The sequence below is a fragment of the Labrys sp. ALF-8 genome, assembly GCF_059699065.1.
The window spans coordinates 2250216-2307078 of the sequence record NZ_AP048537.1 but is presented as its reverse complement, the minus strand read 5'-3'; the positions used below and the strand labels follow the sequence as shown (position 1 = coordinate 2307078).

Genomic DNA, 56863 nt, shown 5'->3' with positions numbered 1-56863 from the left:
ATGCGGTCTTCGCTCGGCTGCACGAGGTCGAAGCCGGCGCCGCCTGTGGCGCGCAGCTTCGAGATGATGTCCTCGTTGTTGGAGACCGTCACTTCGACCGTGATGCCGGTCTCCTGTTCGAATTTCTTCACGACTGCATCGGGGGCGTAGCCGCCCCAGGTCAGAAGGCGCAGGGTTTCGGCCGCTGCGGGCGTCGCGAGCGCGATCGCCGCCGTCGTCGCCAAGGCCGCAAGGATTGTCTTCATGCTGGTCACGTGCCCACTCCGGTTTTTTTCGCTGGAGGCGCTGGTCGAACCAGCCATCACAACCGGCCGGGAAGGGAGTTGATCCCGCCCCAGGCACGGGCTGAGATAGGCGGCCCAGCTACTCGAGCTTTACGCTAAGTTCCGATTGGTCTGCCGGGCAGGTCCATTCTGGACAAATAGGAAGACCACTTCGGAACGACATCACAGGCTATGTCAGGCCGATGACAGTTCCGCGAAAGCGAGCGCGAGGGCCTTGGCCCCAGCCTCGATCTTGGCCGCATTGATGCCACCAAAGCCGAGCACCAGCCCCTCCCGGTCGATCGGTTCGATGCAGAAGCGCTCGATCGGCGCGACCGTGAGGTTGTGACGTGCCGCGGCGGCCGAGATCGCCGCGCCGGTGCAGCCGTCCTTCAGCCATGCCACCGTGTGCAGGCCCGTATTTGTCGGGACGATCTCCAGCCAGGGCGCCAGGTGCCGCCTGCCCGCCTCCAGCAGCGCGTCGCAACGCTCGGCATAGAGCTTGCGCATGCGCCGGACATGGGCGGCGAAATGGCCTTCCGAAATGAAGTCCGAGACATGATCCTGCAGCGAGGTCGGCACGCCGGGGGAGAAGGCCTCGAGGCTCGTCTCGAAGATGCGCACCAGGGCAGGCGGCGCCAGGATGAAGCCGAGGCGCAGCGCGGGGAACAACGTCTTCGAAAAGGTGCCGACGTAGATGACCCGCCCGGCCGTATCGACACCCTTCAATGTCGGCAGCGGGCGGCCATGGAAGAAGAACTCCCCGTCCCAATCGTCCTCGACCACCCAGCCGCCGCTCGTCACGGCAGCCTGCAGCAGGGCGAAGCGCCGCTCCAGGCTCATCTTCGAACCGAGCGGCTGCTGATGCGAAGGCGTGACGAAGGCAAGCTTGAAGTCCGGCGAGCGGGCCAATCCCTCCCTCACGATGAGCCCGTCCTCGTCGACCGGCACGGGCACGATCTCGCCGCCATGGGCAAGGAAGCTGTTGCGGGCGCCGATGGTGCCCGGATTCTCGAACCATATGCGGTCGCCGGGATCGAGAAGCGTGCTGCCGATGAGATCGAAGGCCTGCTGCGCACCCGCCACGATGAAGATCTCTTCGGCAGAGCATGCGATGCCCCGATTGGCACGCAAATGGGCAGCGATGGCGTTGCGCAGAGGCCGATGCCCATGAGGCTCGGGATAGCCCAGCACCTGATGGCGCTGGCTGCGCCAATGCCGCGCGACGATGCGCGACCATTGTGCCATCGGGAAGGCATCGAATGCAGGCATGGCGGTGGTGAAGGCCCGCGGTTCATGGGGCAGGCGATGCACGAAGCGGCTCGAGGCGGCGGACATCAGGCGGGCCAGCGGTGCGCTCTCGACGGCCCTGGCAGGTCCGACGCTGGATGCGGGGGGACGATCGGCGTTCACGGCTTCGCTGACGAATGTACCGGCGCCGATGCGCGATTCGAGCAGTCCCTCCGCGGTGAGCTGTTCGAAACTGCCGATCACCGTCATGCGGGCGACGCCAAGCTCCTTGGCGAGGATACGGGAGGCCGGCAGCCGCTCGCCCGCAGCCAGGCCCCCGCCGAGGATGAGATCGCGCAGCGCCGTGGTGAGCTGGATGCCGATTGTACGAGAGGACGCATGGTCGATGGTGATCGACTGCAGCAAAGCCCCGCCCGCCCGCTTGACCATGTGCCTTCCCCCATTGGCCTGCCTGTTGGTTCAAAATGGACCTTAGAGGCAGACCAATTAGAAGGAAATATCCGGCACCATCGTTCGCGCCTCGATCCCTGCGCGAATGCCATCGCCATCAACGAGCAATCCGATGAAGATTACGCGGCTGGAAACCTTCTCCAACCAACACGTCGGCTTCGTCCGCGCCACGGCCGAGGACGGGCAGCAAGGCTGGGGCCAGGTCTCGCCCTACAATGCCGACATTACCTGCCAGGTCTTCCATCGCCAGGTGGCGCGCTGGGCAATCGGGGGCGAGGCCGACGACATCGCCGGCCTGGCGCAGCTCATTCCCGAGCGCGAGCACAAGTTTCCCTGTTCCTATCTGTTCCGTGCCCTTACCGGTCTAGACACCGCCTTGTGGGACATGCGCGGCAAACGGATCGGCAAGAGCGTGTGCGAACTGCTCGGCGGCACGCCCCGCCCCTTCCCGGTCTATGCTTCCAGCATGAAGCGCGGCGAGATTACGCCGGAGGACGAGGCCGAGCGCCTCAAGCGCCTGCAGGGCGAATTCGGCTTCACCGCCTTCAAGTTCCGCGTCGGCAAGGAATGCGGCCATGACGAGGACGAGTGGCCAGGCCGCACCGACGCCATCGTGCCCATGGTGCGCAAGGCCCTCGGCGACGAGGCGCGGCTGCTGGTCGACGGCAACAGTGCCTACACGCCCGGCAAGGCCATCGAGGTCGGTCGCATGCTGGAGGACAATGGCGTCATCCATTTCGAAGAGCCGTGCCCCTATTGGGAACACGACTGGACCAGGGAGGTGACGCAGACGCTGTCGCTCGACGTCACCGGCGGCGAGCAGGATTGCGACCTGACGATCTGGACTTACGCGATGCGCAACCGCATCGTCGACGTCGCCCAGCCGGACATCTGCTATATCGGCGGGGTCGAGCGCATGCTGAAGGTCGCAGCCCTCGCCAAGGCCGCGGGCCTGCCGGTGACACCGCATTCGGCCAACCAGTCGATGCTGACGGCCTATACGCTGCACATCATGGGCGCTCTCGAGAATGCCGGGCCCTATGTCGAATACTCGATCGAGGGGCCGGACTATTACCCCTGGGAGGTCGGCCTACTTGCCAATCCCCTGCGCGTCGAGGACGGCAAGGTCCGGATTCCGCAGGAACCGGGCTGGGGCATGCATGTTCATCCGGACTGGCTCGGCCAGGCACGCCACCAGGTGACGGAGTTGCCGGCATGAGCGCGTCCCTCGATGCCCTGGTCAAGGAAGCGTTGACGACGGGCCGCGTCGCGGGCCTGCCCGACGGCCACTTCATCGGCGGGCGCTTTCAGCCCTCGCAGTCCAGCGCCCGCATGGAGAGCTTCGATCCCGGCCGCGGCACCGCCTTTGCAAGTTTCGCAGCCGGCGACAGCACCGATGTCGATGAAGCCGTGGGCGCCGCGCAACGCGCGTTGGAAGGACGCTGGCGCGATATGAAGCCTGCCGAACGCGGCCGCATCCTGCAGCGCGCCGCGAGCCTGATCGTCGCGAATGCCCATCGCCTGGCCGTGGTCGAGAGCCTGGATTCCGGCAAGAAACTCGCCGAGGCGCTGGGCGACGTGCGCGGCGCCGCCCGCGCTTTCGAATATTACGCCGGCGCCTGCGACAAGCTGCAGGGCGATACCATGCCGCTGGGGCGCGACCATTTCGGCATGACCCTTCACGAACCCATGGGCGTCACCGCCCATATCATCCCCTGGAACTATCCGATTTCCACCGCCGCTCGCGGCCTCGCCCCCGCGTTGGCCGCCGGTTGCGCCGTGGTGGCCAAGCCGGCCGAGCAGACACCCTTCACAGCGCTGCTGCTGGCCGAACTCCTGCATGACGCGGGCCTGCCGGATGGTGTCTGCAACGTCGTCACCGGGACGGGCCGCGAGGCGGGCGCCCCGCTCGTCGCCCATCCCGGCATCGATCAGATCACCTTCACCGGGTCGGTCGCCACGGGAATCGGCGTGATGCAGGCGGCGGCGGCGAACGTGACGCAGCTCGTTCTCGAACTCGGAGGTAAATCGCCCGTCCTCGTGTTCGCCGACTGCGACGTCGAAGCGGCGCTCAACGGCGTCATGGAGGCGATCTATGAGAATGCCGGCCAGATCTGCTCCGCGGGCTCGCGCCTCGTGATCGAGGCGAGCCTGAAGGAGCGCTTTCTCGGCCGCCTCGTCGAGCGGGTGAGCGCCCTCACTCTTGGCCACGGCCTCACCGATCCGGGCATGGGTCCGGTCAATTCGGCGGCCCAGCTCACCAAGATCGAAGGCATGGTCGCGGCGGCCGTGACGCGCGGCGCACGCCTTCATGCCGGCGGTACGAAGGCCGAAGGCAGCGAGCTCGGCCATGGCTGGTTCTACCGGCCCACGATCGTCGAGCCTGTGCAAGGCAGCGACGCGATCGTGCAGGAGGAGGTCTTCGGCCCCGTCATTACCGTACAGGGCTTCGAGAGCGAGGAAGAAGCGCTGGCGCTCGCCAACGGCACCGGCTACGGCCTCGTCGCCGGGATCTATACTGCGGAATTCGGCCGCGCCCACCGTCTCGCCCGCGACATCGACGCCGGCCAGATCTTCATCAACGAGTATTTTGCCGGCGGCGTCGAGATGCCCTTCGGGGGTAACCGCCGTTCCGGCTTCGGGCGCGAGAAGGGTCTCGATGGCCTCAGAAATTACACTCGCGTGAAGAGCATCGCGGCCAGGATATCCCGATGATGCGAGAGACGGGGTACTGAGCGACGGCGAGGTAAGGCAAATACGGAAGTCGCCCTCCGCCGCGTCCATACCGCCAAATCGACGGCAAAGCGCCACGACTTCGGACGGTTCAGCAACGAACGTCCGGAACTCGGGAAATGTCATGCCGCTATCGTGGAGCCCGAAATTGGAAAGGCTTCGCCATGATCGCTTCCACCCTGGCCACCGCCGTCTTCCTGGCTATTCTCGTCGACCTGCTGGGCGCCACCTGAGCCTCCTGGAGCGGCGCCAGCTCAATCGGCCCCGCGCACATAGACTGTCTCGATGCCGGCCGCCGCCGCCAGATCGACGGCACCGTTGACGGCATCCCTGAGCGTGTGAAAGGGACCCAGCGGATCGGACGGGACCTCGTCGCCGACGAAAGTCGCGCTGTTGACGATCCACACCGGCCCGTCGCTCTCGATCAGTATCCAGCTGCTTCCAGTCGGCGGGTTCTCCCCTTCTCGAAGCTGTCGAACATCCACCATCGATCAAACTCCAGTCTTTCGTTCATGGGTGGCTCGGACGCAACAATGCGTCAAAGCTCTTGGGAAGATCTGCATCTCCGACGCCTATTCGTGACCCACAGCGGCAAGGGTTGTATCCTGCTGCATCGAGGCCTTTACTGACGAACCGGATGCACAAACGAGGGACCGCATTTTCCCCGGAATGCCGCTTTCGCAATCGGGCGCAATCCTGCCCATGAAGCGGGAACTTTACGGGGCCGGTAAAGTTTCCCCGATTGCTCGCGGAACCTCGTGATCGGCACCGCACGGATGCGATCCCGCGCCGCAAGCAGGCCCAGGGTCTGCAGGAAGGCAGGAGGCGATGACATCCAGAACCGCCGACGAAATGCGTTTCCCGATCGGAACGATGGTCATCCTCGCGACGGACTCCGGGGTTGCCGAGCCGGCCGCCCTTCGCCCCGGCGACGATCTGACCCTGGAATCGCCCACCCGCGGCAGCGCGCACTGCCGCATCCGGGCAATCACGCCGGAAATGATCGAGGTGGAGAACACCAGAGCGCGATATCGGCTGACGCCGGCCGCCGCCACCCTCACGCAGGGGGGCACGTCGACCTACGAAGGCGGCTGGGTCGTCCGCTCCGCCGTCGGTCTCTAGACCTTGTCGCCGCCGGCGGCGACAGATGCAGGGAGAGGAAGGCATGAGCGGAGACGGAAGCCCCGGCGAGGCCTATGCGAGCATCGAGATAAGGACGCTGGAGGAGGCCATCGAACAGGCCCGGGCCGAAGCCTATGCGGCTGGATACGAGGCCGGCCAGGAGGCGATGCGCGAGAAGGCCGCCGGCGTGTGCGAACGGCTCGCTCCCTCGGCCACGCGGGTTTTCCGTGCAATCCGGGTCATTGCCATAGAGGGTACCACGGCGGTCGAATGACCTCGGTGGCCCGAGCCCGTGCGCCGCAGGCGTGTCACGCCCGCGTTCGCAAACACGTCTATGGCCACGCGCGCATGGCACACCCCCTTCGGCATTGTGATGGAGCGAGGTGGCTGCCATGAATGTTCGGGCCTCACCTGCCGTGTTCGTGCAGGGATCTTCGGGAGAAATCTTCATGTCCTCTGCCAGCGCAACCTCGGCCTCGACCTGGATCGGCCGTATTCTCGCGGGCCTCGTGGTCGTCATCCTCATCGCCGACGGCCTGGTGCAACTGATCGCGCCCGACATGCTGAAAGCCGAGATGGAAGCAACGGGCTTCCCGCCCGGCATGGCCCTCCCGCTTGGCATCATCATGCTGGTCTGCGCCTTGCTCTACGCCCTTCCCCGCACCGCCGTGCTCGGTGCCATTCTGGTGACCGGCTTCCTGGGCGGCGCGATCTGCACCCATTTCCGTCTCGGGGAGCTCGGTTCACCGCCGCAGCTCATCTGCCTGCTGCTCGGCGTACTGACCTGGGGCGGCCTGTACCTGCGGGATGAACGCATGCGCGCCCTGCTGCCCCTCGCCGCCTGAGCATGTTCCCAGCTGGAGGCCTCACCGATGCCGGAAGCGTTGACGTTCGACGAAAACGGTATGGTGCCGAACAATCCGCTTCTTCCCGCCCTGCTCTATCGGGCGGTGTTTCCATCCGGGAAGCGCGACATGGCCGGCCTCATCGAGAAAAGGTTCGGGGCCAATGGCTGGCCTCCGCAATGGCGGAACGGCATCTATCCCTTCCACCACTATCACTGCGAAGGGCATGAGGTTCTCGGCATCGCGGCCGGAACGGCCCGCGTCCTTCTGGGCGGCGAAGGAGGAACCACAGTCCCGCTTGCCGAGGGAGATGTGGTCCTGCTGCCCGCCTGCACGGGCCATTGCTGCCTGTCCCACAGCACGGATTTCCTGGTGGTGGGCGCCTACCCGCCCGGGCAGCACGCCGACATACGCCGATCCGCCGCGACGCCGGCGGTGCGGCAGGCCATCGCGAACCTGCCCTATCCCGACACCGACCCGGTTGGGGACGCGGAGGGCCTGCCCCGGCACTGGCCGAGAGCAGGCGCCGCCTCTTCATAACAGGGGCGTTCGTTCGACCTCGGCCCAGAAGCTCTCCGGAATCGGGAGCCGGGACCAGGCGAGATTCGGCGCGATACGTTCGGGCCGGCTCATGCCGAGCACGGCTGCCGAGACGAGCGGGTTGCGGAACGGATACTGGATAGCGGCGGCCTGCAGCGGAACTTGGTGGCGGTTGCAGATCTCCTCGATTCTCCTCGCACGGGCGACGATCCCGGCCGGCGGGGCGCCATAGTCGAACGTCGCGCCCGCGGCGCCTGGCCCCGTCGCCAGAATGCCGGAGTTGAACACGCCGGCAACGACGATCTCGACACCCTGCTTCTCCGCTTCAGGCAGGAGGTCGGCGACGGCCCCGCGATCCAGGAGCGTGTAGCGGCCGGCCATCATCACGGCATCGAGCGAACAGGCGCGCAGGAAACGCGTCGCGACATCGCTTTCGTTGACGCCGACGCCGATCGCCCGGATGTGCCCGGCCTTGCGCAGATCGTCCAGGGCCCGGTAGCAGCCTTCCATCGCCTCCCCGAAGCGCCGCTCGAAGGCATCGCCATGCGTGAAGCGATCGACGTCATGGATATAGACGAGGTCATAGTCGGCGAGGCCGAGGCGATTGGCCGACTGCTCCAGCGAGCGCATCGTTCCGGCATAGCTGTAGTCGAACACGGGTTTCAGCCGCAGGGGCGAGGCCCACAGGCCGTAGTCCACCGCCTCGCCATAGGGCGGCACCATGTGGCGGCCGACCTTGGTGGATATCGTCACCGTCTTCCGGTCGATGGTCCGCAGGAAACGGCCGAGCCGCAATTCGCTCAGGCCATGCCCGTAGAGCGGCGCGGTATCGAAATAGCGCAGCCCGGCGGCATAGGCCCCGGACAAGGTGTCCGAGGCCTGTTCCTCGCTGACGTTCCGGTACAGCGTGCCGATGCCGCTCGCCCCGAAGCCGAGGCGTGAGGCAAAGCCGATGCGTCCAGTCGAAACCCGTTCCGTCATGATGCCGGCTCCTGGAAGCCGGGCAGGCGATAGGCCGCGACGGCGTTCAGGCCGAAGATCCGGTCCTGCTCCGCCCCGGAGAGATCCCTGAGGCATTCGCGCAGGGCATCGAGAACGCGATCGTAGCTTGCCGCGACGAGGCAGACGGGCCAGTCCGTCCCGAACATGCAGCGATCGGTCCCGAATACTTCCAGCACCTCATGCACATAGGGCTTGAGGTCCGCCGGGGTCCAGCGCTGCCAGTCGGCCTCGGTGACCATGCCGGAGAGCTTGCACCAGACATGGTCCCGCTGCCCCCGGAACTCGCGGATCAACGGCGCCCATTCACCGAAACCGCCGTTGCGGATCTCGGGCTTGGAGATGTGGTCGAGGACGAAGCGGGCCTGCGGGAAGGCCTCGACCGTAGCGATGCAGGACGGCAGCTGCGGCAGGTTCGGCACGAGGTCGTAGACGAGGCCCGCGGCTTCCACCGCTTTCAGGCCGCGCCTCGCATCCTCGCACAGCAGCCAGTTGGGGTCGGCCTCGGTCTGGATCAGGTGCCGAACGCCAACCAGCCACTTGCCCTCCGGGGCGGCCTTCAGCTGGGCCAGCGTTCCCCCGACATCGGCGTCGGTCAGGTCTACCCAGCCGACGACCCCCGCGACGAAGTCCGTCGCCTCGGCGATCCGGATAAAGTCCCAGGTCTCGCCGAGATCGTTCCAGGTCTGCACCAGCACGGTGCCGGTGACACCGTTCTTCTCGAGTGCCGGCCGCAGGTCGGCCGGCTCGAACTTGCGGTTGATCGGCTCGAAGGGGCCGCTCAACCAGCCATAGTCACCGCCGCTGGAAGGATCCCAGAAGTGGTGGTGGGCATCGATGATGGGGGTGGTCATGAATCGCCGCCCCTACCAGCGCTGGTGCACATATTGCCTGATGTAGGCGTCGTAGATCTTCCGGATCTCCGCCATCGCTTGCTCGGGAATCGGCGCGAGATCCGCGGCTTCCGCGTTCGAACGCGCCTGGGCGGGATTGCGGGCGCCGGGGATAGCGACCGTGATGGCATCGAACATCAGGATCCAGCGCAGGGCGAATTTCGCCATGGTGGTATCGTCGGAGACGAGCGGACGGACCTTTTCGACCGCCTCCAGGCCCACCTCGTAGGGTACTCCCGAGAAGGTCTCGCCCACATCGAAGGCTTCGCCGTTGCGGTTGAAGAGGCGGTGGTCATTGGCCTCGAACCGGGTGTCCTTCCTGAACTTGCCGGAGAGAAGGCCGCTGGCCAGCGGCACGCGGGCAATGATGGCGACGTTCTTTTCCTGCGCTCGCTCGAAGAAATGCTCGACCGGCCGCTGCCGGAAGGCGTTGAAGATGATCTGGACGCTGACGACGCCGGGATATTCGATGGCTTTGAGGGCCTCCTCGACACGCTCGACGCTCACGCCGTAATTGCGGATCTTGCCCTGCTCGACCAGCCGGTCGAGGCGCTCGAAGATTTCCGGGTGGTAATAGAGATCCGTCGGCGGGCAGTGCAGCTGCACCAGGTCCAGCACGTCGGTCTCGAGGTTCTTCAGGCTGCGCTCGATCCAGGCGGCGAGGTTGTCCGCGCTGTAGCCTTCCACCGATTGCTGCGGCAGGCGCCGGCCGGCCTTGGTGGCGATGAAGGGCCGCTCGCCGCCACGCTCGCGCATGACCTTCGCGATCAGCTGCTCGGAGTGGCCGTCGCCGTAGACGTCGGCCGTGTCGATGAAGGTCACGCCCGTATCGAGCGCCGTGTGCAGCGCCGCCAGCGCCTCCTCGTCGTTGACCTCTCCCCATGCCGCGCCGATGGCCCAGGCACCAAAGCCGATTTCACTCACGCTGCGGCCCGTCCGGCCAAACTGTCTTGATCGCATATCGTTCTTCCCAGAATTCGGCCTCTTGCGGCCGGCCTCCATGCTAGCCCGCGCCGGGCTTGACATCTACAGGGGTGGCTATTATCAGAAAACACGGTTGTCGTACAACCCTGTAAGAATGCAAAATTGGGATCGGGAGGACGATCGTGACGAACTTGCTCAAGAGGTGCGCCCTGGCGGCGCTGTGCCTCGGCATGCCGCTGGCAGCCGCGTCGGCACAGGATTCGGGGAATGTCATCAAGATCGGCGTCGTGGCGGCTGAGTCCGGCGCCTTCGTCTCGGCGGGCCATACCCTGCCGGCCGGCGTCAGCCTCGCCGTGGACGAGATCAACAAGGCCGGCGGCGTCAAGCTCGGCGACAAGACCTACACATTGCAGCTCCTGAAGCGCGACGACCGGACCGACATCGCCACCGCGATCGCCGCCACGCAGGAACTGGTACGCGACGAGAAGGTCGCCGCGATCTTCGGCTCGGAGACGCACGACTTCACACTGGCCATGGCCAAGATCACCCAGCCCGCGAAGGTCATCCACATCGCTGGCAACAGCACGCTGGCCAAGATCCTGAACCCGCAATCGGTCGCGCCGGGCAGCGAGGACCACTATCTCTTCCAATCCGAACCGCAGGAATTCCAGCGCTCCGGCTCGACCGCGCGCGGCGTCCTCAACCTGCTCACGCCGCTGGTCGGCCATCCCCTCAAGAAATCCGTGGTCATCGTCGGCAATGACGCGACCGGGCAGTTCCTGACCTCCTATTACGTGAAGGCCCTGAAGGCGGAAGGGCAGGAAGTGCCCGACATCATCTTCTATCCGCCTGACACCACCGACTTCTCTCCCTTCCTCACCCGCGCCAAGAGCCTGAATCCGGACGTGGTGCACTTCTGGTACAACGGCGACTCGACGCTGACGGCCCTCCCGCAGGCACTCGAACTCGGCGTGGCGCCCAGCTACTTCCTGTTCGGCGTCGACCCCGGCATCTGGAAGCAGCGCGGCCTGAGCGCCGACGTGCCTGTCGCCATGAGCTGCGTGCCGCTGTGCTGGGGCGAATCCTCCAGCAGCAAGGCGAAGGACTATTTCCAGCGCTACTTCGCCGCCGGCGCGCCGAAGGGCGTCACCTCCTCGGTCTCGCTGCTCTACTACGACTATGTCCATTTCCTCGTCGACGCCTGGGAGAAGGCCGGCACGACCGATCCGGACAAGACCGTCGCCGCGATGGAGTCCCTGCACTACAAGGGCGTCGTCTCGGACGACCTCTCCTTCAATCCCTCGCACCAGGTCACCCACGCGACGGAGGTCTGCGCGGCCGCTCCCAATGGCGACTTCAAATGCTCGATGCAGCAGCCGCCCGCCGACGCGCCGCAATGATCGCCTGACAATCGGTGACGGGGTGCGTCCGAACATGCCCCGTCACGCGTGCCTGCCTTGCAGGACAGCGCGGTGAAACCGGGAGTGGCGATCGCCGATCGCCACTCTTTCCTTCAAGCGCAGCGTTTCCAGCGCCCCGCTCCACAAGGCCGGCACCGCCTTTCCACCCGCCGGACAGAAGAAGCAGACGGAAGAGAGCCTTGGACATCCTTATACAGCAGCTCCTCAACGGGCTTTCCATCGCCAGCGTGATCACCCTGATCGCAGTCGGCGTGACGCTCATTTTCGGACTGACGGGCATCATCAATTTCGCCCATGGCGAATTCCTGATGGTCGGCAGCATCGTCACCTGGCTCGCGGTGGGCAATGGCCTGAGCTTTCCGCTGGCCCTCGGCCTTGCGGTCCTGGCCGTCGCCCTGATGGGTTTCGTCCTCGAACGCGGCCTGTTCCGCTTCACGCTGGAGCGGCCCACCAACGGCTTCATCGTCTCGCTCGGCCTGATCGTCGTCCTCCAGCACATCGTCATCTTCTTCTGGGACCCCAACCAGAAGAGCATTCCGCGCCCGCTGACCGGCATCTGGAACGTCGGCGGCGTGCGAATCGCCTCGGTGCGCCTCATGGTGATCCTGGTCACCATCGCCGTCGTCGCCCTGACCTTCGCCATGGTCACCCGCAGCCGCTATGGCCGCGCCCTGCGCGCCAGCGTCGAGGATCGCGACACCGCCGCGCTGATGGGCATTCCCGTCCGGCGCTACATCACGGGCGTCTTCGTGCTTGGCAGCGCGCTCGCGGGCCTGGGCGGCGCCCTCCTCATTGCGCTCTTCCCGGTCACGCCCTTCACCGGCGGCACCATGGTGATGAAGGGCTTCGCCGTGGCGCTGATCGGCGGCCTCGGCAATCTGACCGGCGCCGTCGTCGCAGGCTTGATCCTGGGCATCGTCGAAGGGTTCAGCGCCGGCTACGGCTTCTCCCAATGGACGGACGCCTATTCCTTCGGCCTCATGATCCTCGTCCTGCTGTTCAGGCCGAATGGACTCTTCGGCGGCACCAGCGGCCCGAAGATGGCCTGATGTCTGCAACCCGTTCGAAAGCGGCCTAAGCCCATGACGAAATCCGCCTCGCCCCTCCTCTCGCTGCTGCCCGCCCTTATCGTGGTGGCGTTGCTGGCCCTGGTCCCGTTGCTCTCGCCGAGCAACCGCCTGCTGTCACTGGCCATCTCCGCCGGCATCAACATCGTCGCCCTCTATGGCCTGTCGGTGCTGTTCGGCCAGACCGGCATTCTCTCGATGGGACACGCAGCGCTTGTCGGCGTCGGCGCCTATGCGGCCGCGCTGCTGGCCCGCGACTATGGCCTCGGCTTCTGGACGGCCCTGCCCTTGGGTGGCCTGCTCGCCGCCATCGCCGCTGCGGTCATCGGCATTCCCTCGCTGCGCGTCAGCGGGCACCATTTCGTGATCATGACCTTCGCCTTCGGGCAATTACTGACCATCGTGCTCACCAATGGCGGCGACTATACCGGCGCCGCCACCGGTCTCGACCTGCAGTTTCCCGTCACTCTGTTCGGCCATCCTCTCGACGACCTGCCCTTCTACTACACGCTGGTCGTCGCCATGGTTGCCGCCAGCGCCGTCGCCAGCTGGGCGATCATCAACTCGCCCTATGGCCGCACCTTGCGCGCCATCCGCGAGAACGAGAAACTGGCGGCGTCCCTCGGCATCAATGTGGGCCGCCACAAGATCGGCGCCTTCATCGTCAGCGGCATGTTCGCCGGCGTCTCCGGCGTGCTGCTCGGCTATTTCCTGCGCCATATCTCACCGATGCAGTTCGCCTCGTTCCCCAGCATCTACCTGGCTCTGATGGTGATGATCGGCGGCGCTCGCCTGCTTCTCGGACCGATCGCGGGCGGCATCCTCGTCTCCTTCCTGCCGGAGGTCATGAACCTCGACCCGGTGGAATCGCGCATTCTCTACGGCGTCTGCCTCATAGCCGTCATCCTGCTGCTGCCCAACGGGGTCATCGCCGGGCTGATGGATGGCTGGCGCGCCTTGTTCGGATCGACGCGCAATGGCGGCGCTACAGCCGCCGCCGAGCAGGTTTCGGGAGCCGATCGATGAGCGCCATTCTGGAAATCAAGGGCCTGCGCAAGCAGTTCGGGGGTGTCACGGCGCTCTCGGGCGTGGACCTCGCGATCGATGAGGGTGAAATCCTCGGCGTCGTCGGCCCGAACGGGTCGGGCAAGACCACGCTGTTCAACGTCGTCACCGGCGTCCACAAGCCGACGGCGGGCAGCGTCGTCTGGCGCGGGCGCGACATTACCGGGCTCGCCCCCCACGAGGTCTCTCGCGCCGGCATCGGCTACACCTTCCAGCAGGCCATGGCCTTCCCCGGCCTGCCGGTGATGGAGAATGTCCGCATCGCCTGCGAACATGCCCGCCGCACCGAGGGGTCCTATCCCTGGACGACGCCGAAGGCGCTGCTCGATTTCGTGGGCCTCTCGGGCCTGGCGGCAGCGCAGGCCAGGATCCTGCCCTTCGGCAGCCTGCGCCTTCTCGGCATCGCGCTCGCGCTGGCGACCCGGCCATCACTGATCCTGCTCGATGAGCCGGCCGCCGGCCTTAACGACCGGGAAACCGCGGCGCTGGTCGGCCTGGTGAAGCAGTTTCCGGGGCACGGCATCAGCGTCTGCGTCATCGATCATGACATGAAGCTGATGCAGATGCTCTGCAAGCGGCTGGCCGTGCTCGACTTCGGCTCGAAGATCGCCGACGGCCCGACGCAAGCGGTGCTCAACGACCCGAAGGTCCTGGAAGTCTATCTCGGAGCTGCCCTGTGACGCTTCTCTCCGTTTCCAACGTCACCAACGGCTATGGTGCCACCATCGTTGACCGCGACGTCTCGCTCACCCTCGCCGAGAACGAGATCGTGACCATTCTCGGCCCGAACGGCGCTGGCAAGTCGACGCTTCTCAAGACCATCGTCGGCCTGGTCAAGCCGCGCTCGGGCACGGTGAGCTTCGATGGCGGCGACGTCACCGGCCTGACGCCCGACATCATGGCCAAGCGCGGCGTGGTGCTGGTCCCGGAGGGCCGGCGCATCTTCGCCGACATGACGGTGGAGGAGAATCTGCGCCTCGGCGCCTATGCACGCCGGGATGCCGCCGTCGACGAGGACGTGCACACGATGGAGCAGTTCTTCCCGATCCTGGCGACGAAGCGCCACCAGAAGGGCGGTTCCCTCAGCGGCGGGCAACAGCAGATGCTCGCCATCGCCCGCGGCCTGATGGCCCGCCCGCGCGTGCTCCTGCTGGACGAGCCTTCGCTCGGCCTCTCGCCGCTCTTCGTCAAGGAAATCCAGGGCATCATCCTCGACATCGGCGGGCGCTTCGGTGCCTCCGTCCTCCTCGTCGAGCAGAATGCCGGCCTCGCCCTTTCCGTTGCCTCGCGTGGCTATCTGATGCAGAATGGCCGAATAGCCACCTCTGGCCCGATCGCCGAACTTCGGAATCTATCCTTGATGCGGGAACTCTATCTTGGCGGGCTCACGGAGCAGGTCTCGTGAGCGATAGCGGAATATCGTTGTCGTTCGGACGGGGACACCTGCCTCTTCGATTGCCCAAGGGCGCAGAGGCGATCCTGATCCGCAAGAGGATGCTGCAGAAGCTTCCGGATCCGCATGCAGCGATTGCCGGGGTTCTCCGGGAACCCATCGCCGCCGCTCCCTTGTCAGAACTGGCCAGGGGTCGCAAGAGCGCCTGCATCCTGATCTGCGACATCACCCGGCCGGTTCCCAACGGGCTGTTCCTGCGGCCGATGATCGAGACCATCGTCGCCTCCGGCATTCCCCTCGACGCGATCTCCGTGCTGGTTGCCACCGGCCTGCACCGCCCCAATCTCGGCGAGGAGCTGGCCGAACTGGTCGGTGATCCGTGGGTGCTGGAGAATGTGCGCGTCGAGAATCACTACGCGCGCGACGAGGCAGCCTGCGTCGACCTCGGCTTCACGAGGACTCGGCACACGCCGGTCAGGCTCAACAGGCTGTTCGTCGAGGCGGATCTGCGCATCGCCACCGGGCTCGTCGAGCCGCATTTCATGGCCGGCTGGTCGGGCGGGCGCAAGGTGATCGCACCGGGCGTAGCCTTTCACGAGACCATCCGCACCTTCCATTCCGCCCGTTTCATGGAAGACCCGCTCGCGGTTCAGTGCAACCTCATCGGCAACCCCCTGCATGAGGAGCAGCTCGAGATCGTGCGCATGCTCGGCGAGGTCTATGCGCTGAACACCGTGATCGACGAGGATCGCGATCTCGTCTGCGTCACCTTCGGAGAGATCATCGCTAGTCACCAGGCAGCGGTGGATTTCGTGAGCGAGGCGACCCATGTGCCGGTGGAACGCCGATTCTCCACCGTCGTCACCTCCTCGGCCGGCTATCCGCTGGACAAGACCTACTACCAGACGATCAAGGGCATGGTGACGCCGCTCGACATCCTCAAGCCCGGCGGCACGCTGATCATCGCCTCCGAATGCTCGGAGGGCTTCGGTTCGACGGAATTCCGCGAGGCGCAGGCCAGGCTCGTCGAACTCGGCCCCGAGCGCTTCCTGGCGACGTTGAAGGCGAAATCGCTGGCCGAGATCGACGAATGGCAGACCGAGATGCAGCTCAAGCCCATGCGCCTGGGTAAGATCGAGCTGTTCACCACCGGCCTCGCGGGCGAGGACAGGCGGCTGACGGGCGTCGAGATGATCGAGGATCTGTCCCGCGCCGTTGAGCGCAGCATCGCCGCCAGCGGGGATACCGCCGTCGCCGTCATTCCGGAGGGGCCGTATGTCGTTCCGCGCTATGCGGGATGAGCGGCAGGCACCTTCCTCCGGGACTCCGCTTCCCTTCGGCCGAGACAATGCCTGAGACGACCGCCTTGCAGGGAGCGAAAACGGATCCTGCTCTACGCAGACAGGCTCTCGTCCCGCAACTTCTCGAAGCGGGACGCGCTTTTCGACAGATGGTTGCGCAGGGCCTTGCGAGCGGTGGCCTCGTTACCCTCGCGAATGGCCGCGAAGATCGCATAATGTTCCCGGCGCATCCGCGTGGCATGGCGCTGGCGCTCGGCAACCGTCATCTTGTCGAGGCGTGCCCATTGCCGAGGCACCATGAGCGTGCCGAAAGTATCGAAAAGCCGTCCGTAATAGGAATTGTGCGTCGCCACCAGGATCGAGCGGTGAAAGGCGAAATCCTCCTCCGCGCCGTACCCACCCTGCTCGATAGCCCGGTCCAGCGCGTCGAGCCGGTCCTGCATGCGCGCGATATCTTCGGGTGTGCGCCGCAACGCGGCCAGGCCCGCCGCCTCGTATTCGATGCCGATGCGCAGCTCCAGCACGCGCAGCACCTCGTCGATCGATTCCAGGTCATTCGGAATGATCGAGAAGGAACGCGGAGTCGGATCGTTGGAGACAAAGGCACCGAGCCCTTGGCGGGTGGTGATCAGCCCCTTCGCGCGCAACGTGGCAAGGGCCTCGCGGACGATGGTGCGGCTGACACCCGTCGCTTCCATGATCGCCTGTTCCGTCGGCAGGCGCTGCCCCGGCTTGAGGTCGCCGGATTCGATCTGTGCAATCAGGCGGTCAGCAAGCCCGCTCCGCAGGTTGGGCACCTGCTGGATCGTGCTGAAAACGGCACTGTCCTTGTCCTTCATGCTGTTTCGAGATCCATTTTCGCCTTCCGGCCGCCCCTTCTTGCTTTCGTTGCTAACTCATGGCGATTCAAAAAGCAAAAGCCCGTGATACGGGATGCTTACGCAGGGTGAGGAAGACATGAAGGAAACACCGGAAATCGGCGTCGGCACCGTGTATCGGGGCGGGAGAGGCAACGCGGCCGCCCGCCGGATACTCCGCACCACGCTCTAGGGATTGTCATGCTGGAACTTCACCTCGACCCGCTCGGCGGCATTTCAGGCGACATGTTCGTCGCAGCATTGCTGGATCTCCGCCCCGATCTCCAAGAGGGTCTGCAGGGCGCGCTGAAGCTTTGTCCGCTGATCGAGAGGGTCGAATGCGAGCTGATCGCCCATCATGACGGAGTGCTCACCGGGAGCCGCTTCATCGTGCGACATCCCGATCACGGCGCGGATCACAGCCATGATCAGGAGGGGCATCATCATGGCCATGCAGGCCAGCATGACGATGGGCCGCATGGCCACCATCAACACGCGCATGCGCCCGGCCACGCTCATCCCGGACACGGTCATGCCGCCGATGCCCATCACGACCACGTCGCCTGGCGGGACATCCGGGAAGCGCTGAGCCGTTCCGCGCTCGACGGCGAGACGATCCGCCATGCGCTCGGCATCTTCCGGCGCCTGGCCGAGGCCGAGGCCCGGGTACATGGGACCCAGCCTGACGACGTGGCGTTCCATGAGGTCGGGGCGTGGGATTCGATTGCCGACATCGTGTCGGCCGGCTGGCTCGTCGCACGGCTCCAGCCGCTGCGATGGACGGCGGGCGTGATCCCGCTGGGCAGTGGACGGGTCCGGACGGCCCACGGTCTCCTGCCCGTTCCGGCGCCGGCCACGGTCCATCTGCTCGAAGGCTTCGCCACCATCGACGACGGCATAGCGGGCGAGCGAGTGACACCGACAGGCGCCGCAATCCTCTCCTATCTCTGCAGCGAAGGCACGACGGACCGGCGATCGCGGCGGCTGACGGCCGCGGCACATGGCTTCGGCAGCAAGCGGCTGCCGGGCGTGAGCAATTGCCTGCGCGTGCTCGCCTTCGAGGCGGCAGCCGGCGCCAGCACCGCCGCGAGCGAGGATATCGCCGTTCTCGAATGCGAGATCGATGACCAGACCAGCGAGGACATCGCCCAGGCGGTGGAAAGGCTGCGGGCGGCGCCTGGCGTGCGCGACGTCGTCCAGGCACCGGTCTTCGGCAAGAAGGGCCGGATGATGACGCATCTGCGTGTGCTCGCCGTGCCATCGGCAAGCGCCGATGTCGCAGCCCTCCTGTTCGACGAGACGACGACGATCGGCGTGCGGCGCTCCATCGTCGAGCGCCTCGCGCTCAGGCGGGAGCCGGATAGTGTCGCACATGAAGGAAAGGCCTATCCCTTCAAGGTCGTCGACCGCCCCTCCGGCCGAACGGCCAAGCTCGAGGCGGATGCACTTGCCGATATCGCGGGTGCCGGAAGGCGCCATACCGTGCGGCGGCTGATCGAGGGCCTCCTAAGGCAGAAGAGAGGAGACATATCGTGACAAGGACGCTCGACGAGATCCTCTCCTCTCTCGATCGGATGGCGGTCGCCGTCAGCGGCGGCGTAGATTCGGTGACGCTCGCCACCCTCGCCACAAGGCTTCGCGGCGCCGGCAAGGTGCGTATCATGCACGCCGTTTCGCCCGCCGTGCCCGGCGAGGCCACCGAGCGCGTTCAGGAGTTGGCGCGGCAGGAGGGCTGGGACCTTCAGCTCCTCGATGCCGGTGAATTCGCGGACAAGAACTATCTGAGCAATCCGGTCAACCGCTGCTTCTTCTGCAAGGGCAACCTTTACGGCGCCATCGCCGCGCGTTCGGACCGACAGATCCTGTCGGGCACCAATACCGACGATCTCGGCGAGTATCGCCCCGGCCTGGATGCGGCTCGAAATTTCGGCGTCCGCCATCCCTTCGTCGAGGCCGGCATCTCCAAGGCGGACGTACGCCGTCTCGCGCGCGGGGCCGGACTTGGGGACATTGCCGAACTCCCCGCATCGCCCTGCCTGTCCAGCCGGGTCGAAACCTCGATTTCGATCGATCCGCTGGTTCTACAGGCCGTACACCGTGTCGAGCGGCTTCTGGACGACACGCTGAAGCCCTCCACCGTCCGCTGCCGCGTACGCCGCGCCGGCGTCGTCATCGAATTGGATCAGCAGGCCCTGTCGCTCGCCCGGCGGCAGGCAGCGCTCGCAGAGCAGATCCAGGCCCTGCTGCCGCCGCATCTGCGAGAGCAGGCGATAGCGTTCGAAGCCTATCGGAACGGCAGCGCCTTCGTTGGAGCAAGGCCTTGAATACCCCCGATGTCGTCTTCGACGTGAAGCGCGCGCACCGCATCGGCCTGGACGAGTCCGTCTTCTGCGCCGGCAAGTCGGCCCGCCAGATCGAAACGATCCTGCGCGATGCGGCGGCGCGGGAGGCGGGGCTGCTGCTGACCCGTCTCGACGCTGGCAAGCTCGCCGATCTTCCGGCGGACCTCCAAGCCGGTCTCGACTATTGCGATATCTCCCACACGGCTTTCTTCGGCCCGCAACGACCGGTTGCCATGGCAGGCAAGGTGGCGATCGTCGCAGCCGGAACGTCCGACGCGCCGGTCGCGCGCGAAGCCGAGAGAACCTTGAGGCATGCCGGGATTGCAGCGGGACTGATCGTCGACGTCGGCGTCGCCGGCCTCTGGCGGCTCATGGACCGAATCGAGGAGATCCGGCGCCATCCCATCGTGATTGCCGTGGCCGGCATGGACGCGGCGCTCGCCAGCGTCCTCGGCGGCCTCTATGCCGGAAGCCTGATCTGCGTGCCCACGTCGGTCGGCTACGGCGCGGCCGAGCGGGGCCGCACCGCCCTCAACGCCATGCTGGCGAGCTGCGCGCCGGGCCTGCTGGTGACCAATATCGACAACGGCTACGGCGCCGCCTGCGCGGCGCTGCGCATGTTGGGCAGCATGGGGCTTAGGCAGGCCTGATTCCGCCTGCCGGATCTGCGCCCCGTCCGCGACGCCGTCAGGCCGCGTCCACGGTGAGCTGCGTCTGCTCGCCAAGGCCCTCGATGCCGAGCCGTATGGTCTGGCCGGCGCGCAGGAAGACGGGAGGTTTCATGCCCAGGCCCACACCCGGCGGCGTACCGGTGGAAATGATGTCGCCCGGCTGCAGGCTCATGAACTGCGAGATGTAGTGCACCAGGAAGGCGACGCCGAAGATCATCGTCCTGGTCGAACCGTTTTGGCGCATGACGCCGTCCACCGACAGCCACATCTTGAGATTCTGCGGATCGGCCACTTCGTCACGGCTCACCAGCCAGGGTCCGATCGGCCCGAAGCTGTCCGCCGACTTGCCCTTCGTCCACTGGCCGCCCCGTTCGGCCTGGAATTCCCGCTCCGAAACGTCGTTGATCAGGCAGTATCCCGCCACGTGGTTCATCGCATCGGCCAGGGAGACGTAGCGCGCCTCGTCGCCGATCACCACGCCAAGCTCGACTTCCCAGTCGGTCTTCCTGGACTTGCGGGGGATGATGACGTTGTCGTCCGGGCCGGTGATGGCGCTGGTCGCCTTCATGAAGAGGATGGGCTCCTCCGGAATAGCGGCGCCGGTTTCGGCGGCATGATCGGCATAGTTCAGGCCGACGCAGATGAACTTGCCCGTGCGCGCCACGCAGGGGCCGAACCGTCCGGGCTCGGCGACAAGGGGCAGGCTTTCATGATCGATGGCCGCGATCCCGGCCAGACCTGCCGACGTCAGGACCTCCCCTGCGATGTCCCCGACATGCCCGCTCAGGTCGCGAACCCTGCCATCGCTGTCGAGGATGCCGGGCTTCTCGGTGCCGCGCGGACCGTAACGCAAGAGTTTCATATCAGATATCCGTTGATGACGATTGATCAGGCATTAGCCCAGCCGCCGTCGATGACGATGGCGTTGCCGGTCATGAAGGCCGATTCCTTGCTGGCAAGGTAGACCACGAGCTCGGCGACTTCCTCGGCGGTGCCGAGCCGGCCCATGGGCTGGCGCGCGATGAAGCCGGCGCGGGCCTCCTCATAGTCGCCGAGGGAACGCATGCGGTCCTGCAGCGAGGGACTCTCGATCGTGCCGGGGCATATGGCGTTGACGCGAACCCCCTTGCCGACATAGTCGAGCGCCACCGACTTGGTCAGGCCGATGACGGCCGCCTTGGTGGTGCCGTAGATGAAACGATTGGGCGCCGCGATCACCGTCGAGGCGACGGAGGCCATGTTGATGATCGAGCCGCCGCCGCGATCGATCATGCCGGGCAGGAAGGCGCGGATCATGCGGTACATGGCGCGCAGGTTGAGATTCACCGAAAAATCGAAGGCATCCTCCTCGCAGTCGAGGATGGCGCCGTGATGAACGAAGCCGGCGCAGTTGAACAGGATGTCCGGCGCTTCGGTCTCCTCGGCGAAGGACCGGATGGCCTGCGGATCGAGCACGTCGAGGCGGCGCGCCGTCACGCCGGCGATATCCGCGAGCGTGTCGAGCTTCGCGGCGTCGATGTCGGTGGCGAGCACGCGTGCCCCCTCGCGATGAAGGGCCAGGACGGCGGCATGTCCCATCCCCTGGCCGGCCGCCGTCACGATGGCCGTCCTTCCCTGGAGTCTTCCGGTCATTTCGATCCTTGATGGCTATTCGGATTGTTCGTCCGCCAGGCCGACACGACCCGCGGCATTGTGGAGATGGATGCGCATGGCGGCCTGGGCCTCGTCGGGGTCGCCGGCGGCAATCGCATCGAGGATGCGCTGGTGCTCCCCCAGAGTGACGGCGGCGAGGTCTTCCGAGCGCTGCTGATTGCCGGAAGCGAGGATGCTCTCGCGCACCGTTTCGGAAACGAAGGTTAGGAACTGCACCATGTAGGTGTTGCCGGTCGCGGCGGCGACCGTCTTGTGGAACTCCAGGTCCGTCTTGAGCCACATGACGCTGCCATAAGGCGCCGCCTGCATCGTCGAGAGTGCATCGCGCATGGCACCGAGGTCGGTCTCGGTCCGGCGCCTCGCCGCGAGGGCGGCAGCCTCGACTTCGAGGATTCCGCGCAGCTCGAACAGGGAGCGGAAGGCATTGGCCTGCTGGAGGGTCTCGTAGTCGATCGTCAGCACGGTGGGATTGGGCTGGTCGGTGACGAAGGCGCCCCGTCCCTGCTGTGACCAGATGCGGCCCTCGGAGCGCAGGCGCGCTATGGCCTCGCGGACGACATTGCGGCTAACGCCGAAGGTCTGCGCCAATTGCTGCTCCGTCGGCAGCTGGTCGCCTGCCTTGAGCCGTCCCTGCGCAATCTCCCGCGTGATCGAGCTTGCGACCAGCGTCGAGAGATGCGGCCCACGATTGACCTTGTCGAGCTTCAGCATCGTTCCCCCTCAGTCCTCTTCCATGCTCGCCAGTATCCGCCCCTCGCTGAGCAGATGCCTGGGATCGAAAGCGTCCTTGATTCGGCGCGAAAGCTCCAGCGTCAAGGCGTCCGTGCGCTCGAGGAAGGCGGCCTGCTTCAGGCGTCCGATGCCGTGCTCGGCGCTGATGGAGCCGCCATGCCTGTCGACGACGGCGAAAATCACCTGTTCCGCCGCATGAAAGAGCGCGTCGAACCCTGACGGCGGCATTTCCACCGGAGGCACGACGTTGAGGTGGATATTGCCGTCGCCGACATGGCCGTAGGTGACGGCGATCGCCTCGGGATGGGCTTGCGACAGCGCCTCCAGCGTATCGGTCACGAAGGAGGCAAGGCTGGAGATGGGAACCGAGACGTCGGTACGGAGGTAGCGCCCCCCGCGACCCTGCGCCTCCACCATCATTTCCCGCAGCAGCCACAGCCTGTCGGCCTGTGTGCGGCTCGAGGCGACGACACCGTCGAGAACCAGGTCGGACGCTTCCGCCAGAAAGCTCTCCAGCAATGCCCTCAGATCCACGCGTCCCGCCGCGGAGGCCTCGATCAGCACATAGACCGGATAAGGCTGCGCGAGCGGATCGCGCAGATCCGCCCGCGCCCTGAGGGCGATCTCGATCCCGCCCCGCAGGATGAGTTCGAATGCCGTCAGGAGGTCGCTGCATTCCCGCCGTGCTCGTGCATAGAGCCGCATGGCTGCGTCCACGGACGCCAGGCCGACCAGCGCTGTCTCGACCTGCGTCGGCTTCGGAAAGACCTTCAGTGCCGCGGCCGTGACGATGCCCAGCGTCCCTTCACTGCCGATGAAGAGTTGCTTGAGGTCATAGCCGGAATTGTCCTTGCGGAGCGTGCGAAGGCCGTTCCAGATCCGCCCGTCTGCAAGCACGACCTCGAGCCCGAGAACCAGGTCGCGCGACATGCCGTAACGCAGCACGTTGAACCCGCCGGCATTCGTGGAGATATTGCCGCCGATCCGGCAGGTGCCCTGCGCGCCGAAGGTGATCGGGAGGATGCAGTCGGCAGCCTCGGCGTGCCGCTTGGCCTCCTCCAGGATGCAGCCCGCCTCGACCACCATGGCGAAGTCGATCGGGTTGACGGATCGCACCTTGTTCATCCGCTCCAGTGAAACGACCAGTTCTCCACCGGGATAGCTGGCCACGGCCGCTCCCACGAGGCCCGTCAGGCCGCCCTGTGGCACGACATGGATCCGCTGCTCGTAGCAGTGCCGCATCAGGAGGCCGAGTTCCTCGCTGGAACGGGGCCGTGCGACCGCCAGCGGGCGGCCGTAATGATCGCCCGACCAGTCGCGGCTGTAGCGTTCGAGCGCGTCGCCATCCGCGATGAGCAGGTCCGCCGGCATCGCGGCGAAGAGCGCCGCGAGCGCTTTTTCCTGGGGCGGCGGAAGAGCGTTCATTCTGTGGCTCCGGGCGGAAACGGAAAACGACTGGACAATTGGACTGCTTGCATGGTTATCATACAACTATGGTTCGGAACATCAAGTGCAGAGGGTCCTTTCCCTGGCCGGCTTCGGTTGGAGCTGAGTGGCGCTCAGGTGGAACGCCACTTTACTCTAACTCTTTGTTTCAATGCGTCTTTGTTCTTTCTGGCGACAAGGCCGGAGAACAGGACGTCCAAGAACCAGTGTGAAAACGACAACTTGCAGGAGGATTCGAACGATGTCTGATGCGTCCGGCCAATTTCGAATGATGCATACGATGATCCGTGTCTTCGATCTCGACAGGTCGATAAAATTCTACACCGAGCTGCTTGGCATGAAGCTTCTCCGTCGGGAGGAATTCCCTGGCGGACGCTTCACCCTGGCGTTCGTCGGCTACGGCCCGGAGGAGAGCGATACCGTCGTCGAGCTGACCTTCAACTGGGACCAGGCAACGCCCTACGAGATCGGCTCTGGTTTCGGCCATCTCGCCCTTGGCGTGAACGACATCTACGCGGTCTGCGGCGCGCTGGAAAAGCAGGGCGCGAGGATTCCGCGTCCCCCCGGACCGATGAAGCATGGCACCACGCATATTGCCTTCGTCGAGGACCCGGATGGCTACAAGATCGAACTGATCGGCCTCGACACGATGAAATGATCCCAGCGTCCCAGGGGCCGCGCCATTCCGGCACGGCCCTTGCCGCCGCCTCACTTGATGATGGCGATCTTGCTGCGGTCGATCGTGATCGCCACCGCCATCACGAGGACGGCCCCGAACACGATATTCTCCGCGAAGATGTTGATGCCGACGAAGGTCGTACCGATGCGCACGATCGAGATGATCAGGGCCCCCACCGCCGTACGCGCGACGCCGCCGAGCCCGCCGGTGATCGCCGTCCCCCCGACGATGACGGCGGCGATCGCCGGGAGCAGGAGCTGGTTCGCGAGAATGGGCGAGCCGCTCGAGAGGCGCGCCGCCAGGATCGTGCCGGCAATGGCGGCGAGCATGCCGGAAATCGCGAAGGCGATGATCTTCGTACGGTCGACATTGATGCCGGCGGCGATCGCCGCCGGCTCGCCCGCACCGATGGCGAGGCTGTAGCGCCCGAAGCGGGTGTAGCGCAGTCCGATGAAGGCGACGATCCCGATCACGGCCGCGATGATGACCACGGTCGGCAGCCCGCCGATATTCCCGTTGATCCAGGCCGTGTTCTCGCGCCCCCCCTCCTCGATGGTGATCGCCCGACCTCCCGCCGCCCACAGCGCGATGCCGGCGACGACGCCGCCCGTCGCGAGCGTCGCCACGAAGGAGGGCACTTTCAGCCTTACATGCACATAGCCGCTCAGCAGGCCGAAGACGAAGCCGGAGAGGATCGCCGCCGGAAAGGCGAGCAGGCCCACATGAGGCAGAAGCTGGGCAAGGATGACGCTGGCGAGCGATGCGACGGACTGGATCGACAGGTCGATGCCTCCGATGAGAATGACGAAGGTGACCCCGGCGGCGAGGATGAACAGCACCGCCGTGTTGGACAGCAGCAGGAACAGCGTGTCGCCCGTGAGAAAGCCCGGCGCCGCGATCTCGATCGCCAGAACAAGAGCAACCAGCAGGGCCAGCGGAATGGCTCCCTGCATCCATCCGGCGGCGAGCACCGATCTCAGCGTGTTGGTTCGGTCCATGATGCCCCCCTCAGACCATGGCGCGGACGAGATCGACCTGCGCCGGCTTGCCGCCGGGCGCCGCGTCGAAACGAGCCGTCACCGCGCCGTCGCGCATGACGAGGACACGGTGCGAAAGGCCGATCGTCTCCTCCAGCGTGTCCGAAATCAGCAGGATCGCCACGCCTTCCGACGACAGTTGGCGGACGAGTTCGTAGACCTCCTCCTTCGCGCCGACGTCCAGGCCGCGCGTGGGGTGGTCGAGGATGAGGATGCGCGAGCCTGCCGTCATCCAGCGCGCGAGCACGACCTTCTGCTGATTGCCGCCGGACAGCTTGCGGCAGGCGATGTCCGGGCCTGGGGCCTTGATGTGCAGGCGCTTGATCCAGTCGATCGCAAGCCGACGCTCGCGGGCGTAGTCGATGGCGCCGCTCCGCATGACCGAGGAGAGGTCGGCCAGCGAGATGTTCTCGGCGATCGACAGGAACATCACCAGTCCCTCGACGCGCCGCTCACGCGGAATATAGCCGATGCTCTTGCGCACGGCCTGTTCCGGCGAGCGGAACTGCACCGCCTCGCCATTGATCCTGAGCGATCCCGCCGTATGGGTAAGGAAGCCGCCTATGGCGCGCGTGACTTCCTCCCGCCCAGAGCCGACCACGCCGGCAATGCCGACGATCTCGCCGGCGCGGATCTGCAGGTCGACGTCGCGAAAGGCCCCTTCGACGCCGAGGCTGCTCGCATCGACCACGATCTCGCTGCGTGGCGGAACCTGCCGGTCTTCCTTGTAATACGTTGCCTGCAGCCCCCGCCCAACCATGATCTCGTGCAGCTCGGGCCCGGTCACGGCATGGGCCGCGTGCTCGGCGACCACCTGACCGTCCTTCATGGTGTAGACCCGGTCGGAAACGTGGAGCACCTCGTCGAGGCGATGGGAGACGAAGACGAAGCTCGCACGCGACTTGAGCGAGCGCACCCGATTGAACAGCATCTCGATATCGCTGCCGCTCAGCACCGAGGTCGGTTCGTCGAGCAGGATGACGAGGGGGCGCGAGACCGTCTCCTCCAGGGTCAGGGCCTTGGCGAGCTCCACCATCTGGCGGGCGGCGAAGGTCAGCTCGGCCGTGCGCGCCGTCACGTCGATGTCGACGCCGACCTTCTCGAGCTGGCGCCTCGCCGCTGCCCGCATGGCGCGCCAATCCACAAGACCAAAACGAACGAACTGGTCTTCCTGGCCGAGATAGATATTCTCGGCGACCGAGAGGTTGAGCAGCAGCGACTGCTCCTGGAATACCATGCCGATGCCATGGGCGGCGCCGTCCCGTGCATTGCGCAGCCTGAGCGGCTTGCCGTCGAGCAGCAGCGTGCCGCTGTCCGGCTGGTGGGTTCCGGCCAGGATCCGCATCAGGGTGGACTTCCCGGCCCCGTTCTCGCCGATGAGACCGACCACCTCGTTGGGTCTGATCTCGAGGGAGACCTCCTTCAGGGCAGGGACCCCCGCGAAGGATTTGCTGATGGCGTTTGCCGACAACAGGGCTGTCATTTCACGATCCTCAGGCGCAGGCGATCCAGGGAGAGGGCGACGGCCGCGATGATCATCAGGCCCTGGACCGTCTGCTGGACATACGGGGAGACGCCGAGCAGGATCATGCCGTTGCCCAGCACGGTGACGATCAGGACGCCCACGAGCGTATTGATCACGCCTCCCTCGCCGCCCGTCAGTGCGGTTCCTCCGACGACGACGGCCGTGACGGCGGCAAACAGACGCCCGTCGGCGATCACCGCGTCGGAGCGGCCGAGCTGCGCGGCCGCGAGCACGCCCGCCATGCCGAAGAAGAAGCCCGCGAGGCCGAAGGCCATGATGCGCACCCGGCGCAGATTGATGCCCGACAGCTCGGCGACGTCCTCGCCTCCGCCGATCGCCATGATGTGGCGGCCAAGCCGGGTGTGATACTGGATGACGCAGGCCAACGCGAGGGCGCCCAGCGCCACCCAGACCGCGAGCGGCAGGCCGAGGAAGCGGGCCAAGGCGAGGTCGCGGATCGTTGGATCCATCAGCCTGACGGCCGAGCCGCCGAGCATGTAGACGGAAATGCCGAGGCCGATGAACCAGACGCCGAGCGTGGCCATGAAGGAGGGAATGCGCAGGAAAGTCTGGATCAGGCCTGTCGCGAATCCCATGGCGGTGCTGGCTGCGACGGCCGCCAGAACCGCGAGCCAGCCATAGGAGTTGGCGTTGGCGTCGTTGGCAGCGAGCAGGACAGTGACCATCGCCGCTATGGATAGCGAACCCTCCACCGACAGGTCGATGCTGCCGAGCAGGATGATGAAGGTGAGACCCATGGCGAGGGTCAGGGGCACGGCCGCCGAGTTTGCGACGCGAACGAGATTGCGCAGCTCGATGAAGTTCGGATTGGCGATCGTGATCAGGACGCAAAGTGCAATCAGGACGAGGGCCGGCGCATAGCTGCGCCAGCGCTGGAGGTTCCGCCTGTTGAACAGGCGACTCGCAAAGCTCGGCATCGTACCTTCCCGCCCGCCCTTCGCGACGGCCTTGATGTTCTCGGCATTGATGGTCAAAGACGGCACCTCGCTACGTCATCCGGAAACGCCGGCGGGCGCGCGGAGCGCCCGCCGACAGTGAGCCAGTCGCGGGGGAGAAGCCGCGGACGGCAGGAGGAACACCGCCGGACTAGGCGCGGATCGGACCGGTCACGCGGCCCCACAGGTCGCTCCAGTCCAGCGTCGGATGGGAGTCGATGTTGGTCTTGTAGTAGTCCTCGACGTTGTCCTTCGCGATCAGGACGGCCTTGCCATAGAATTCGCGATGCTCGGGCGGCTCCTTGGCCGGGTCGATCTTCTTCTGGAGTGCCGCCAGGCCGATGGCGAGCCCCATGCCGCCCTGCCAGAAGGGATCGGAAGTCACCGTGCAGGCGAACTCGCCCTTGCGCACCGCATCGACGGCCGCCTTGATGCCGTCGACGCCGACGACGGGCACCTTCCCCGCCAGGTTTTCGGAGCGCAGGGCTTCCAATGCACCCGTGCCCATGTCGTCGTTCGCCGCCCAGATGCCCTTGACGTCATCGCCGAAGCGGGTGAGGAGGTTGCCGGTCAGATCATAGGCTTCCGACGACTTCCAGTTGGCGACCTGGAAATCCAGCAGCTTGACATTGGGGTTGGCGGCAAGCGCGGCGTCGAGCCCCTTCTTGCGCTCGATCGCCGCCGTGTTGGAGATCTGGCCACCGAGCGCGACGATGCCGCCCGAACCGCCCATCGACTTGAACAGGATCTCCGCGATCTGCTTGCCGCTGGCGATGCCGTCGAATTCGATGTGGGAGACGTAGTTGGGATTGAAGTCCTTGGGATGCAGATCGTCGGGCTTGTTCCACTGGGTCACGACATAGGCGCCGGCCTTGGCGCAGGACTCGACGATGGGGCGCGCATCCGGCGTGTCGTTGGGATCCGAATTCAGCACCATGTTGCCGCCGGTCTTGGCCAGCATGGCCTTGATGTCGGCAATGCCCTTCTCGCTGTTGCCTTCAGAGACGAGCGTCACATGGTCGAGACCGACCGCCGAGGCGAAAGCCTCCGCGCCGGTCTTCCAGACCGCATGATAGGGATTGGACAGCGAGCGGATCGAGGTGACGAGCGTGGGCTTGTCCGCCGCGAAGAGCCGGCTGGGCAACGCAGCCACCGTTACGCCCGCCGCCACCGTGGCGAGGAATGACCGGCGATTGAGGATACCGAGACGCGAACTGATCCTGTCGTTCATGCGAAAACCTCCCTTTGAGTGATCCGGTTGTCCGCGCCGCCATCGTCCTGCGGCATTCCGGTCCCGGCAGCCTTGCTTACAGAGATTGTACGACAACCCCTCAAGAAGGTAACCGTACTCTTTCTCCCGGCGACCGGCAAGAGGCTTCCGCCGATGCGGCCTGGAAATGCCGAAACGCCATGAAATCAGGCTCTTGGAGGAGATGGCGAGCGCCCGCGAGGCCGGCGAATACCGCCAGCCGGAACGATGTTCTCAACGCCGTATCGCACGATTTCGGCGATCCCTAGAGCAAAGCGCGTTTAGGTAGAAATGCCGCTTTTCTTCAGCTCTCTGTTTTTCGACGCGTCTTTGCGTTTTACCCATTCCGTCAAAATACAAAACGCCCTACCGCACCAGCCAGCCTCCATCGACGGGAATGACGGCGCCATGCACGTAGTCGGAGGCCGTGGAGGCCAGGAAGACGGCCGTCCCGCCGATGTCGGCCGGGTCGCCCCAGCGGCCTGCGGGGATCCGCGCAAGGATCGCCGCATTTCGATCGGGGTCGGCACGCAGCGCCTGCGTGTTGTTGGTGACGAAGTAGCCCGGCGCGATCGCGTTCACATTGATGCCCTTGCCGGCCCATTCGCAGGCGAGCAGGCGCGTGACGCCGGCGAGCCCGCTCTTGGACGCCGTATAGGAGGGCACCCTGATGCCGCCCTGGAAGGAGAGCAGCGAAGCGATGTTGACGATCTTGCCCCGACCCATACCGATCATGTGGCGTGCCGCGGCCTGGGACAGGAAGAAGGCGGTCTTCAGGTTGACGCCCAGCACCGCGTCCCAGTCCTCCTCGCCGAAATCGATCGCATCGGCTCGTCTGATGATTCCGGCATTGTTGACCAGGATATCGAGACCGCCGAAAATCGACACCGTTTCAGCGACGATGGCCTTCACCGGCTCGATGCTGCCGAGATCGGCCCTGATGGCATGGAACCGGGCGCCCGTCTCCTTCACGAGGGCTTGCGTCTCGTCCATCGGCGAACGCCCCACGGCCACGATTGCCGCGCCCGCCCGACCGAGGGACAGCGCGATTACCTGGCCGATGCCGGTATTGGCGCCCGTCACCACGGCGATGCGGCCTTCCAGATCGAAGGGATTGTGCACGGCGCTCACCTCAGATCGGCAATGGCGATGTGGTCCATGTCGGTGAAATTCTTGTTGTCCCCGGCCATGGCCCAGATGAAGCTGTAGTTCTTGGTGCCGGCGCCCGAGTGGATCGACCAGGGCGGCGAGATGATCGCCTGCTCGTTGGCCACCACCATGTGCCGGGTCTCCTGCGGCTCGCCCATGAAATGGAAGACCCGCTGGTCGGCGTCCAGGTCGAAATAGAGATAGGCCTCCATTCTCCGATCATGGGTGTGGCTCGGCATGGTGTTCCATACGCTGCCCGGCTCCAGCATGGTGAAGCCGAGGGTAAGCTGGCAGGACTGGCAGACCTCGGGGTGGACATACTGGTAGATCGAGCGCCTGTTGGCCGTGTCGGCATCGCCCGGCGCCAGATGCCTCGCCTTGTCGCGGGTCAGAAGTACGGCGGGGTGGCTTGCGTGGGCCGGCGTCGAGACGAGATAGAACTTGGCAGGCGATGTCGCATCGGCGCTCTCGAAGCGCACATCCCGCACGCCCCGGCCGACATAGAGGCAGTCATATTTCGACAGTGCGTAGGCCATGCCGTCGACGACGATACGACCTGCCCCGCCGATGTTGAGGGCGGCCAGCTCGCGCTCTGCGAGAAACGTCTCCTGTCCAACGGCTTTCGGAGCCGTCAGGACGAGGCTTTCTTCCAGCGGTGTCGCGCCGCCGATCACCATGCGGTCGTAGTGGGAATAGACGAGGCTGATTTCGCCGGCCTGGAACGGCCTCTCCACCAGGAAATGGCGCCGCAGCGTCTGCGTGTCGTATCCTCGCACAGCATCGGGGTGCGAGGCGTGCCTGACGTCGATCTTCATGGAGATGTCCTCTCAGCTCTTCAGCCCTGCCTCGGAAGGATGGGCGCTATTTCTTGCTCGGCCGCCATGATGGCGCGCTTGCCGAGGCCGGATTTGACGATGCGGATGAGTTCTTCCTCGCTCGTGTCGGACGTTGCGGCATCGAGCACGATCTCGCCCGAATGAAGGAAGTTGATGCGGTCGCAGACCTCGAAGATCTGGTTGTAGTTGTGGACGATCAGCACCACCGAGACTTGCCGCTGACGCCGCAGGTTCTGGATCAGGCCGAGCACATGGGCGCTCTCGCGTACGCCGAGGGCCGCGAGGGGTTCATCGAGAATCAGTACGGTCGGCGAGGAATAGATCGAGCGGGCCACGGCGATGCACTGGCGCTGGCCGCCGGACAGCATGTCGACGGTGCTGTCCACGCTGGGAATGGAAATGCCGAGCGTGTCGAGATAACCGCGCGACAATGCGCGCATGCGGGCATTGTCGAGAAGGTTGAAGCCGAGGAAGCGCCGGCGCTGCTCCCGGCCGAGAAACATGTTGTGGTAGACGCTGAGATCGCCGATCAGCGCCAGATCCTGATAGACAGTCTCGATGCCGAGGGCACGCGCGTCGCGGGGCGATGAGAAACTGGCTTCCTCCCCCTGGAAGAACATCTTGCCGCCGTCCGGCGCGTGAAAGCCGGACATCGTCTTGATCAGCGTCGACTTGCCGGCGCCGTTGTCGCCAACCAGCGCGAGGACTTCGCCCTTGCGCAGCTTCAGGCTGACGTCCACCAGCGCCGTCACCGGGCCGAAGCTCTTGCTGATGTGCTGCATCTCCAGGATGACTGGAGCATCCGCCGCCAGCGGCGGCAGGGTATCGTCGGTCATGCCCGCCTCCTCAGCCGCAACCGGCCGACCTGCACATTGAGGATCATCGCCGCGACGATGGCGGCGCCGAGATAGATGTCCGAGGTGGTCGCCTGCGCGCCGACCATCACCAGCCCGTTGTTGAGGGCGGCGACCACGAAGGCGCCGATCAGCGAGCCGACCACGGTACCCGAGCCGCCCATGAGCGAGGTGCCGCCTATGACGGCGGCGGCGATGGCCTGCAACGTGAGGAAGGGGCTGCCGGCCGTGGGATCGGCGGAGGAAAACTCGGCCGTGTTGATGATGCCGGCAAAAGCGGCGATGCCTCCGGCGATTATGAAGTTGTAGATCTTCATCCAGTCCGTACGAATGCCGATCTCGCGCGCACCGGTGATGTTGCTGCCGGTGGCGACGGTATGGAGGCCGAACCGCGTGCGCGTGAGGACCACCGCGAGTACGAGAACCACGAGCAGCGCCCACAGGAAGGGCGAGAAGGCCGAAAGGCCGTGGAACGACAGCAGTGAATCGTCCGGCCCGTAGAGACTCTCGCCGAAGATGGCATTGAACGGCTCCTCGCTCGGCGCGACGATCGGCTGGCTGTCATAGATCGAAACGGTGATCCCCTGCAGCAGGAACAGCGTGCCCACGGTGGTGATCAGCGAGGGTACGCGCAGCCTCACCGTGATGAAGCCGTTGACGAACCCCACGAGGACGCCCAGGAGGACGCCGATGGCCGCACCGGCATAGAGCGGCAGTCCAAAGGTGATCGACATCAGCACCATCAGATAGGGCGCGAGCGAGAATGTGCTGCTCAGCGAGAGGTCGATCTCGCCGGTGATCATCAGCATCACCTCGGCGGCCGCGATCATGCCGAGGCGGCCGGCATCGCGCAGGACCACGCTCATGAGCTGGGTGGTGAGGAAGCCGCCATTGCTGCCGATCTGGAAATAGACGACCAGGAGCACGGCGACGACCGCAATGCTCGCTTCCCTGTAGCGGGAGAGCAACGTGACGAGGACATTGCCGGGCGGTGGCCTTCGCGTGACGACCGTGCTGGCCGGCACCGTGCCGGAATTGCTTGAATTCGTGTTCATCGATGAGGAACTTTCGCGCCTTGGAGTGGCGGCCGGAGACCGCCATTCTTTGAAACGATGGGCGGCTGAAGCGAGGAACGGCAGCCGGACATCGCCATTCCCGCCTCGAACGCGCCGACCGAAGTGCCGACGGCTCTACGTCGGCTCGGTATTGGTGCGGCCCTCGAAGCGCGTCTGCCCGAGATAGTTGTCGACATTGTCCTTCGTGACATAGGCTTGGCTGGTATCGCTGTTCGCCGGGCCGACGAGACCGCCGGAAACCTTGTAGAGAAACATCTGCTGCACCGGCAGGAAGCCCTGTAGATAGGCCTGCTGGTCCGTGGTGAAGGTGACGTCCCCGCTCTTGATGAAGGTCAGGGTCTGCGGGAACAGGTCGAAGCCCGCCACCACGCCGCCCTTCTTGGCCAGCCCGTATTTGTTGGAGACAAAGCCGCAGGCATAGGTGTCCGAGCCGCCCGTGCCGAACAGGCCCGCGACGTTCCGGTGGCTGAGATAATAGCTCTCGACGCGCGATATCTCGGTCTGCGGGTCCGGCCCCGAATTGACGACGTCATAGGTGATGCCGTTGCCGAAATCCTTGATCGCCTGGATGTAGCCGTCGAGGCGCGGCTGGGTGTTGAGCGAACCCGGCACGCCGATCGTAAGCATCACGTGTGCGTCCTTGGGCAGGAGCTTGAGCCACTTCATGGCGACGTTGTAGCCGGCGGTGTAGAGTGGCTGGCCGACATAGGACAGGCGCTTGTTCGGGCTGCCGGCCGGCACGTCGGCATTGAAGGCGACGACCGGGATTCCGGCAGCGATCGCCATGTCGGTGGCGGCGTCGAAGGCCTTGGGATCGACGAGGCAGACCGCGATGCCGTCGGCCTTCTGGGCGATCGCCGTCTGCATGGCGCTCACCATCTCCGAGACGACGTTCTTCTGCGATCCCGTCCATTGATAGCTGGCTCCGAAGGCCGCGCAGGCGTCCTGGATGCCGTAGATGCAGGGCGTGAAGAACTGGTCCAGCGTCACGTGGCAGACGAAATGGAATTTGTAGGGCTTCTTCGGCAACCCTGCGCTGGCCTGCGCGGCCTGAGCCAGGGCGCGATCGGCCCCGGCAAGCAATCCGGCCGCCCCGCTCGCCAGTGCCGCCGCGCCGAGACCGGCCTTGGTGGCCAGGCCGAAGGCTTGCCTGCGATTGAGCCCGTGCCGTGCAGAAAATTCGGCCTCTTCGTCCCGATTGTCTTTGGTCACTGCAACCTCCCTTGAGCCGACATGAGCGGCGCCTGGAGCGCGCTTCCCGTCGTATGGTTACCTTGTTGTACGACAAATTTTCTGTCAATATGTTTTCGCGACCTGCGGCGAGAGAGCTGCCAGGAGGGGGTCGCCGCGCACGGCACGGTATGAAATATCTAGGAAAATCAATGTTTAAGATGGAAAGAAGAGCCGTCACAGCCGGTGGGCTGAAGGTGACCACGATGGGTCTCGGTGGTACAGGGCTCGGCAACATGTATCGCGCTACGGACCCGGGAGAGGCCCATGACACAGTGCATGCGGCCTTCGCGAACGGCATGCGCTACTTCGATACGGCGCCGGTCTACGGCTTCGGCCTAGCCGAGAGCCGGCTGGGCGAGGCAATCGCCTCGCTGCCCCGCGACGAGATCGTCATCTCCTCCAAGGTGGGCTATGATCTGGTGCCCATTCCGCCCGAGCAGGTGAAACCGGTGCTATGGGACGATGCGCCCCCCTTCCGCGCCGATTTCGATTATTCGCGCGACGCGGTGCTGCGCTCGATCGAGGGTAGCCTGGCGAGGCTCGGCGTCGATGCCATCGACATGCTGGCGATCCACGATCCCGACGAGGCGCTGCATTTCGGTCCCGGCGAGGATCCCTTCGCACGCAGCCGCTTCAAGGAGGCGATGGAGGGGGCCTATCCCGTCCTCGACGAACTGCGGGCCCAGGGCGTGATCAAGGCCGTCGGCGTCGGGATCAACCAGTGGCAGATGCTGGCCGACTTCGTAACCGCGGGCCGCTTCGACTATTTCCTGCTGGCCGGACGCTATACGCTGCTCGAGCAGGAGCCGCTCGCCAGCCTGCTGCCGGAATGCGAAAGGCGCGGCACCAGGATCGTGGTCGGCGGTCCGTACAATTCCGGCATCCTGGCGAGCGGCCCCGTGGAGGGGGCGACCTTCAACACACGGCCGGCCCCGCCGGAGATACTGGAGCGGGTGCGGCGCATCGAGAAAGTCTGCGCGAGCCACGGCGTGCCCCTTCCCGCCGCCGCCCTGCAGTTCCCGCTCGGCCATCCCCTCGTGGTGAGCGTCATTCCCGGTGCACGCTCCGTGGCGGAGCTCGAACAGAACCTGGCGTATATGCACTGGCCGATCCCGGCCTCCCTCTGGTCCGATCTCAAGACCGAGGGCCTCGTGGACGCTGCCTCGCCGCTCCCCCTCGCGGCTGCAGCCTGACGAGAGCGCCGCTACTTCCTGCCGCGCCCCTTGCTTCCAAGCCCCATGGACCTGGCAAGCGAGGAGCGCTGGGCCGCATAGTTCGGAGCGACCATCGGATAGTCGTTGGGCAGGCCCCACTTCGCCCGATAGTCGTCCGGCGTCATGTCGTAGGTCGACGACAGATGCCGCTTGAGCGACTTGAACTTCTTGCCGTCCTCAAGGCAGATGATGAAATCCGGCGTTACCGATTTCTTGATCGGCACGGCCGGCATGAGCTTCGGCTGCTCCGCCTCGGCGGGAGCGCTCTCGCCGCTCTTGAGGCGCTGCAGGGCAAGGTGCACATCTCCGATCAAGGTGGGGAGAGAGGCTGCGGACACCGAATTGTTCGAGACATAGGCGGCCACGATCTCCGCTGCGACCGCGACACTCTTTGCATCATCCATGGGGGCTGACCTTCTGGTTCCATCGAATGGGGATTACGCCGCCGAAACGGGGCGCGCCATTTGACCAGAGACTTTGTGAACACTGGATGAACCGCAGGATCCGGCGAGGCGAACATGCCGTCTCCACGGGAGAGCGCTTCGGCAAGGGCGGCCATCCGCCGCCATCAACCTTGAAGACTGTCTCTCCTATCCCGCGCTCCCGCTACTTGCGAGCGCAGATGCGCGAAGCGCCGGTAGACGGCGCCTCTTCGAGATCCTGTACAGACTTCTCTGGCAAACGACAGCCTCGCCTGTCCTCAGGCGTCGAGGTTTGCCGTCAGCGCGTTGTCCTGGATGAACTCGCGGCGGGGCTCGACGATGTCGCCCATCAGCTTGGTGAAGATATCCTCGGCCTCGACGACTTCCTTCACCTGCACCTTGAGCAGCGAGCGGACGTTGCGGTCGAGCGTGGTTTCCCACAGCTGGTCCGGGTTCATCTCGCCCAGGCCCTTGTAGCGCTGCAGCGAAAGGCCCTTGCGCGCGGCCTCCATCAGCGTTTCGAACAGGGCGACGGGGCCGTGCACCATGGTCTCGTCGCTGCGGCGGGTGAGAGTTGCCGGCGAGCCGTAGATCTCCCGCAGCGCCGCCGATCGATCGTCCAGCAGGCGGGCATCGACCGTGGCGAGCAGCTGGGCATCGAGGATATGGGCTTCCTTCACGCCGCGAATCGTCCGCTCGAACAGATAGCCGCCCTTGTCCACCGTGCCGGTCCAGCCACGCTCGAACTCCTCCGCGAGCTCGTCGAGGCGTCGGGCCACCTCTTCGGCTGCCTGCTGGGCGAGGACGGGATCGGCAACGACGCCGATGTTGAGCGCGCCGGCGATGGCAGCCTGCTCGACCACGGTGCGGTCATAGCGGCTGTGCAGGGCGCCGAGCAGCGTGCGGATGTTGCGTGCGTCGCCGATGACGGCCCGCAGATCCTGGCCGGCACGTTCCTCGCCCGTACCGAGCCTGAGGACCGAACCTTCGACGCCGGTGTCGATCAGATAATCCTCCAGCGCCCGCTCGTCCTTGAGGTACTGCTCCGACTTGCCGCGCGAGACCTTGTAGAGCGGCGGCTGGGCGATATAGACATGGCCCCGATCGATGATCTCGCGCATCTGCCGGAAGAAGAACGTCAGCAACAGCGTCCGGATATGGCTGCCGTCGACGTCGGCATCCGTCATGATGATGATCTTGTGGTAGCGCAGCTTGTCCGGGTTGAACTCCTCGGAGCCGATGCCGGTGCCGAGCGCCGTGATCAGCGTGCCGATCTGCTCGGAGGACAGCATCTTGTCGAAGCGCGCACGCTCGACGTTGAGGATCTTGCCGCGCAAGGGCAGCACCGCCTGATATTCACGGGCGCGGCCCTGCTTGGCCGAGCCGCCTGCCGAGTCGCCCTCGACGATGAAGAGCTCGGCCTTGGCGGGATCGCGCTCCTGGCAGTCGGCGAGCTTGCCGGGCAGCGAGGCGACGTCGAGCACACCCTTGCGGCGCGTCAGCTCGCGGGCGCGGCGGGCGGCTTCTCGGGCTGCGGCGGCTTCCGCCACCTTGCCGACGATGGTCTTGGCCTCGGCCGGATGTTCCTCGAACCAGGTCGAGAGCGCCTCGTTCATGGCGCTTTCCACCACGGGGCGCACCTCGGAAGAAACCAGCTTGTCCTTGGTCTGCGAGGAGAACTTGGGATCGGGCACCTTCACCGAGAGCACACAGGTCAGGCCCTCGCGGCAATCGTCGCCCGTCATCTCCACCTTCTCCTTCTTGGAGATGCCGGAGGACTGGGCATAGCCGGTGACCTGGCGCGTCAGTGCGCCGCGCAGGCCCGCGAGATGGGTACCGCCGTCGCGCTGCGGGATGTTGTTGGTGAAGCACAACACCGACTCGTGGTAGCTGTCGTTCCACCACAGCGCCGCCTCCACGCCGATGCCGTCGCGGTCGACCTTCACATAGATCGGCGCGGGCACCAAGGCGTTCTTGGAGCGGTCGAGATAGCGCACGAAGGCGTCGAGACCGCCCTCATACATCAACTCCTCGCTCTTCTCCCCGCCATGGCGCAGGTCGGTAAGCACGATGCGCACGCCCGAATTCAGGAAGGCGAGCTCGCGCAGGCGACGCTCCAGCGTGGCATAGTCGAACTCGACCTTGGTGAAGGTCTCGGTCGAGGGCAGGAAGGTCACCTCCGTGCCGCGCTTGTCCCCGGCCGGGCCGACGACCTTCAGCGGCCCATCGGCATCGCCATGGCTGAAGCTCATCGCGTGCTCCTGGCCGCTGCGCCAGATGCGAAGCCTGAGCTTGGAGGACAGCGCGTTCACCACGGAAACGCCGACGCCGTGGAGGCCGCCGGAGACCTTGTAGGAGTTCTGGTCGAACTTGCCGCCGGCATGCAGCTGCGTCATGATCACTTCGGCCGCCGACACGCCCTCCTCGGGGTGGATGTCCGTGGGTATGCCGCGGCCATTATCGGTGACGGTGACGGACCCATCGGGATTGAGCGTCACCGTGACGATGTCGGCATGACCGGCCAGGGCCTCGTCGATGGCGTTGTCGACCACCTCGTAGACCATGTGGTGCAGGCCCGAGCCGTCATCCGTATCGCCGATATACATGCCAGGCCGCTTGCGCACGGCATCAAGGCCCTTGAGAACCTTGATGGAATCGGCGCCATAGGCATTTTCGGGGGTTTCGGAGACGGCGGGATCGGACATACAGCAACTCGTTTTTGATTCGGTTAGGAATATAGGCATTCCCGCGCCAAATTTCATGCCCAAAACCGTGCATTTTTGTTGTTTTTCAGGAGTTTATCGACACAATTCGAACCCGCGATCCGGAGAAGCGTCTCAATATCCGCAGCAAGTCTCAAGGCCGAAAAATCTCAAACAAAAGCTGGATATACTTTTCATACCCTCACAATAATTGTTGCTAAACTTGATATGTGAGCTCTTCCGCCGAAGCTTCGGGAACTTGCGGGGGACATTCGATCGTTCAGCGGGTGGCAATCGATACGGCCGTGCCGGCCATCAGCGTACCGCAGCCGCGAGCAAGCAGGCGCATGGCGCAGGGACTGGAAAGCAGCGTCCGGGCACGGCCGGCGAGCATCATGTAGGAGGCGAAGACGGCGGCGAGCACCAGCTCCGTCACCACCGCCAGTTCGATGAAGCCGCCCGCGGAAAGATGGCCGAGATCGATCAGATTGGGCAGCAGCGCGGTGTAGAATACCATCACCTTGGGGTTGCCGAGCGTGATCGAGAGCCCGCCGAGAAAGGTGCGCCAGGCTCGCTCGCGCCGCGTATCCGTCTCGACCGCATGCGCCACGGACGGCACCGTCCACAGCTTCCAGGCGAGATAGAGCAGATAGGCCACGCCCGCATATTTGATGACGAGAAAAGCCGTGCCGAAGCTTTGCGCCAGCACGGCGAGGCCCGCTACCGCAAAACCCAGCCATACGACGTCGCCGAACGCGATGCCCGCTGCAAATCCGATGCTCCCGCGCACCCCCTTGCCGAGAACACGCGCCACGAGCGCCGTCACGCCTGGACCAGGCAGCGCGGCGGCCACGCAAAGCGTGCCGGCATAGAAGGCGAGGCTGGCGGGATCGAGCATCGAAGGGCTCCGGAAGGAGGCGCCCTTATAGCGTGTTGCGCGAGGGAGGACTATCTCCGGGTGTAGGGGGCTTGCTGGAGCGATACGAGCCGCGAAAAAGGAAGACGGGATCAATCCACCGTCCAGAGCGCTATCCGCTCCTCGGCCTCCGCCACGGCCAGCGGCGTTCCCACATGCAGCCAGATGCCGTCGAGACGCTTGCCGAAGAGGCGACCCTTCGCCTCCGCTTCGTCGAACAGGCGGTTGAGCGAGAAGGCCTCGGAGGTGCCCGCGAAAAGCTCGGGTTTGATCAGCAGCACGCCGGCATAGGCAAACGGCGCCGTCTCGCATTCGCGGCGGCGGCTGAGCGTGCCATGGCTGTCGAGATGGTAGTCGCCGCGGCCATCGAAGCCGATGCTGCTGGCCGTGGCGGCGACGAGCATCAGGATATCCATACGCCCGGGGTCCCAGGCCGCCTTCAATGCGTCGAGATTGACCTGCGGTCCCTCGATCCAGAAACTGTCGCAATTGCAGACGATGAAAGGAGCCTTCCCCAGCAGCGGCAGGGCCTTCCGCACGCCACCCCCGGAATCGAGCAAGCCTGATCTCTCGTCCGAGATCAGGATCCTGGGCCGCCTGCGCCCGGCGAGATGAGCCTCCATCTGCTCGGCGAAATAATGCACGTTGACCACCGCCGTCTCGACATCGGAGAAGGCGAGCCGATCCAGCACGTGATCGATCAAGGTCTTGCCGGCGACCTCGACGAGAGGCTTGGGCTTGCTGTCGGTCAGCGGACGCATGCGTTTGCCGAGGCCGGCGGCCAGCAGCATCGCCGTGCCGAAGGGCTTGTCCGCGTTGCTCACGACTGGCGCGCCTCGATCGCGAAGACGAAGGTCTCGAACCATTCCTTCAGCTCTGCGAGGGAAGGATGGGCGAGCGCCCTGTCGAGATAGGTGCGGATACGCGGGATATGCTTGAGGTAGGCCGGCTTGCCGTCGCGCTTGTCGAGGCGGGCGAACAGGCCGAGGATCTTGGTATTCCGCTGGGCCGCCATCACCGCGTAGGCACGGGCGAATTCCGCCGGGTCGAACGCAGGCTCTGCCGTCTTGCGGGCCTTGACGTAGCGCGTCAGCAGCTGGAGTTCGAGCCCCTGCGGGACGGTGACGCGGGCATCGAGGCAGAGTGCGGCGACGTCATAGGCCGGCGAGCCTATCATGGCGTCCTGGAAGTCCAGCAGGCCGATCCTGCGGACGCCATCGCGCTGGGGCAGCCACATCAGGTTGGGTGAATGCACGTCGCGCAGCACCCATGTCTTCTCGCCCTTCACGGCTGGGGAAAGCGCGGCACGCCAGAGCGCCGTGAAGGCGTCACGGTTGCGCTGCGAGAGCTGCGGCGAGCCGATCAGCGGCAGATACCATTCGAGCAGCAGCTCCACTTCGATATCCAGGGCGCCGTAGTCGAAGATCGGGATCCTGTGGGCGATTGCCGGCGTCACGGGCAGGGTATCCGGCAGTTCCAGGGCGTGGAGTTCGGCCAGCATGTCGATGGCGACACCATAGCGGTCGGGAAGCGGCGTGCCGCCCTCGGCGATAAAGGCCGAACCGAAATCCTCCAGGAGCAGCAGGCCGTGCAGCAGATCCTCCTTGATGATCTGCGGCGCGGAAAAGCCGCGCTCCGCCAGGCCCCGATCCATGGCGACGAAGGGCTTCACGTCCTGCGAGATATGGGCGATCTGGCTGTAGGTCTTGCCGTAGCGCACCGGCACCCGGTCGGTGCGGGCGGGAGAGTTCATCAGGATCGCGGTGGTGTTGCCGCGGATCAGGCGTGTGTAGGTGCGGGTGGAGGCGTCACCCTGGATATGCACGCGGGTGGCATCCTGCCATCCGGCCCCGCGCAGGAAGTCACCGATCTGAGAGATGCGGCGCAGGCGCCGCGACCATTCCCCGGTGCCGAGCAGCGTGGCGCGACGGGCGGTCTCGCTCTTGCCGGCGTGGACGAAGCGGATGTCGAGCCGGTCCGGCGGCAAGGCGTCTCCCGCCTTCTCGGGCCATTCCACCAGCACGAGCGCGCCGTCGGGCGCCTCGTCCCAGCCCAGTTCCTCAAGCTCGCTGGCGTGACCGATGCGGTAGAGGTCGGCATGCACGACGGGATAGGAGGGCGTGTCGTAGAGCTGGATCAAGGTGAAGGTGGGGCTGGAGACCTCAAGCTCGGGATCCCCGGCGATCTGCCGGATCAGGGCCCGCGCGAAGGCTGTCTTGCCGGCGCCGAGATCACCTGACAAGGTGACGAGATCACCTGCCTTCAGGACGGGCGCGAGATCCCGCGCCAGCATGTCGGTGGCCGCCTCGTTTGGAAGGTCGAGTGTCCATTGGTGGGTGAGAAGATCGGTCAATGGCTGGGGCCTTCGGATAACGGCGAGCGAAAACTGCGGGATTCTACAAGTGAGGCGGGGCGCTGGCCACTCCCTCTCCACAAGAGGGAGGGAAGTCCCTGGCGTCGCGTTCCCGTGGAAGCCCGTGCCTCGCCCCAGCAACGCCTCCTCATTCCGCCGCCTCCCTGTGCGCGGAAGCATCGACCGGGAAACGGCAGGTCACGATCGTGCCCCGGCCTTCCTCGGAGACGAGCTCGACACTGCCGCCATGCAGCTCGACGAAGGAGCGCACGATGGAGAGGCCGAGCCCGACGCCGCGATGGCCGCTGGAGCCGCCATGGGATTCGAAGCGGTCGAACACGCGGTCGATGACGGCCTGCGAGATGCCGCGGCCGCGATCCTCGACGCGGAAGACGATCTCCTGCCCCTTGCGCAGGGCGGAGAGCGTCACCGTGCCCCCTGCCTGCGAGAAGCCGATGGCGTTGGAGAGAAGGTTGAACAGCACCTGGCGCACGCGCTGGCCGTCGGCCTCGAAGGAACCGATCTGCTGGCTCGCCTTCATCTCCAGCCGCACGCCGGTTTCGGCCAGGCGCGGCTGCACGGCTTCCGCGACGCCCTGCATGGCTTCGCGGATGTCGACCTTGCCGAGGTCGAGAGTCATGGCGCCGGCATCGATGGTGGCCAGGTCGAGGATATTGTTGATGATGGCGTAGAGCGCGTCCGAGGAGGTCTTGATGTAGCCGGCATACTGACGCTGCTTCTCGTTCAGCGGCCCGGCTGCGCCATCGGCCATGAGCTGCACGAAGCCGATGATGTTCTGCAGCGGCGACCGCAGCTCGTAGGAGACGTGGTGCACGAAGTCGTTCTTGAGCCGGCCCGCTTCCTCCAGAGCCTCATTCTTCTCGAGGAGGGCATTCTCGAAATTCACCGAGTCGGTGACGTCGGTGAAGGTCGCAAGCGTGCCGCCATCGGGCAGGGGCACGGTCGCAAACTCGATGACGCTGCCATCGACGCGCGTCATGCGGTCCTCCATCGAGCGGCGGGCGTCGCCGATGGAGGTAATGGCGTTCTTGAGGCCCTGCCAGATGCCTTCGTCGCGGAACAGGAGGGAACAGCGCGCCACCACATCGTCGATATGGGGACGCTTCTCGAGCATCTCGGCCGGCAGGCGCCAGATCTGGGCGAAGGCGGGGTTGGACAGGCGCAGGCGGCCGTCCGAGCCGAATGCGGCGACGCCTTCCTTCAGGTTTTCCAGCGTCTCGCCTTGCACGCGGGAAAGGGCCTTGTAGCGCGCCTCCAGGTCGATGCGCTCCGTCACGTCCTCGAAGAGATAGGTGACGCCGCCGGCCGGATTCGGGGTGGTGACCACGCGGGATGTGCGCCCGTCGGGCAGGTGCCACCAATGCTCCGCCGGCTCGAGCGCCCGATAGGCCTCGTGCAGCTTGGACTTCCAGGCGCGGAAGTCGGCCTGCTCGGGCAGCCGGCGCTGGGCGCGCAGGCGATCGAGGATTTCGCCGTCGGTCGGCTTCTCGTCCAGGAAGGCGGGATCGAGCTGCCACAGGGCGGCGAAGGCGGCGTTGAAGAAGGTGAGATGCTGGTCGGCATCGAAGATGGCCACGGCAGTGGCGAGCTGGTCGAGGGTACGGACATGCGCCTCGATCTGGCGCCCGATATCGGCCCGCATCGTCTCGACCTCGGAGACGTCGATCGCCATGCCGGCCGAACCGCGTGACGAGGGAATGTCGATGACGTCGAGCGTGCGCCGTGCCCCGCCCACGACGGCCGGGACACGCTTGAGGAAGGGCTTACCCTCATGCCGGGCCTTGCCGGCGTCCTCACGGGCTGGACGATCGAGCAGTTCGATGTCCCGGTTGAGAGCATCGCTCTCATCCTGGGCGTCGACCGCCCTGGCATAGGCCTTGTTGACCCAGGTCAGCTTCTCGTTGGCATTGCGCAGCCAAAGCGGTACCGGCGCCTCGTCGAGCAGCGCACGGATCGCCTCGATTTCCTCGCTGGCACGACGGTGCCGGTCGGCGAGGCGGGCGAGTTCCAACCGGTCTCCGGTGACGTCGCGCAGGCGCAGCACGGCGCGTCCGCCCAAGGCGCGGCCCTCGGCCTCTATGTAGCCGCCATGGCGCGAGCGTGCCACGAGATGAAAGCTCTCGCCGCGCTCGCGCAGGGCTCGGATGTGTTCCTCGAGATTGCGCGTGTCGTGATAGTCGAGCCAACCGGTACCGACCAGGCCACGCTTGGAAGGCGAGATGGTGACGCCCGGCAGTTCGCCCGACAGGAGCGGCAGGTCTTCGGTGCCCGACCAGACCGCGACCAGTTGCGGTTCCGACATGAGCAGCTGCTCGGCACGCTCGGCGCGAGCCGCCAGGCCCGCCATTTCCGCCCGCGTGGCGCGATCGCGCGCAAGCCAGGCATTGCGGGCACGAAGGTAGAAGATCGCCAGCCCTGTTGCCAGAATCAGTAAACCGGCGAACAAAGCGAGCATCGCGAGGATGCGGCGATCGGCGCCGGAAAGGTCACCGAAAAAGGCGATTTCGTGCGGAAAACTGTCGGCGGCAAGCGCTGTCGAGGCGCAAAGCGCACCGGCGGTGGCGAGCCCGGCGCACATGAGGGGCGGAGTCCAGCGGCTGCCGGAGGAATCTCGCTCTATGTGCTTGTCCTGCCGCATCTTCTCTCGACGAATCCGAATCCCCTCGGCACCGGCCAGAAGCCGGCACCTGACGTTCCGCTCACCCTGAAACGCAACGAGACGACGGCAAGACGGGGCGCCGGGCGCCGGGAATGCCTGCAACATCGTCCTACGCGGAAATCCGAACCGTCCGGCCTGTGATGCAGCCGCCGGTCCCGTTCCCCGAATCAGTTCACTTTACTCTCCCCCTGACTCCCGCCGAAAGAGTCCTTGCGGCAGCTATTCAAGGAAATTTCGAGATCGTGCCGTGAGAGCGCACGGCCGCATCATGGCACCGATCATGGTTACCAAGCTGTTAACGCAGATGAATTCGAAGCGGAAAGAAGGCCAATAGGCTGGCAGGCCACAAAAGGAAAACGCCGCCCCGGCTGGCCGGGACGGCGTTCGCTACACATTTAAAAAATCATACACGAAGATAATAATGGAAAGCCTAGAGAATGCTTTGGTTCTGAAATCAGTCGTGACGATGGACGTCAGGACGCCGTATTGGCGCGCGGAACGTGCGCCGTATGGCGGAGGATCCTGGTCTTGTGGGCTGGAGCGGTGCTCTCTGGTGCCGGCACCGGCTCGCTGGTGGCAGGTGTTGCGTAGAGTTCAGGGCCGGTGACCAGATGGCCATGGGCGAGTGCAGCGGAAGCGGAGAGGGACAGGCCGGCGGCAGCGACCGCCGCAACAATGAATTTGTTCACGATCATTCTCCTTTTTGGAAACTCGAACGGCAATTCGTCATGCAATAGGGATTCTCTACGCCCGCCGCCGGACAGCCGCAACGCAAAACGAGACGGCTCGGCTTGAAATTATTGTGATATCTATTTTACGAAATCGCGATCACGCAGAAACATCCGCGAAATAATCCAGGAATTCGCCGGCGGCGGCCGCAAGCCTTGCGGGATTCCGAGACTTCGAGTCTTGCCTCGCGCGAGCAGCCGCGTGGGCGACGATTCTCGGAGAAGTACACCCCTACAATGACGATTCGACGTCGCCGTCGTCCTATAAGTCATGTCGCCAACACGAAGAGCACCTGGCCCGCTATAAAGGGCTTGCCCTGGCTGTCTCGTTCCCGATTCGACAATTCATTCGTCAAGGCCACCGGCGTGCAGACCTCGCCCATCTGAGGCAGGCACAGCGCTCTTCGCGGCCGGAATCCATCCTGCGGATCACGGATGGAATCACGACACGAGAACGCCTCCACCCCGCATGTCTGCCCCTGCGGAAGCAGTCGACGTCGGCTGTTTTGGTAGAAAGGCCTGTATCCAAGGTTACAGATACTTCAACCATTAGAAAACAATATGCTTTTCAGGCATCAGAGCGTGAAAATCGCCAGCATTCGCCCGGATTCAAGGGACAAATACGCGAAAACATCGAAGCCGTGTCACGCTCGATCGACGGCAGCTGCGGCCAATGCCCGGCACCGCGAGACATTCACGTCCGACGAGAGGACCAGATCATGAGCGAATTCTATCAAGCCCTGCAGCCCGGCGTCCGGTTCTATCGCTGGCTCGACAGGCTGTTCGCGCGCCGGCGGAACGCCGCCCGGCCCGTGCGCCGCCCGCTGCCGCTATATAGCCTCCACGTGGTGGATGGAGGTTCCTTCTGATGCAGATCTGCCTGGCCGATCTCCACGACATACCGGTGCCGGACGACAGCCTCGTCCTGCGCAACGCCTTCAACCAGGAAGCCTTCATCTTTCCCGCTCATCTCGACGAGTCCGACCCCGTCTGCTTCGACGTCGTTCTGGGCCGGAACGGCTCGGGCGGCGCCGATGGGCTGGAACACGTCCATCCCGCTTCGGACGAAACCTTCATTGTGCGTTCGGGATGCCTGAAGGTGATGATCCACGGACACGCCCATATGGTCCGGGAGCGCGAATCCATCACGATCCGGCGCGGCGCACCGCACTATTTCGTCAACGGCCACGACCGGCAGACGGAATTCTCGGTGATCTTCGATCCGCCGCAGCAGCAGCGACGCTTCTTTGCCAATTTCGCGGCCACGGCGGAGCGCCGCGGCCGGTGGTTCTCGGCTCGCGGCAGGCCGCATCTCCTGCTCATGGCGCTGGTTCTGCATCGCTACCGCGACCATCTCTATCTTGCGAACCAGCCGGTCTGGCTGCAGAAGGCACTGTTTGCAGCGCTGGCGCCGGTAGCGCGCCTGTTCGGCTACGGCCTTGAAATCCAGCCCGGGAAATAGCGGCACCGGCCGTCGCCCTCAGAAGTCGGAGGCGATGCCCTTCACTTCCCAGTCACCATAGCGGACAGGCTCAGGCCCGTCGCGTCCGTTGATCTCGCGAGGACGCTCCACCGGCTGCTCGGACTTGCGGCGCTCCGCCGCCTCCAGGAGTGCGCGCCTGGCCTCTTCGCTCAGCACCTTGCCGGGCGCGGCGTTTGGCGGGAAGTCGGAATTTGGATCGGAACCGGACATGCGCTTAAAATCGCAAAATCGGCTGCCGCGATCAAGCACGGAGTAACGGGGTTTCATGCCCGAGACTCTTCCGGCATGGAGATGGATCATGATCAGCACCGGCAGGTCGCGGCGCCCGCGCCGTGCCGCTGCGAATCCCGCATCCGCCAAAAAGCGCGATGCCGCCTTGCCATAGACGCAGGCCCGATTATAGTCAGGAAATAAATATTATCTGCAGGAAACCCTTGTGGAGACCTGCGGACCATAATCGCGACGCGGGCGGCCAAGCATGCCTGCGGCGCGGCAAAAAAACAGACCATCCATTCCAACGCCGTTCGGCAAAGGGGAATTGCACATGACGAGAGTAGCCGTGATCGGTGCCGGTCCTTCAGGCTTGGCCCAGCTCAGGGCCTTCCAATCCGCCGCCAGAAAGGGCGCAGAAATCCCCGAAATCGTCTGCTTCGAAAAGCAGTCCGATTGGGGCGGCCTGTGGAACTATACCTGGCGCACCGGGCTGGACGAATATGGCGAGCCGGTCCACGGCAGCATGTATCGCTACCTGTGGTCGAACGGACCGAAGGAGTGCCTGGAATTCGCCGACTACACCTTCGAGGAACATTTCGGCAAGCCGATCGCCTCCTACCCGCCGCGTGCCGTGCTGTGGGACTACATCAAGGGCCGCGTCGAAAAGGCCGACGTGCGCAAGTGGGTGCGCTTCTCCACGCCGGTGCGCATGGTGCGCTTCGACGACAAGACCAGGAAGTTCACGGTAACGGCCCACGACCGGCCGAATGACCGCATGTATGACGAGGAGTTCGACTACGTCGTGGTGGCGAGCGGTCACTTCTCGACGCCGAACGTTCCTTATTTCGAGGGCGTGAAGACCTTCAACGGCCGCGTGCTGCATGCCCACGACTTCCGCGACGCCCTGGAGTTCAAGGGCAAGGACATCCTCATCGTCGGACGCTCCTATTCGGCGGAGGACATCGGTTCGCAGTGCTGGAAATATGGCGCGAAGTCGGTCACCACCAGCTATCGCTCCAAGCCGATGGGCTTCAACTGGCCGGCCAATTTCGAGGAACGTCCGCTGCTCCAGCGCCTCGACAAGAACACCGCCTACTTTGCCGACGGCTCCACCAAGGAAATCGATGCCCTGATCCTGTGCACCGGCTACCAGCACCACTTCCCCTTCCTGCCGGACGACCTGCGCCTGAAGACCGCGAACCGCATGTGGGCCGACAGCCTCTACAAGGGCGTGATCTTCGATAGGAATCCGCAGCTCTTCTATATCGGCATGCAGGACCAGTTCTACACCTTCAACATGTTCGACGTGCAGGCCTGGTGGGCGCGCGACGTCATGATGGGCCGCATCAATCTGCCGCCCGAAGCCGAGCTGAAGGCCAATTTCGACGCCTGGCGTGCCCGTGAGGAAACGCTTGAGGACGCCGAGCAGATGATCTGGTTCCAGGGCGACTATGTGAAGGAGCTGCTGGCCGAGACCGACTATCCGCAGTTCGACATCGAGGCCACCAACAAGACCTTCATGGAGTGGGAACACCACAAGATGGAGAACATCATGGGTTTCCGCGACCACGGATACCGCTCGCTGATGACCGGCACCATGGCGCCCAAGCACCACACCAAGTGGGTGGACGCCCTGGACGACAGTCTGGAGAGCTACCTGCAGACCGAGCCGTTGAAGGAAAGCAAGGTGGCGTAGGATTCCGCGGCAACAAGACAGGCAAGCGCTCTCCTTTCCCACGGAGCCGGGAGGGAGAGCGCCTCATCTCAACTGGTCGGTTTTCTTCATAAACCGAGCACAGCCGATAACCCGTCATTCCCATGCCGGCCGGACATATTTGCCGACAACGGCGTCACCCTCGGCATCACCGGCAAGATCACTCTGATCGGCCTCCGCCAATCCGGTCTCGATCGAGGTTCATCACCGTCCTATTGCGCCACATCGGTTCATCGATCCTCACCGGGGCGCCTCCTGCCCGATCCGCTCCACCAGGAAGTCGACGAACGCACGGATGCGGGCCGCCAGATGGTCATGCCCGACGAACACCGCGTGGATCAGTTCGATGTCGAGGGCGTTGTAGTCCTCCAACAGCGCCACCATGCGTCCCGCGTCGATGTCGGGCTGGACGTGGAAACGGCCGAGGCGCACCAGGCCGAGGCCGTCGAGGCAGAGCTGGCGCATGGTCGGGCCGTTGTTCGCGCTGAGATTGCCGCTTACCGAAACGCGCCGGAGCTCGCCGGTCCGCGAGTCGCGGAAAGGCCAGGCGTCGAGCCCCCGGCGGAAGTTGAAGAGCAGGCAGTTGTGCCGCTCCAGGTCCTCCGGCTTGGCCGGCAGCCCGTATCGTTCGACATAGGCGGGCGAGGCGGTGATCACGCGCCGGCTCTCCAGGATCTTGCGCGCCTTCAGGCTGGAGTCGCGCAGGGGGCCGGCGCGAAGCGCGATGTCGGCGCGCTCCTCGACGAGATCGATCACCTCGTCGGTCAGAGAGAAATCGAGCTCCACCTTTGGATAGCGCGCAAGGAAGTCCGGCAGGAGCGGCACCACGCATCGCGAGCCGAAACCCACGGAGGCGCTGACGCGCAGCCGCCCGGCGGGCACCACCTCGCCGCCGCTCGAGATCATGCGTTCTGTCTCGGCGATGGCGGCGAGGATGGCCTGCGCGCGGGCCAGATAGGTTTCGCCTTCCGGCGTGAGCTGCAGAGCGCGGGTGGTGCGCACCAGGAGGCGGGCACCGAGCCTGTCCTCGATGCGGGTGACGAGCTTGCTCACCGCGGACGGCGAAAGATGAAGCTTGCGCCCCGCGGCGGAGAAGCTGCGCAGTTCGGCGGCCGCGACGAATACCTCCATCTCGCCGGCCCGGTTGTCCATGACTTCGTCCCCTCTCTTTGAATTCAATTCAAAATCATTCGTCCATTATGCCTGATTATCATAGGAATGGGGACCGGCGATATTCCCTCCCGACTGTTTCACCCTGTCGGGATGCTCGCCATGCCCCTTGCCCTCTTTGCACTCACGATTGCCGCCTATGCGATCGGCACCACGGAATTCGTCATCGTCGGCCTGCTGCCCACCGTCGCCGCCGACCTCCACATCACCCTGCCGCTCGCCGGCCTGATCGTCAGCGTCTACGCGCTCGGCGTCACCTTCGGCGCGCCCGTGATCACGGCCCTCACCGGCCGCCTCGGCCGCAAGAGCCTGCTCCTCGGCCTCATGGCCCTCTTCATCATCGGGAATACGGCCGCCGCCCTCAGTCCCGGCTACGCGCCTCTGCTGATCGCGCGGGTGCTGTCCGCCTTCGCGCACGGCGTCTTCTTTTCCGTCGGTTCCACCATCGCCGCCGATCTCGTGCCGCCCAACCGCCGCGCCTCAGCCATCGCCCTGATGTTCATGGGCCTGACGGTCGCCATCGTCACCGGCGTGCCCCTCGGCACCTTCATCGGACAGACCTTCGGCTGGCGCGCCACGTTCTGGGGCGTCTCGGGCCTCGGCGTCATCGCGTTCGCCGCCCTGGCGCTGCTGCTGCCGGCCAACCTGTCGAGGGCCTCGCCGGCCCGCCTGGTCGATCAGGTCCGCGTACTCGGGAGCGGGCGCCTGCTGCTCGTCTTCGCCATGACCGCGCTCGGCTATGGGGGCACCTTCGTCGCATTCACCTTCCTCGCTTCCATCCTGCAGACGGTCACCGGCTTCTCGGAAGCAAGCGTGAGCCTGATCCTGGTGCTCTACGGCGCCGCCATCGCGGTGGGCAATCTCGCAGGCGGACGCATCGCCGACCACAATCCCGTCAAGGCCCTGATCGGCCTCTTCGCCTTGCAGGCGCTGGTGCTGACGCTCTTCACCTTCACAGCCGTTTCCCCGATATGGACGCTGGCGACGCTCGCGGCGCTGGGTTTCCTTTCCTTCGCCAACGTGCCCGGCCTGCAGCTCTATGTGGTGCAGCTTGCCAAGATCCACCGCCCTGCGGCCGTGGACGTCGCCTCCGCGCTCAACATCGCCGCCTTCAATCTCGGCATCGCGCTCGGCGCCTGGATCGGCGGCCTGGTCGTGGCCTCGCCCCTCGGGCTGGGCATGACACCCCTCGTCGGCGCCGTGCTGGTCGCCGCCGCCCTTGGCCTCACCCTGTGGAGCGGTGTCCTCGACCGGCGTCCCGTCCCCGCCGGCCACCCGGCCTGAACCCGAACCGAGGATCATGACCATGGACTATCGTCACATCGGCCAATCCGGCCTCAACGCCTCGGCCCTCTCCTTCGGCGCCGGGACGTTCGGCGGCTCGGGTCCCCTGTTCGGAGCATGGGGCACCACGGATGCCAGGGAGGCCAGGCGGCTCGTCGACATCTGCCTCGATGCCGGCATCAACCTGTTCGACACCGCGGATGTCTACTCCAACGGCGCCTCCGAGCAGGTGCTGGGCGAAGCGATCAAGGGCCGGCGCGAGCGCGTGCTGATCTCCACCAAAACGGGCCTGCCCATGGGCGACGGCCCGGCCGACTACGGCACCTCGCGCTCGCGCCTCATCCGCTCGGTGGAGGATGCGCTACGCCGCCTCGGCACGGACTACATCGACCTCCTGCAGCTCCATGCCTTCGACGCCGCTAGCCCCGTGGAAGAAGTGCTGGCGACGCTGGACAGCCTCGTGCGGGCCGGGAAGCTGCGCTATGTCGGCGTCTCGAATTTCTCGGGATGGCAGATCATGAAGTCGCTCGCCGCGGCCGACAGGCACGGCTATCCGCGCTATGTCGCCAACCAGACCTACTACTCGCTCGTCGGCCGCGACTACGAATGGGAGCTGATGCCCCTGGGTCTCGACCAGGGTATCGGTGCCCTGGTCTGGAGCCCCCTGGGCTGGGGCCGTCTGACCGGCAGGCTGAGGCGCGGGCAGCCTCTCCCCGAAGGCAGCCGCCTGCATCAGACCGCGGATTTCGGACCGCCGGTGGACGAGCAGCGGCTCTACCGCGTCATCGATGTCCTCGACGAGATCGCCGCCGAGACCGACAGGACGGTGCCGCAGATCGCGATCAACTGGCTGCTGCAGCGCCCCACCGTCTCCTCGGTGATCATAGGCGCCCGCAACGAGGAACAGCTCCGCCAGAATCTCGGGGCGGTCGGCTGGGCGCTCGCGCCGGACCAGATGGGAAGGCTCGACGAGGCCAGCGCGGCGGAAGCGGCCTATCCCTATTTTCCATACCACCGCCAGGAAGCCTTCGCTCGGCTGAACCCGCCGGCCGTCTAGTCGCATTGCTCCTTCCAGCCCTTCGACAGAAGCCCTCCCTCCCCCATCGGGCTCATTCACTCACGCCTTCACCCGCTCCATCCTCGGATCGTAGGGTGGCTCCAGGAACACCTCCGCCTTTACCCGCTCCGTCGCCACTTCCAGCTCGTAGCTCCCCGACAGCACGTAGTCGCGGTCAACGCCCTGGGGATCGCGCACATAGCCGTAGCCGATGTTCCTGCCGAGCGTGTAGCCGAAGCCGGCCGAGGCCAGCCAGCCGCAGCGCTTGCCGTCCCGATAGATCGTCTCGCGGCCGAGCAGGATCACGGCGGGGTCGGCAACCGTGAAACCGGCAAGCAGGCGCGGCAGGGGCTTGCCGCCCTGCTCCACCAGGGCCTCGCGGCCGAGGAAGGGAATGTTCTTCTTCAGCTTCGCTGCCCAGCCGAGGCCGGCCATCAAGGGCGAGTGATCCGGGCCGATCTCGCCGCCCCAGGCGCGATAGCCCTTTTCGAGGCGGAGCGATTCGATGGCGCGGTAGCCGGCATTGACGAGCCCCAGCGGCGCGCCTGCTTCCATCAGGGCGTCGTAGACGGTCGCCGTGAATTCCATCGGGATGTGCAGTTCCCAGCCGAGTTCGCCGACATAGGTGACGCGCATGGCGAACACACGGGCTCCCGCGACATCGAGGAAGCGGCAGGTGCCGAAGGGAAAGCCGGTGTTGGAGATGTCGTCTTCCGTGAGCCGTGCCAGGATCTCGCGCGATTTCGGCCCCATCAGCACCAGGACGGCGTTTTTCGAGGTCATGTCGGTGAGACGCGCATCAAGTCCCTCCGGAATGTTGCGCGCGATCCAATCGCGATCATGCGTGGCGAAACCGGTGCCGGTGACGATGTAGTAGTAGTCCGGACCGGCCCGTGCCACGGTAAGATCGGCCTCGATGCCGCCCTTGGCGTTGAGCATCTGGGTATAGACCAGGCTGCCGACGGGCTTGGCGACGTCGTTGGCGCAGATCCAGGAGAGGGCTGCCTCGGCATCCCGGCCCGTCACGGAGAATTTGGCGAAGGAGGTCTGGTCGAATACGACCGCCGCCTCGCGGCAAGCCTTGTGCTCGCGACCAACCGCCTCGAACCAGTTCTGGCGTCCATAGGTGTAGATGTCCCGCGCCTCCGCGCCCGGAGCGGCGAACCAGTTGGGACGCTCCCAGCCGAGTTTCTCGCCGAACACGGCACCCTGAGCCTTCAGCCGGTCGTAGAGCGGCGAGCGGCGCAAGGGACGGCCGGACTGGTACTCCTCGAAGGGCCAGGCCATCGTGTAGTGCTTGGCATAGGCCTCCATGGTCCTCTTGCGCACCCAACCGGTGTCGAGCGTGTTGTTGCCGAAGCGGCGGATGTCGACGGCCCACAGGTCGTAGGGTGGTTCGCCCCTTGCCACCCATTCGGCCAGCGCCATGCCCGCTCCCCCGCCCGAGGCGATGCCGAAGGCGTTGAAGCCGCAGCCAACATAGATGCCCTTCACGTCGGGTGCGGCGCCGAGGATGAAATTGCCGTCGGGCGTGAAGCTCTCGGGCCCGTTGATGAACTGCTTGATGCCGGCGCTCTCCATCGCCGGTACGCGGCCTATGGCGAGTTCCATCAGCGGCTCGAAATGATCGAGATCGTTCTCCAGAAGCTGGAATTCGAACTTCTCCGTCGCCCCGGTGTTGGCCCAGGGTTTGGGATTGGGTTCGTAGCCACCCATCACCAGACCGCCGACCTCCTCCTTCCAGTACGTGAGACGGTCCGGATCGCGCAGCGTGGGCAGGTTCGTCGCGACGCCCTCGATGCGCTCCGTGATCAGGTACTGGTGCTGCATCGAGACGAGGGGAATGTTGACGCCGGCCATGGCCCCGATCTCGCGCGACCACTGTCCGGCGCAGATCACGATCTTCTCCGCCTCGATGCGGCCCTGGTCGGTCAGCACGGCGCGGGCGACGCCGCCCTCCACCTCGATGCCGGTGACCGTGACGCCTTCCCTGAAGGTGACGCCGCCATTGCGCGCACCCCTGGCGAGAGACTGGGCGATGTCGGAGGGCGAGGCCTGCCCGTCCGTCGGCAGGAAGGCGGCACCGACAACGTCGTCCACCTGCATCAGCGGCCAAAGGTCCTGCGCTTCCTTCGGGGTGAGAAGCTGCATCTCCAGGCCGAAGGAGGTGGCCGTGGTGGCCTGGCGCTTCACCTCCGTCCAGCGCTCCTGGTTGCAGGCGAGACGCAGGCCTCCGTTGCGCTTCCAGCCGGTCGCGAGGCCTGTCTCCTGCTCCAGCCGGTCGTACAGCGCCACCGAATAGCCGAGGAGCTGGGTGATGTTGGCGTTGGTCCGCAACTGTCCCACGAGCCCGGCGGCATGCCAGGTGGAACCGGAGGTCAGCTTGCCGCGCTCCAGTACCAGGACGTCGGTCAAGCCCATCTTGGCGAGGTGATAGGCGGTGGAACAGCCGACGATGCCGCCGCCGATGATGAGGATTTTGACGGAGGAAGGAAGGTCGGCCATGGGAACCCCTGGGAGCGCGGACGTGCCCGTCCGCTCTTGAAACGGATCACTTTGTGGAAAGGAAGAACGGGTCGTCCGAGGCTCGTCGAGCCTGGAAGGGATGTGCGTGCTCCCAGGCTCCATACGCCGCTTCGTAGCGCCGCAGATTCTCGGCGGTATAGGCGGCATAGTCGAAATCGAGCGCGGAATGGATCTCGGACACCATGCTCCACATCGTCTCGCGCAGCAGCGAGGCCGCCGTCATGGCGGCAAGACGCCGGTGCAGTTCGTCGGTCATCGGCCGGTCGAAATAGGCTTCCGCCAGTTGCTCGCTCGCCGCCGCATCGACCTCGGAATTGGAAGCGAGGCCGCCAAGATCGAACAGCGGCGAGTTGAAGCCCGCATAATCCCAGTCGACCAGCCAGAGCCGCTTGCCGTCATCCAGGAAGTTGGCGGCGAGGAGATCGTTATGGCCAAAGACAATGTCGACGGGGCAGACCGCCGCTTCCAGCCGCTCGCTCTCTGCAAGCAGGCGCGACAGCAGCGGGAGGTGGCGGCTGCTGCCCTCCCTCAGGGTGTGGGCATAGTCGCGCACCACCTGGAATACCCAGAATATCGACGCCGGCCCGCGGAAGTGGCGCGGCATCTCGGTATGACAACGGCGGACGAGATCGATCAGCGCGGTGTGGTTCCGGGGGTCTCTGATATCCTCGGGCGTGAAGGTTCGGCCCTCCACGAAGCGCAGCACCAGTGCACCGGGTTCGCTGTGTACGACCTCGGGTGAAATGCCGGCCGCGAAGGCTGCCTTGCTGGCTGCCAGCTCGTTGCTGCGGCTGATCTGGTGGAGAGGAATGTCGTCGCCGATGCGCACGACATATTTGTCCGCGCCGTCGACGACCGTGAAATTCGTATTGGTGATGCCTCCGCCAAGCGGCTGCGGTTCGACCTTGCCACTCCAACAGGCCAGCATCGCCGCTTTCTTCAGAGGATCGAGAAGCGGTCCAGCCCCCATGGCATCTCCGGCTCATCCGTTCAAGCTGGAGGGAAGTTAGCGCGATTTGGATGAAATCGTCCAGCGGGAAGACTGGCAGGCGGGAGCTCATCTTTGACGCACCGTCCCCTCTGCGGGGAGACGGTGCCCGACTGCGCGCTCAGACCGACCGACCGTCCAGCACGATCTCGTAGCCGCGATTCAGCAGCCGCATGCGGAATTCCTCGAAATGCCGGCGGTGGCCGCTCTCGACCTGATCGGCCGGATAGGTCCAGCCGTTGCGCCGGGCGGCTTCGAGGACCGCCTCATATTCGGCGTCGCTGATACGCCGCGCTTCGGTCTCGCCGATTCGATGGCGTGTTTGCCCTGCCTCGATGGCAGGAAACGCCAGAAGACCGAGCATGGCGACCTGGAAGAGGCTCATCATCGTTGCCTCCAACGGAAAGGGTCTCCATGGGAGGATGCGCGAGATCGCGATCGTAGTCCTGAAAGAGGGATGAGAAATGCGTGAAATCGACGGGCTTGGGAATCGCGGCTGGAAAGGCGAGGGCTCCCTCGCTTTCAAGAACCTCCGCCCCCAAGGCGCCCGTCAGCCGCTAGCCCTCGTATCCGCCCATCCCGCAAACAAGCTTCCATTCGCCGTCCGTCACCGGCTGGACGGAAAGGCGGGAGAGCTTGACCAGCGCCATCTCGGCGAGTTTCGGCTCAGCCTTGATCGCGGCGAGGGTGACGGGATTGGGGAAGGGCTTAACCGCCTTGAAGTCGACGAGCACCCAGGGCTCCCCCGGGGTGGCGGGATCGGGATAGTGCTCGCGCACCACCTCGGCCACGCCGACAATCGCCTTGCCCTCGTTGGAATGGTAGAAGAAGGCATGGTCGCCTTGCTTCAT

The 56863-nt window shown here is 65.2% G+C and carries 55 protein-coding genes (2 of these 55 only partly in view); 22 read left to right on the top strand and 33 right to left on the bottom strand.

Going from position 1 to position 56863, the window contains the following annotated elements; genetic code table 11:
* Nucleotides 1–245 carry the 5' end (the start) of an extracellular solute-binding protein gene (locus AC6H34_RS10675; protein ID WP_497539874.1) on the bottom strand. Its footprint begins 814 nt before the window's first position, so only the first 245 of its 1059 coding nucleotides appear in the window; it begins with the start codon at nt 243–245; the stop codon falls past the left edge of the window.
* 213 nt (nt 246–458) lie between these two features.
* Nucleotides 459–1943 (bottom strand): MocR-like pyridoxine biosynthesis transcription factor PdxR, encoded by a 1485-nt coding sequence (pdxR, locus tag AC6H34_RS10670; protein ID WP_497538792.1) that lies wholly within the window; start codon nt 1941–1943, stop codon nt 459–461.
* A 106-nt stretch (nt 1944–2049) separates the two neighbouring features.
* On the opposite strand from pdxR, the gene AC6H34_RS10665 reads away from it, so the two are divergent.
* The gene (locus tag AC6H34_RS10665; RefSeq protein WP_497538791.1) at nt 2050–3183 is read left to right on the top strand and encodes a mandelate racemase/muconate lactonizing enzyme family protein; all 1134 of its coding nucleotides are present in this window, start codon (nt 2050–2052) and stop codon (nt 3181–3183) included.
* Complete coding sequence (locus AC6H34_RS10660) at nt 3180–4679, top strand: aldehyde dehydrogenase family protein (protein ID WP_497538790.1); 1500 nt, start codon at nt 3180–3182, stop codon at nt 4677–4679. The genes AC6H34_RS10665 and AC6H34_RS10660 overlap by 4 nt, the downstream gene beginning before the upstream one ends.
* A gap of 272 nt (nt 4680–4951) precedes the next feature.
* Here the strand turns inward: AC6H34_RS10660 and AC6H34_RS10655 are convergent, their stop codons facing one another.
* Nucleotides 4952–5185 (bottom strand): hypothetical protein, encoded by a 234-nt coding sequence (locus tag AC6H34_RS10655; protein ID WP_497538789.1) that lies wholly within the window; start codon nt 5183–5185, stop codon nt 4952–4954.
* A 340-nt stretch (nt 5186–5525) separates the two neighbouring features.
* Here AC6H34_RS10655 and AC6H34_RS10650 point away from each other — a divergent pair, with 340 nt between their 5' ends.
* From AC6H34_RS10650 to AC6H34_RS10635, 4 genes are all read left to right on the top strand, one after another.
* Nucleotides 5526–5819, top strand: a complete 294-nt coding sequence (locus tag AC6H34_RS10650; RefSeq protein ID WP_497538788.1) for a hypothetical protein — start codon at nt 5526–5528, stop codon at nt 5817–5819.
* A gap of 43 nt (nt 5820–5862) precedes the next feature.
* Complete coding sequence (locus tag AC6H34_RS10645) at nt 5863–6093, top strand: hypothetical protein (protein ID WP_497538787.1); 231 nt, start codon at nt 5863–5865, stop codon at nt 6091–6093.
* A gap of 175 nt (nt 6094–6268) precedes the next feature.
* Nucleotides 6269–6664: a DoxX family protein gene (locus AC6H34_RS10640; RefSeq protein ID WP_497538786.1), complete on the top strand. Its 396-nt coding sequence runs from the start codon at nt 6269–6271 to the stop codon at nt 6662–6664.
* A 27-nt stretch (nt 6665–6691) separates the two neighbouring features.
* The gene (locus AC6H34_RS10635; protein WP_497538785.1) at nt 6692–7204 is read left to right on the top strand and encodes a cupin; all 513 of its coding nucleotides are present in this window, start codon (nt 6692–6694) and stop codon (nt 7202–7204) included.
* Here AC6H34_RS10635 and AC6H34_RS10630 read toward each other — a convergent pair.
* The 3 genes from AC6H34_RS10630 to AC6H34_RS10620 are packed head-to-tail and all read right to left on the bottom strand — an operon-like array spanning nt 7199 to nt 10056.
* Nucleotides 7199–8185, bottom strand: coding sequence for an aldo/keto reductase (locus AC6H34_RS10630; RefSeq protein ID WP_497538784.1), 987 nt, complete (start codon nt 8183–8185; stop codon nt 7199–7201). The two genes, AC6H34_RS10635 and AC6H34_RS10630, sit on opposite strands and share 6 nt — an antisense overlap.
* Entirely contained in the window at nt 8182–9057 is an 876-nt protein-coding gene (locus AC6H34_RS10625) for an amidohydrolase family protein (RefSeq protein WP_497538783.1), read from the bottom strand. The genes AC6H34_RS10630 and AC6H34_RS10625 overlap by 4 nt, the downstream gene beginning before the upstream one ends.
* Nucleotides 9058–9069: 12 nt before the next feature.
* A complete protein-coding gene (locus AC6H34_RS10620; protein WP_497538782.1) occupies nt 9070–10056 on the bottom strand; it encodes an aldo/keto reductase in 987 nt (328 codons plus the stop codon).
* A gap of 146 nt (nt 10057–10202) precedes the next feature.
* On the opposite strand from AC6H34_RS10620, the gene AC6H34_RS10615 reads away from it, so the two are divergent.
* The 6 genes from AC6H34_RS10615 to AC6H34_RS10590 all read left to right on the top strand — a co-directional run bounded on the left by AC6H34_RS10615 (nt 10203) and on the right by AC6H34_RS10590 (nt 16267).
* Nucleotides 10203–11420: an ABC transporter substrate-binding protein gene (locus AC6H34_RS10615; RefSeq protein ID WP_497538781.1), complete on the top strand. Its 1218-nt coding sequence runs from the start codon at nt 10203–10205 to the stop codon at nt 11418–11420.
* Between the two features lie 200 nt (nt 11421–11620).
* The gene (locus tag AC6H34_RS10610) at nt 11621–12490 is read left to right on the top strand and encodes a branched-chain amino acid ABC transporter permease (protein WP_448150047.1); all 870 of its coding nucleotides are present in this window, start codon (nt 11621–11623) and stop codon (nt 12488–12490) included.
* A gap of 33 nt (nt 12491–12523) precedes the next feature.
* A complete protein-coding gene (locus AC6H34_RS10605; protein ID WP_497538780.1) occupies nt 12524–13534 on the top strand; it encodes a branched-chain amino acid ABC transporter permease in 1011 nt (336 codons plus the stop codon).
* Nucleotides 13531–14253: an ABC transporter ATP-binding protein gene (locus tag AC6H34_RS10600; protein ID WP_497538779.1), complete on the top strand. Its 723-nt coding sequence runs from the start codon at nt 13531–13533 to the stop codon at nt 14251–14253. The genes AC6H34_RS10605 and AC6H34_RS10600 overlap by 4 nt, the downstream gene beginning before the upstream one ends.
* Nucleotides 14250–14978, top strand: a complete 729-nt coding sequence (locus AC6H34_RS10595; RefSeq protein WP_497538778.1) for an ABC transporter ATP-binding protein — start codon at nt 14250–14252, stop codon at nt 14976–14978. The genes AC6H34_RS10600 and AC6H34_RS10595 overlap by 4 nt, the downstream gene beginning before the upstream one ends.
* Nucleotides 14975–16267: a nickel-dependent lactate racemase family protein gene (locus AC6H34_RS10590; protein ID WP_497538777.1), complete on the top strand. Its 1293-nt coding sequence runs from the start codon at nt 14975–14977 to the stop codon at nt 16265–16267. The genes AC6H34_RS10595 and AC6H34_RS10590 overlap by 4 nt, the downstream gene beginning before the upstream one ends.
* 92 nt (nt 16268–16359) lie before the next feature.
* Here the strand turns inward: AC6H34_RS10590 and AC6H34_RS10585 are convergent, their stop codons facing one another.
* Entirely contained in the window at nt 16360–17106 is a 747-nt protein-coding gene (locus AC6H34_RS10585; RefSeq protein WP_448150053.1) for a FadR/GntR family transcriptional regulator, read from the bottom strand.
* A gap of 219 nt (nt 17107–17325) precedes the next feature.
* Between AC6H34_RS10585 and larC the strand changes: the two genes are divergently transcribed.
* From larC to larB, 3 genes are read left to right on the top strand one after another with little or no spacing between them, the layout of a single operon-like run.
* Nucleotides 17326–18660, top strand: a complete 1335-nt coding sequence (larC, locus tag AC6H34_RS10580; RefSeq protein ID WP_497538776.1) for a nickel pincer cofactor biosynthesis protein LarC — start codon at nt 17326–17328, stop codon at nt 18658–18660.
* Complete coding sequence (gene larE / locus AC6H34_RS10575) at nt 18657–19448, top strand: ATP-dependent sacrificial sulfur transferase LarE (protein ID WP_497538775.1); 792 nt, start codon at nt 18657–18659, stop codon at nt 19446–19448. Before larC ends, larE begins: the two co-directional genes overlap by 4 nt.
* Nucleotides 19445–20116, top strand: a complete 672-nt coding sequence (larB, locus tag AC6H34_RS10570) for a nickel pincer cofactor biosynthesis protein LarB (protein WP_497538774.1) — start codon at nt 19445–19447, stop codon at nt 20114–20116. The genes larE and larB overlap by 4 nt, the downstream gene beginning before the upstream one ends.
* A 37-nt stretch (nt 20117–20153) precedes the next feature.
* Here the strand turns inward: larB and AC6H34_RS10565 are convergent, their stop codons facing one another.
* Genes AC6H34_RS10565 through AC6H34_RS10550 form a run of 4 tightly spaced genes read right to left on the bottom strand, consistent with a single transcriptional unit; the run spans nt 20154 to nt 23947 of the window.
* Nucleotides 20154–20999: a fumarylacetoacetate hydrolase family protein gene (locus AC6H34_RS10565; protein ID WP_497538773.1), complete on the bottom strand. Its 846-nt coding sequence runs from the start codon at nt 20997–20999 to the stop codon at nt 20154–20156.
* Between the two features lie 26 nt (nt 21000–21025).
* Nucleotides 21026–21769, bottom strand: coding sequence for an SDR family oxidoreductase (locus tag AC6H34_RS10560; protein WP_497538772.1), 744 nt, complete (start codon nt 21767–21769; stop codon nt 21026–21028).
* 15 nt (nt 21770–21784) lie between these two features.
* Nucleotides 21785–22501, bottom strand: coding sequence for a FadR/GntR family transcriptional regulator (locus tag AC6H34_RS10555; RefSeq protein ID WP_448150059.1), 717 nt, complete (start codon nt 22499–22501; stop codon nt 21785–21787).
* 9 nt (nt 22502–22510) lie between these two features.
* Nucleotides 22511–23947 (bottom strand): FAD-binding oxidoreductase, encoded by a 1437-nt coding sequence (locus tag AC6H34_RS10550; protein ID WP_497538771.1) that lies wholly within the window; start codon nt 23945–23947, stop codon nt 22511–22513.
* 262 nt (nt 23948–24209) lie between these two features.
* Here AC6H34_RS10550 and gloA point away from each other — a divergent pair, with 262 nt between their 5' ends.
* A complete protein-coding gene (gene gloA / locus AC6H34_RS10545) occupies nt 24210–24626 on the top strand; it encodes a lactoylglutathione lyase (RefSeq protein WP_448150061.1) in 417 nt (138 codons plus the stop codon).
* A 50-nt stretch (nt 24627–24676) separates the two neighbouring features.
* Here the strand turns inward: gloA and AC6H34_RS10540 are convergent, their stop codons facing one another.
* The 9 genes from AC6H34_RS10540 to AC6H34_RS10500 form a co-directional block, all read right to left on the bottom strand.
* On the bottom strand, nt 24677–25645 hold the full coding sequence (locus tag AC6H34_RS10540; protein WP_497538770.1) for an ABC transporter permease: 969 nt from the start codon (nt 25643–25645) through the stop codon (nt 24677–24679).
* Between the two features lie 10 nt (nt 25646–25655).
* Nucleotides 25656–27158, bottom strand: coding sequence for a sugar ABC transporter ATP-binding protein (locus AC6H34_RS10535; protein ID WP_448151377.1), 1503 nt, complete (start codon nt 27156–27158; stop codon nt 25656–25658).
* Nucleotides 27159–27163: 5 nt separating this feature from the next.
* The gene (locus AC6H34_RS10530; RefSeq protein ID WP_497538769.1) at nt 27164–28213 is read right to left on the bottom strand and encodes an ABC transporter permease; all 1050 of its coding nucleotides are present in this window, start codon (nt 28211–28213) and stop codon (nt 27164–27166) included.
* A 103-nt stretch (nt 28214–28316) separates the two neighbouring features.
* Entirely contained in the window at nt 28317–29396 is a 1080-nt protein-coding gene (locus AC6H34_RS10525; RefSeq protein ID WP_497538768.1) for a sugar ABC transporter substrate-binding protein, read from the bottom strand.
* A gap of 384 nt (nt 29397–29780) precedes the next feature.
* On the bottom strand, nt 29781–30545 hold the full coding sequence (gene kduD, locus AC6H34_RS10520; RefSeq protein ID WP_497538767.1) for a 2-dehydro-3-deoxy-D-gluconate 5-dehydrogenase KduD: 765 nt from the start codon (nt 30543–30545) through the stop codon (nt 29781–29783).
* Nucleotides 30542–31378: a 5-dehydro-4-deoxy-D-glucuronate isomerase gene (gene kduI / locus AC6H34_RS10515; protein ID WP_497538766.1), complete on the bottom strand. Its 837-nt coding sequence runs from the start codon at nt 31376–31378 to the stop codon at nt 30542–30544. Before kduI ends, kduD begins: the two co-directional genes overlap by 4 nt.
* Nucleotides 31379–31398: 20 nt before the next feature.
* Nucleotides 31399–32235 carry an ATP-binding cassette domain-containing protein gene (locus AC6H34_RS10510; protein WP_448150067.1) on the bottom strand — a complete coding sequence of 279 codons (837 nt, stop codon included), beginning with the start codon at nt 32233–32235 and terminating at the stop codon, nt 31399–31401.
* Nucleotides 32232–33308: an ABC transporter permease gene (locus AC6H34_RS10505; protein WP_497538765.1), complete on the bottom strand. Its 1077-nt coding sequence runs from the start codon at nt 33306–33308 to the stop codon at nt 32232–32234. The genes AC6H34_RS10510 and AC6H34_RS10505 overlap by 4 nt, the downstream gene beginning before the upstream one ends.
* Before the next feature lie 135 nt (nt 33309–33443).
* Nucleotides 33444–34541 (bottom strand): sugar ABC transporter substrate-binding protein, encoded by a 1098-nt coding sequence (locus AC6H34_RS10500; RefSeq protein ID WP_497538764.1) that lies wholly within the window; start codon nt 34539–34541, stop codon nt 33444–33446.
* Nucleotides 34542–34711: 170 nt separating this feature from the next.
* On the opposite strand from AC6H34_RS10500, the gene AC6H34_RS10495 reads away from it, so the two are divergent.
* Nucleotides 34712–35755: an aldo/keto reductase gene (locus AC6H34_RS10495; protein ID WP_497538763.1), complete on the top strand. Its 1044-nt coding sequence runs from the start codon at nt 34712–34714 to the stop codon at nt 35753–35755.
* An 11-nt stretch (nt 35756–35766) separates the two neighbouring features.
* Here AC6H34_RS10495 and AC6H34_RS10490 read toward each other — a convergent pair whose 3' ends face one another.
* From AC6H34_RS10490 to AC6H34_RS10460, 7 genes are all read right to left on the bottom strand, one after another.
* Complete coding sequence (locus tag AC6H34_RS10490; protein ID WP_448150071.1) at nt 35767–36180, bottom strand: Ros/MucR family transcriptional regulator; 414 nt, start codon at nt 36178–36180, stop codon at nt 35767–35769.
* Between the two features lie 296 nt (nt 36181–36476).
* Nucleotides 36477–38903: a DNA topoisomerase (ATP-hydrolyzing) subunit B gene (gyrB, locus tag AC6H34_RS10485; RefSeq protein WP_448150072.1), complete on the bottom strand. Its 2427-nt coding sequence runs from the start codon at nt 38901–38903 to the stop codon at nt 36477–36479.
* A gap of 277 nt (nt 38904–39180) precedes the next feature.
* Complete coding sequence (locus AC6H34_RS10480; RefSeq protein ID WP_497538762.1) at nt 39181–39798, bottom strand: LysE family translocator; 618 nt, start codon at nt 39796–39798, stop codon at nt 39181–39183.
* Nucleotides 39799–39908: 110 nt separating this feature from the next.
* Complete coding sequence (locus AC6H34_RS10475) at nt 39909–40607, bottom strand: nucleotidyltransferase family protein (protein ID WP_497539873.1); 699 nt, start codon at nt 40605–40607, stop codon at nt 39909–39911.
* Nucleotides 40608–40636: 29 nt separating this feature from the next.
* Complete coding sequence (gene tsaE / locus AC6H34_RS10470; RefSeq protein ID WP_497538761.1) at nt 40637–42169, bottom strand: tRNA (adenosine(37)-N6)-threonylcarbamoyltransferase complex ATPase subunit type 1 TsaE; 1533 nt, start codon at nt 42167–42169, stop codon at nt 40637–40639.
* Between the two features lie 148 nt (nt 42170–42317).
* Nucleotides 42318–44828, bottom strand: a complete 2511-nt coding sequence (locus AC6H34_RS10465; protein WP_448150075.1) for a PAS-domain containing protein — start codon at nt 44826–44828, stop codon at nt 42318–42320.
* Nucleotides 44829–45322: 494 nt separating this feature from the next.
* A complete protein-coding gene (locus AC6H34_RS10460; protein WP_448150076.1) occupies nt 45323–45538 on the bottom strand; it encodes a hypothetical protein in 216 nt (71 codons plus the stop codon).
* A gap of 758 nt (nt 45539–46296) precedes the next feature.
* On the opposite strand from AC6H34_RS10460, the gene AC6H34_RS10455 reads away from it, so the two are divergent.
* Nucleotides 46297–46446 carry a hypothetical protein gene (locus tag AC6H34_RS10455; protein WP_448150077.1) on the top strand — a complete coding sequence of 50 codons (150 nt, stop codon included), beginning with the start codon at nt 46297–46299 and terminating at the stop codon, nt 46444–46446.
* Entirely contained in the window at nt 46446–47039 is a 594-nt protein-coding gene (locus AC6H34_RS10450) for a cupin domain-containing protein (RefSeq protein WP_497538760.1), read from the top strand. Before AC6H34_RS10455 ends, AC6H34_RS10450 begins: the two co-directional genes overlap by 1 nt.
* Before the next feature lie 18 nt (nt 47040–47057).
* On the opposite strand, the gene AC6H34_RS10445 is transcribed toward AC6H34_RS10450, so the two are convergent.
* A complete protein-coding gene (locus tag AC6H34_RS10445) occupies nt 47058–47270 on the bottom strand; it encodes a DUF1674 domain-containing protein (protein ID WP_448150079.1) in 213 nt (70 codons plus the stop codon).
* A gap of 334 nt (nt 47271–47604) precedes the next feature.
* On the opposite strand from AC6H34_RS10445, the gene AC6H34_RS10440 reads away from it, so the two are divergent.
* Entirely contained in the window at nt 47605–48969 is a 1365-nt protein-coding gene (locus AC6H34_RS10440) for a trimethylamine monooxygenase (RefSeq protein ID WP_497538759.1), read from the top strand.
* Nucleotides 48970–49227: 258 nt separating this feature from the next.
* Here the strand turns inward: AC6H34_RS10440 and AC6H34_RS10435 are convergent, their stop codons facing one another.
* A complete protein-coding gene (locus tag AC6H34_RS10435; RefSeq protein ID WP_497538758.1) occupies nt 49228–50139 on the bottom strand; it encodes a LysR family transcriptional regulator in 912 nt (303 codons plus the stop codon).
* Nucleotides 50140–50259: 120 nt separating this feature from the next.
* On the opposite strand from AC6H34_RS10435, the gene AC6H34_RS10430 reads away from it, so the two are divergent.
* Both AC6H34_RS10430 and AC6H34_RS10425 read left to right on the top strand, forming a co-directional pair.
* Nucleotides 50260–51441 (top strand): MFS transporter, encoded by a 1182-nt coding sequence (locus AC6H34_RS10430; protein WP_497538757.1) that lies wholly within the window; start codon nt 50260–50262, stop codon nt 51439–51441.
* Between the two features lie 22 nt (nt 51442–51463).
* Nucleotides 51464–52498 (top strand): aldo/keto reductase, encoded by a 1035-nt coding sequence (locus AC6H34_RS10425; protein ID WP_497538756.1) that lies wholly within the window; start codon nt 51464–51466, stop codon nt 52496–52498.
* 60 nt (nt 52499–52558) lie between these two features.
* Here AC6H34_RS10425 and AC6H34_RS10420 read toward each other — a convergent pair whose 3' ends face one another.
* The 4 genes from AC6H34_RS10420 to AC6H34_RS10405 form a co-directional block, all read right to left on the bottom strand.
* The gene (locus AC6H34_RS10420) at nt 52559–55003 is read right to left on the bottom strand and encodes a GcvT family protein (RefSeq protein ID WP_497538755.1); all 2445 of its coding nucleotides are present in this window, start codon (nt 55001–55003) and stop codon (nt 52559–52561) included.
* Nucleotides 55004–55049: 46 nt separating this feature from the next.
* Nucleotides 55050–55994, bottom strand: a complete 945-nt coding sequence (locus AC6H34_RS10415; protein ID WP_497538754.1) for a phosphotransferase — start codon at nt 55992–55994, stop codon at nt 55050–55052.
* A gap of 139 nt (nt 55995–56133) precedes the next feature.
* Entirely contained in the window at nt 56134–56400 is a 267-nt protein-coding gene (locus AC6H34_RS10410; RefSeq protein WP_448150086.1) for a hypothetical protein, read from the bottom strand.
* 169 nt (nt 56401–56569) lie between these two features.
* Nucleotides 56570–56863, bottom strand: partial view of an EVE domain-containing protein gene (locus AC6H34_RS10405; protein ID WP_448150087.1) — the 3' portion only. 126 nt of this gene lie beyond the right edge of the window; 294 of the gene's 420 nt are visible here — the last part of the coding sequence; the start codon falls outside the window, past its right edge; the stop codon is at nt 56570–56572.

Bases quoted from the DNA above. Each gene is read 5' to 3' on its own strand.
- pdxR (WP_497538792.1), bottom strand. From the start codon at position 1,943: ATGGTCAAGCGGGCGGGCGGGGCTTTGCTGCAGTCGATCACCATCGAC.
- AC6H34_RS10665 (WP_497538791.1), top strand. From the start codon at position 2,050: ATGCCATCGCCATCAACGAGCAATCCGATGAAGATTACGCGGCTGGAA.
- AC6H34_RS10660 (WP_497538790.1), top strand. From the start codon at position 3,180: ATGAGCGCGTCCCTCGATGCCCTGGTCAAGGAAGCGTTGACGACGGGC.
- AC6H34_RS10655 (WP_497538789.1), bottom strand. From the start codon at position 5,185: ATGGTGGATGTTCGACAGCTTCGAGAAGGGGAGAACCCGCCGACTGGA.
- AC6H34_RS10650 (WP_497538788.1), top strand. From the start codon at position 5,526: ATGACATCCAGAACCGCCGACGAAATGCGTTTCCCGATCGGAACGATG.
- AC6H34_RS10645 (WP_497538787.1), top strand. From the start codon at position 5,863: ATGAGCGGAGACGGAAGCCCCGGCGAGGCCTATGCGAGCATCGAGATA.
- AC6H34_RS10640 (WP_497538786.1), top strand. From the start codon at position 6,269: ATGTCCTCTGCCAGCGCAACCTCGGCCTCGACCTGGATCGGCCGTATT.
- AC6H34_RS10635 (WP_497538785.1), top strand. From the start codon at position 6,692: ATGCCGGAAGCGTTGACGTTCGACGAAAACGGTATGGTGCCGAACAAT.
- AC6H34_RS10630 (WP_497538784.1), bottom strand. From the start codon at position 8,185: ATGACGGAACGGGTTTCGACTGGACGCATCGGCTTTGCCTCACGCCTC.
- AC6H34_RS10625 (WP_497538783.1), bottom strand. From the start codon at position 9,057: ATGACCACCCCCATCATCGATGCCCACCACCACTTCTGGGATCCTTCC.
- AC6H34_RS10620 (WP_497538782.1), bottom strand. From the start codon at position 10,056: ATGCGATCAAGACAGTTTGGCCGGACGGGCCGCAGCGTGAGTGAAATC.
- AC6H34_RS10605 (WP_497538780.1), top strand. From the start codon at position 12,524: ATGACGAAATCCGCCTCGCCCCTCCTCTCGCTGCTGCCCGCCCTTATC.
- AC6H34_RS10600 (WP_497538779.1), top strand. From the start codon at position 13,531: ATGAGCGCCATTCTGGAAATCAAGGGCCTGCGCAAGCAGTTCGGGGGT.
- AC6H34_RS10585 (WP_448150053.1), bottom strand. From the start codon at position 17,106: ATGAAGGACAAGGACAGTGCCGTTTTCAGCACGATCCAGCAGGTGCCC.
- larC (WP_497538776.1), top strand. From the start codon at position 17,326: ATGCTGGAACTTCACCTCGACCCGCTCGGCGGCATTTCAGGCGACATG.
- AC6H34_RS10565 (WP_497538773.1), bottom strand. From the start codon at position 20,999: ATGAAACTCTTGCGTTACGGTCCGCGCGGCACCGAGAAGCCCGGCATC.
- AC6H34_RS10560 (WP_497538772.1), bottom strand. From the start codon at position 21,769: ATGACCGGAAGACTCCAGGGAAGGACGGCCATCGTGACGGCGGCCGGC.
- AC6H34_RS10555 (WP_448150059.1), bottom strand. From the start codon at position 22,501: ATGCTGAAGCTCGACAAGGTCAATCGTGGGCCGCATCTCTCGACGCTG.
- AC6H34_RS10550 (WP_497538771.1), bottom strand. From the start codon at position 23,947: ATGAACGCTCTTCCGCCGCCCCAGGAAAAAGCGCTCGCGGCGCTCTTC.
- gloA (WP_448150061.1), top strand. From the start codon at position 24,210: ATGTCTGATGCGTCCGGCCAATTTCGAATGATGCATACGATGATCCGT.
- AC6H34_RS10540 (WP_497538770.1), bottom strand. From the start codon at position 25,645: ATGGACCGAACCAACACGCTGAGATCGGTGCTCGCCGCCGGATGGATG.
- AC6H34_RS10525 (WP_497538768.1), bottom strand. From the start codon at position 29,396: ATGAACGACAGGATCAGTTCGCGTCTCGGTATCCTCAATCGCCGGTCA.
- kduI (WP_497538766.1), bottom strand. From the start codon at position 31,378: ATGAAGATCGACGTCAGGCACGCCTCGCACCCCGATGCTGTGCGAGGA.
- AC6H34_RS10510 (WP_448150067.1), bottom strand. From the start codon at position 32,235: ATGACCGACGATACCCTGCCGCCGCTGGCGGCGGATGCTCCAGTCATC.
- AC6H34_RS10505 (WP_497538765.1), bottom strand. From the start codon at position 33,308: ATGAACACGAATTCAAGCAATTCCGGCACGGTGCCGGCCAGCACGGTC.
- AC6H34_RS10495 (WP_497538763.1), top strand. From the start codon at position 34,712: ATGTTTAAGATGGAAAGAAGAGCCGTCACAGCCGGTGGGCTGAAGGTG.
- AC6H34_RS10490 (WP_448150071.1), bottom strand. From the start codon at position 36,180: ATGGATGATGCAAAGAGTGTCGCGGTCGCAGCGGAGATCGTGGCCGCC.
- gyrB (WP_448150072.1), bottom strand. From the start codon at position 38,903: ATGTCCGATCCCGCCGTCTCCGAAACCCCCGAAAATGCCTATGGCGCC.
- AC6H34_RS10480 (WP_497538762.1), bottom strand. From the start codon at position 39,798: ATGCTCGATCCCGCCAGCCTCGCCTTCTATGCCGGCACGCTTTGCGTG.
- AC6H34_RS10475 (WP_497539873.1), bottom strand. From the start codon at position 40,607: ATGCTGCTGGCCGCCGGCCTCGGCAAACGCATGCGTCCGCTGACCGAC.
- AC6H34_RS10465 (WP_448150075.1), bottom strand. From the start codon at position 44,828: ATGCGGCAGGACAAGCACATAGAGCGAGATTCCTCCGGCAGCCGCTGG.
- AC6H34_RS10455 (WP_448150077.1), top strand. From the start codon at position 46,297: ATGAGCGAATTCTATCAAGCCCTGCAGCCCGGCGTCCGGTTCTATCGC.
- AC6H34_RS10450 (WP_497538760.1), top strand. From the start codon at position 46,446: ATGCAGATCTGCCTGGCCGATCTCCACGACATACCGGTGCCGGACGAC.
- AC6H34_RS10445 (WP_448150079.1), bottom strand. From the start codon at position 47,270: ATGTCCGGTTCCGATCCAAATTCCGACTTCCCGCCAAACGCCGCGCCC.
- AC6H34_RS10440 (WP_497538759.1), top strand. From the start codon at position 47,605: ATGACGAGAGTAGCCGTGATCGGTGCCGGTCCTTCAGGCTTGGCCCAG.
- AC6H34_RS10435 (WP_497538758.1), bottom strand. From the start codon at position 50,139: ATGGACAACCGGGCCGGCGAGATGGAGGTATTCGTCGCGGCCGCCGAA.
- AC6H34_RS10430 (WP_497538757.1), top strand. From the start codon at position 50,260: ATGCCCCTTGCCCTCTTTGCACTCACGATTGCCGCCTATGCGATCGGC.
- AC6H34_RS10425 (WP_497538756.1), top strand. From the start codon at position 51,464: ATGGACTATCGTCACATCGGCCAATCCGGCCTCAACGCCTCGGCCCTC.
- AC6H34_RS10420 (WP_497538755.1), bottom strand. From the start codon at position 55,003: ATGGCCGACCTTCCTTCCTCCGTCAAAATCCTCATCATCGGCGGCGGC.
- AC6H34_RS10415 (WP_497538754.1), bottom strand. From the start codon at position 55,994: ATGGGGGCTGGACCGCTTCTCGATCCTCTGAAGAAAGCGGCGATGCTG.
- AC6H34_RS10410 (WP_448150086.1), bottom strand. From the start codon at position 56,400: ATGATGAGCCTCTTCCAGGTCGCCATGCTCGGTCTTCTGGCGTTTCCT.